Below are 57,671 nucleotides of genomic sequence, written 5' to 3' on the forward strand. Positions count from 1 at the left end.
CAGGGGCAAGAGCCCTTGGTTACTTAGGGCCGGGCGGCGTTCCGTTTTTCCAAGTGACTCGCCGTAAGGGCGAAACCCTAGGTGGCCGTTACCGCAGCAACGGATATACACCCAATCCAAATACCCCAACCTAAAATCAGGGCGCACCAAAGTACGGTCGGATCCCGCGGTCGCGAAAATACCGTTCGATCACCTTCGGGTCCGAACAGGTTTCGGCAATCGCCACGTATGTATCCGGCCGTAGCAGGTAGAACCCGTTGCGCCCAAGGCCGGCCGTTTCGAATGCCGGGCGCCAGCTGAACACATGCAGCGGCAGATGGTGCTCGTGGCACCAGGCGATCATCTCGTCGCTGGTGTCGCCATACACATGCACCTGCCAGGTCGGGCATTTGAGCGATTCAAAATTGTCACCTTCACCGTCGTGCGCCCAGGGCAGGCGGTCGCCACCATGCACCTGCCCGGCAACGCCTGTGCTCAAGGGCATGGCGCGATAGTTCAGGGTGATTTGCGACACGGTGCGGAACAGGAATTCGCGGGTGGTTTCGAACGAGGCCATTTTCGGAATCAGCAAGGGCGCCAGCCGCGTGCGCAACACATCCGCCATGGGCCCCTCGGCGGTAACGAACGTGAACACCCGGTCGGTGGTGGCCACCAGTTTGCGGGCGAAGGCGATGCGTTCGGTTTCGTAGGTGTCGAGTAATTTCGCCTCGGCGCCGCCGCTCAGTACCGCCGCGAGTTTCCAGGCCAGGTTGATGGCATCGCCAATCCCGGTGTTCATGCCCTGGCCTCCCGCGGGGCTGTGCACGTGGGCGGCATCGCCCAACAGGAAGGCGCGTGCGCTGCGAAAGTGATCCGCCACCCGATGATGCACGCGGTAGGTCGAGAACCAGTTCAGTTGTTCGACCTTGACCTGCATATGCTCGATGGCCCGACTGCTCACGTCGTCAAATTGCAGGGTTTGCGCCTGTTCGGCGCGTTCGTCGCGCACGGTGCCGATCAAGCGTGCCCGGCCGCTGCCAGCCAGTGGGAATACCGCGAGGAAATCTGCCTCATCCAGGTCCACATGCAGTTCGCCATTGAACGCCGGGCCGCTGGCGTGCACGTCGGCGACGTAGAAAACCTGCTGGTAGGTGCCGCCTGGAAAACCGGTGTCCAGGGTCTTGCGAACGATCGAACGGGCGCCGTCGCAACCGGCCAGGTAGCAGGCCTGGCAGGTTTCCTGTTGGCCGTCGGGCAAGCGCAGCGTGGCGCTGATGCCGTCATCGGTTTGCTCGAAACCTTCGAGCTCGGTGTTGCGTTCCACCGTGATGCCGAAGGTTTGCAGGCGATCGATCAGCAGCCGTTCGTGTTCGTCCTGCGGGAATATTTCGAGGAAGGCGTAGGGCGTCAGGCCTTCACCGACGCGGTTCAACGGCAGGCGCGCCACGGGCTGGCCTTTTACCCAGAAATTGGCGGCCGCGACCTGATGACCGTCGCGTACGATGGCGTCGGCCAGGTCCAGCTGGCGATACAGCTCCAGCGTGCGCGCCTGCACCGCCAGTGCCCGTGAAGTGGTGCCCGGTGCAGAAGTCTTGTCGACGATCCGCACGCGAACCCCCAGTTTGCTCAGCCATAGCGCCAGCACCAACCCCGTCGGGCCGGCGCCGATGATCAACACATCGCTACGCTGCATGACCCCGTCCTCTTGCCGTGTGCTGCAAGTATGGTCCAGCCTTGCGCAGCGGCCAGCGTTTTTCATCGGCACCTGAGGAACAGCCGGGTTCGCGCCACGGTCATAGCCTGCGCCATGCATTGATCGTATGGTTAACCCGGTTCAACGAACGCCCTGGAGCAACATGCAAGCCCATCGATTGATCATGAGCATCACCGCGTTACTGGTGGTGGCCGGTTGCAGCAGTCAGCGACCCCAGGAAACCGCGGCGCGCAAGCCCGCCGAGGTCAAGGCGCAAATCGTGCGCTTGCTGCCGGCCAAAACCGTCGATCGCCAAGGGTGGGCCACGGACATCTACGCCGCGTTTGCTGCGCAGAACATCGCACCGACCACGCAAAACCTCTGTTCGGTGCTGGCGGTCACCGAGCAGGAGTCGACTTTCCAGGTGGATCCCGGCGTGCCAGGGCTGGGCAAGATCGCCCGGGATGAGATCGATCGCCGGGCGGCCAAGGCGCATATCCCCCAACTGTTGGTCAGCGGTGCACTGCGGGTGAGTTCGCCCAACGGTAAAACCTACAGCGACCGGCTGAACGCCGCCCGCAGCGAAAAGGAACTGAGCGCGATTTTCGATGACTTCATTGGCATGGTGCCCATGGGCAAGACCCTGTTCGCAGGCTTCAACCCGGTGCACACCGGCGGGCCGATGCAGGTCAGCATCGACTTTGCCGAACAGCAGGCCAAAAGCTATCCGTATCCGGTGGAAGGCTCGATACGGCGTGAAGTCTTTACCCGCCGTGGCGGCATGTACTTCGGCATCGCGCATCTGCTCGGTTATCCGGCGAGCTACAAGCAGCCGTTGTACCGCTTCGCCGATTTCAATGCCGGTTGGTACGCCAGTCGCAATGCTGGCTTCCAGAACGCCGTGAGCCGGGCCTCGGGCATCCCGCTCGCGCTGGATGGCGACCTGGTCCGCTACGGTTCGATCATGCCTGGCACCACGGAGCTGGCGGTGCGCACCTTGGGCAAGCAGTTGGGCATGCGCAATCCGACGATCAGGGATCAACTGGAGGAGGGCAACACGCTGGCGTTCGAGGACAGCGAGCTCTATCAGCGGGTTTTCGCCTTGGCTGAACAGGCCGAAGGTCGTTCCCTGCCGCGCGCGGTACTGCCGGGGATCGTGCTGCAAAGCCCGAAAATCACCCGCAAGCTCACCACTGCCTGGTTTGCCAAGCGCGTCGATGAGCGTTACAAGCGCTGCATGGCGCGGGCAGGCTGAAGATATTGGCGAACGTCCACACGCTGTATGACTTTCGAGTTTTAACAGGCATGAAAAAGCCCGGCTGATCAGGCCGGGCTTTTTGTGGGTGCGGTGAAGCGAAGGGGTCAGGCGACAGTGTTGCCTTGCAGGCGGTCGGAGCCATCGGCGGCGACGGTGTTGCCTTGCAGACGGTCGGAGCCATCGGCGGCGACGGTGTTGCCTTGCAGACGGTCGGAACCATCGGCGGCGACGGTGTTGCCTTGCAGACGGTCGGAGCCATCGGCGGCGACGGTGTTGCCTTGCAGACGGTCGGAACCATCGGCGGCGACGGTGTTGCCTTGCAGGCGATCCGAACCATCGGCAGCCACGCGATTCTCGATCAAGCGATCCGAACCACCCTCGGCCACCCGGCTTTCAATCAGACGATCCGAGCCACCTTCAGCCACGACAGGCTGAACAGAGGTAGCGGCAAAAGCGTTAACTGCGAAAACCGAGAAAGCAATGCTGAGGAGAGTTTGGCGTTTCATGATCGTGTGCTCCGGGGTGTAGTTGTTTGGTATGGAGCTGATGTTACGCCGTGGATTTTTTTAGAGAACTTCATTGACGTGATGGTGAACATCGACGCTATTGATAGGGGCGGTGCGGTACCGTTCGTGGGCGTGATGGTGCAGTCGTCGGACGCTCGGGTCGTGGTCGATGGCGCCTTCTACACTGGATAGCTGGTGCTGATCGCGGCCAACCAGGAGGTATGTATGTATCAACTCTACGGACACCAGAACTCGGGCGCGGCTGCGATCGAGGCCGCCCTGGAGCTGTGTGAGATCGCCTATCGCTTCATTGATGTCGAAACGTCCCCGCAGGCGGCCCAGGCACTGGAGAAGCTCAATCCGCTCAAGCAGATTCCGACGCTGCAACTGCCCGACGGCAGTGTCCTCACGGAGAGCGCGGCGATCCTGATTCATCTCGGGCTGACATTTCCCGAGTCGAACCTGTTGCCGGCTGACCCTGCCGAGCGTGACCAAGCCATTCGGGGCCTGGCGTTCATCGTCAGCAATTGTTATGCGGCCATCGGCATCATCGATTACCCGGAACGCTGGCTGGCCAATGCGGATGAAGCCTCGCGGCAAAACCTCATGGCCGGTACCCGGCAGCGCTTGCATTGGAGCTGGGAAGTGTTTGCCGACCAGTTTTCCGCTGAGCTGTACCTGGGTGAAGAGGCTCCGGGCGCGCTGGATGTGCTGGCGGCCGTGGTCACACGCTGGGGCGGCAGCCGCGAGCATTTGCGCCGAACCCGGCCGGGCTTTTCCGCCTGGCTGGAACGCATTGACCGGCATCCGATATTGGCGCCGGTCTTTGCCAGGCATTGGCCTGCCTGATCACCACAAATTAATAATGTGGGGGGATTTGCAGTGTACCCGTACTATTCGCCGCGAATGTACTGCTCCAGCTGGCGAATCAACTCGGCCTGTTCGGCGATGGCTTCCTTGACCAGGTCGCCGATCGACAGCAGGCCGATCAACTTGCCGTTTTCCACCACCGGCAGGTGGCGCAGGCGTCTGTCGGACATGATGCCCAGGCAGGTGTCGACGGTTTGATGGGTGTCCACGGTGATGACGGGCGATACCATGATGTCGCGTACCGGCGTGCCCACGGAGGAGCGGCCATGCAGCACCAGTTTGCGCGCGTAGTCGCGTTCACTGATGATGCCCAGCACCTCGTCATTCTCTACCACCAGCAAGGCACCGACGTTTTTTTCGGCCATCTTCATCAGCGCTTCGAGCACCATGTGATCAGGTTTGATCTGGTGCACTTCCTGGTTCTTCTGATCTTTCAACTTGAGCAGTTGCGCGACGGTTTTCATGGCGGTTTTCCGGGTGTTGTCGTTGTCCTTGAAGAATCGTAGACCCAGGCGTTCAGGGCAAGGGCAAAAGCGGCAGATAGCACACAAAAAACGTCATTCGGCGGATTTTTTCCGAACCCGAAAAAATCGCAGCCTTTGTAGGAGCTGCCGCAGGCTGCGATCTTTTGATCTTGCTCCTGTAAATCAAAATCAAAAGATCGCAGCCTGCGGCAGCTCCTACAGGTGTGGATGACGCGTAGAATTACTCGCTTGAACAAAATCCGAGGTCTGCAGTGGTGGATTTACCCCAGGGCTTCGTCCTGACCCGGCATTGGCGCGACACGCCGGCGGGCACCGAAGTCGAGTTCTGGCTGGCGACCGATAGTGGTCCCCGGCGCATCCGCCTGCCGCATCAGCCGTCGGTGGCGTTCATCCCGGCCGATCAGCGCGGGCAGGCCGAGGCGCTGTTGCGCGACGAAAAAAACGTCGAGCTCAAGCCCCTGGCCCTGCAGGACTTTGAACATCGCCCGGTGCTCGGCCTGTATTGCCAGCAGCACGGGCAACTGATGCGCCTGGAAACCGCACTGCGCAGGGCGGGCGTCGAGGTGTACGAGGCCGATGTGCGCCCGCCGGAGCGCTACATGATGGAGCGGTTCATCACCGCGCCAGTACGCTTTGGCGGCACGCCGGGGGGCGATGGCCTGCTGCTCGAGGCGCAGATGAAACCCGATCCCGACTACCGTCCCAGCCTGAAACTGGTGTCCCTGGACATTGAAACCACCGCCCAGGCCGAGTTGTATTCCATTGCTCTTGAAGGTTGCGGCGAGCGTCAGGTGTATATGCTCGGCCCGCCCAATGGCGACCACGGCGCGGTGGATTTCCAGCTCGAATACTGCGAATCGCGAACCCTGCTGCTCAAGAAGCTCAATGAATGGTTTGCCCGCCACGACCCTGACGCGATCATTGGCTGGAACGTCGTGCAGTTCGACCTGCGGGTCTTGCATGAACACGCCCGGCGCCTGGCCGTGCCGCTGAAACTGGGGCGAGGCGGCGAGGAAATGCAATGGCGCGAACACGGCAGCGGCAATCATTACTTTGCATCCGCCGCCGGCCGGCTGATCATCGACGGCATCGAGTCCCTGCGCTCGGCGACCTGGAGCTTCCCATCGTTCAGCCTGGAAAACGTCGCGCAAACCCTGCTGGGCGAAGGCAAGTCGATTGATAACCCGTACCAGCGCATGGATGAAATCAACCGCATGTTCGCCGAGGACAAGCCGGCGCTGGCCAAGTACAACCTCAAGGACTGCGAGCTGGTCACGCGGATCTTCGCCAAGACCGAGCTGCTCAAGTTCCTGCTGGAGCGGGCCAGTGTCACCGGGTTGCCAGCCGATCGCATGGGCGGATCGGTGGCGGCGTTCACCCACCTCTACATGCCGTTGATGCATCGCCAGGGCTTCGTTGCGCCAAACCTGGGCAGCAAGCCGGCACAAGCGAGCCCTGGCGGATTTGTCATGGACTCGCGACCGGGGTTGTACGAGTCGGTGCTGGTGTTCGACTACAAGAGCCTCTATCCGTCGATCATCCGTACCTTCCTCATCGACCCGGTAGGCTTGATCGAAGGGCTCAAGCACCCCGATGACCAGGACTCGGTACCGGGTTTTCGCGGGGCGCGGTTTTCCCGCACCCGGCATTGCCTGCCCGCCATTGTCGCCCGGGTCGCCGAAGGCCGGGAAACCGCCAAGCGTGAGCACAATGCGCCGCTGTCCCAGGCGCTGAAGATCATCATGAACGCGTTCTACGGCGTGCTCGGTTCCAGTGGCTGCCGCTTCTTCGACACGCGCTTGGCGTCATCGATTACCTTGCGTGGCCACGAGATCATGCTGCGCACCCGAAAGCTGATCGAAAACCAGGGCCATACGGTGATCTACGGCGACACCGACTCGACCTTCGTCTGGCTGCGCCGCGCCCACGGCCAGCAGGAGGCCGCGCAGATCGGCCGCGCGCTGGTCGACCACGTCAACCAGTGGTGGCGTGAGCACGTGCGTGAAGAGTACGGCCTGGAGAGCGTGCTGGAGCTGCAATTCGAAACCCACTACAAACGCTTCCTGATGCCGACCATTCGCGGCGCGGAGGAGGGCAGCAAGAAGCGATACGCCGGATTGGTCACGCGCGCCAATGGCAGCGACGAAATGGTCTACAAGGGCCTGGAAACCGTGCGCACCGACTGGTCGCTGCTGGCCAGGCAATTCCAGCAGGAGCTGTATTCACTGATCTTCCACCGCAAACCCTATCAGGACTACGTGCGCGAGTATGTGCGCAAGACCCTGGCCGGTGAGTTCGACGACCGCCTGATCTACCGCAAGCGCCTGCGCCGCACGCTGGACGACTACCAGCGCAACGTCCCGCCCCATGTACGGGCGGCGCGGATTGCCGACGATTACAACGATCGCCAAGGCCGCCCGCGGCAGTACCAGAATGGCGGCTGGATCAGCTACGTCATCACTGTCGCCGGCCCCGAGCCGCTGGAGATCCGCAGTGCCCCCATCGACTACGACCACTACATCACCCGGCAACTGCAACCGGTGGCAGACGCTATCCTGCCGTTTGTCGATGACGATTTCTCAACCCTGGTGGGGGGGCAACTGGGCTTGTTTTGAGTCCATCAGCGACAGGGTCCAGTCATCCAGAATGCCGTGAAAGTATTGGTTCAAGGCTTGATGAAAGAGACTGTCGTCGTCCGCGACCTGGGCGAACAAGGTCATCGAGGAGCGAAATTTCAGGTCGTCGGGGTGGCCGAATATCGCTGCCACCGAGCGCTGCTGGATGTTCAGCACCTGTTGGGTACACGTGCGCAGCCGGACACCCAGCAGCGGGTGTTCAAGGTAGGCCTGCGCTTCTTCCCGGGAACGGATCGCGAAGCGCCGGGACATTTCGCTGTCACCCAACCCGGCGAACTGCGGGAAAACGAACCACATCCAGTGACTGCGCTTGTGGCCGGCTTCGAGTTCGGCCTGGACCCGGTCGAACACCGGGTTCTGCGCCTGGACGAAGCGTTGCAGGTTAAAGGCGTCCGGTTGATCGGTGCTTCTCATGTCGAAGCCCTCTGACACCGCGATGGCTTAGACCATGGCCAACCGCTGCTTGCGTTTGGGCGCCTGAAACGCTTGGTCCAGCGCCTCCAGATCCCCAGCCTCCAGCTTCAACTGCGCCGCTTGCGCATTGAGCCGCACGTGTTCGGGGCGGACGGCCTTGGGGATGGCGATCACGCCGTCCTGGCGCAGCAGCCAGGCCAGGGAAACCTGGGCAGGCGTGGCGTCGTGGCGGGCAGCTACTTGTTTGAGCGTAGCATTGGCCAGCATTTTCCCTGCCTGGCCGATCGGACAGTAAGCCATGACCGGCATGCGTTGCTCCTTGCACCAGGGCAATAGATCAAATTCTATGCCACGTTCCTCCAGGTTGTAGAGCACTTGATTGGTGGCACAGCCCTCTGTCGAGAGCTCTTGCAGGTCGTCGAGATCAAAGTTGGACACGCCCCAACGGCCTATCTTGCCGGCTTCACGCAGGCGTTCGAAGGCTTCTACCGTTTCTTCCAGGGGATACTGGCCGCGCCAGTGCAACAGGTACAGGTCGATGGAATCGGTCTTCAGACGTCGCAGGCTGCGCTCGCACGCCTGGGGAATGCCCTGGCGACTGGCGTTGTGCGGGTAGACCTTGCTGACGAGGAAGACCTGGTCGCGCTGGCCGGCGATGGCGTCGCCCACCACTTGCTCGGCACCGCCTTCGCCATACATTTCGGCGGTGTCGATCAGGGTCATGCCCAAGTCGATGCCCAGGCGCAGGGCGGCGACCTCCTCTTGATGGCGGGCAGGGTCCTCGCCCATTTGCCAGGTGCCCTGGCCGATGACCGGTACCCGGGTGCCGGCCAATTGCTGGGTACGCATGCTTTGCTCCTTCTGGTCATTATTTCTGTTGGCATCAGGATAGCCCCTCGGGTTCCATCCGGGTGGCTGTAGGAGCGAGCATGTCGAATCGTCGCACCGTCGCGATGGACGTCAACGATGACGTGGGAAACCTGACATCCCCACGGCGCTCTCAGGTTCATCGTCGGAACGCCGCCCGGAGCAGGCTCGCTCCCACAGGTGCCGGTGATCGATTGGCGACGCTCGTCACCGCACTTTTGCGCAACTTGCGGCTCTATCCCTTGCCAGCCGACGGCGATCCCCCCGTCGGCCCATGCCAAGTTCATCACCCATGGCTCGAGTTTCACCCCACATCATTCGCTCAATCGGCCTGCTACTGGGTGGCCTGTCGCTGTTGCTGGCCAGCGGTTGCAGTCATCAACCAGGCAACGACCTGTTCACCCAGATACGCGATGCCAAACCCCAGGAGTTCCTGCAGACCAGTGTCGACCGCATGGCGACGCTGGCCATGCGCGACAACCTCGACAGCCTTTACCTGCTGATGGGCAAGCTGTACCTGCGCAACCCCGAGGAGTTGAAGAAATCCGGCTTCCTCGATGCCCGGACCGCGGGCAAACAGGTGCGCATGGCCATTGAGCAGCAGCAGCCGTTGCCTACGCTTGGGGGCAAGAAGGACCTGGCAGCGCTGCGGTTTGCCATGAGCCCGGAGTTTCTCGGCGATCGCGTCGGTGCGTTCATCTATGCCATTGGCAGCATGCTGGTCACCGCCCACGGCAATCGCCTGGAGTTCTACATGACGGACGCGATCAACCCGACGTTCGTCAGCAACGCCGCGCGCAACATTGAAATCGCCACCTGGATTCTCAGCCAGCGGCAGACCAAGGACGGCCAGCCCATGCTGTTCTCCAACGAAATCTCGGAGGAGGGCAGCAACCTGAGTTTCGCCGTGGAGTTTGGCAAGATCGTCGCGCGGCTGGATCTTTTGACCCAGATGCTCGACGAGCGCTATCGGCGGATCGGCTTGAATTATGCCCAGAGCCTGCTGTTCCTGAATTTTCTGCCGGTGCAATGACTGTTCCGCTCGGCGTCGCGACGAATGACCACCTGAGCTGCCGCAGGCTGCGATCTTTTGATCTTGTTTTGAAGATCAAAAGATCGCAGCCTGCGGCAGCTCCTACAGGGCGGAATGCAGGATGCAAACAGGGCGGGATGCCAACAGGGCATAAAGATAGATCGCATCGATATAACTGGTTATAAGAAATATCGCTATGCTGCGGGCCAGTTATTTCCTGCAGTTTTTGTGGATGTCTCAATGGATTTGTTGAATATCGGGTTGGTCGTGGCCGGGCTGGTGGTCGGCTTTATCGTCGGCATGACCGGCGTGGGTGGCGGTTCATTGATGACGCCCATCCTGCTGTGGTTCGGCATCAACCCGGCCACCGCGGTCGGCACCGATTTGCTGTACGCGGCCATCACCAAGTCCAGTGGCGTGCTGGTCCACAGGAAGAACAACAATATCGACTGGTCGATCACCGGATGGTTGACCCTCGGCAGCGTGCCCGCGGTGATGTTGACGTTGTGGTTCCTCAGCAGCCTGAACGAAGCACCCGACGCGATGAACGCGATCATCAAGCAGGCCTTGGGTTTTGTCCTGTTCGCCACGGCGCTGGCGATCCTGTTCAAGAAGCGCCTGCTCGACTTCGCCCACAAGCGCGCCGGAGGCAACTACAAGCCCAGCGGCTCGCGCCTGAATGTCCTGACCGTAATCACCGGCCTGGTGCTGGGCACCATGGTCGCGCTGACCTCGATCGGCGCGGGAGCCCTGGGCACCGTGGCGTTGTTTATCCTCTATCCGTTGTTGCCGACCCGCCGCCTGGTCGGCACGGAAATCGCCCACGCCGTGCCCCTGACCCTGGTCGCCGGCCTTGGCCATGCGAGCATGGGCAATATGGACTGGCACGTGCTCGGTTACTTGCTGGTCGGTTCGTTGCCGGGGATTTACCTGGGCAGCCACCTGACCGGGCGCATCTCCGATGAATGGTTGCGCCCTTGCCTGGCGACGATGCTGGTACTGATCGGCTACAAACTGGCGTTCTAATCAATGTAGGAGCGAGCAGGCTCGCTCCCACAAAAAAACCATGCAGTTCAAGGCAATGCATACACCTTGAACAGCTTTTTCATCGTCTCGTTGATCCCGCCCAAGTACTTGTCGTAAGCCTGCTCAATGGCGCCGGAACGATAGGCCTCGCTCAGTGCCATATCCACCAGCAGGCGGAAGTCCTCGTCACCGCGTTCGACGATCATCGCCACCGGGGCGTACTCGAAGATGCGGTCCAGGACCATCAGGTCCTTGTTGGCGCCGCCTTTTTCCACCTGGTTTTTCAGAAGCATGCGCTCGGCAAAGAACGCATCGGCCTTGCGTGTGGCCACCAGCCCTGCGCCTTCTTCTATGTTGGCCACGGTCACCAGCGACGCGATCACGCCGAGCATGCGCATCCGTTCGCGAATCCAGTCTTCGGTCACACCGCCCTCGATGGCGGCGTAGGTCTGGTTGGCCAGGCCACGGTTGATCGTCGCCCGCCAGGTCGGGCCAGGATTGGCCTCCCTGCCGTTGAGCGCGTTGAGCAGCGGTTCGGCGGCATCCTTGCGCACCAATACCGAGAGGCCGGCGGTGTAGACCGGAATCGAGTAGCTGATGGTCTTGCGCCGTTCGAGGGTCGGTGGGGTCGGCGTACAGAGGATATCGACCTTGCCCAGTTTCACCGCGCTGGTCTCTTCGGCCATGGTGACGGGCTGGTAGCGTACTTGCAGGTTGGGCAGGTTGAGCTCGGTCTTGAGCTTGTCGGCGATCTTCAGGCACAGATCGATGGCATAACCGCTGGCTTTGTCGCCTTGCGCAACGCTGAAGGGCGACAGGTCGGGCACGTAGCCCAGGGTAAAGGCATTGCTGGCGCGTATGCGCTCCAGGGTGTTGGCACCCGCCACCATTGGCAGCGCGGTAAACACCAGGGCGAGCAGCAGGCGTGTGGTTTTTGCAAAGGGTGCGTTCATGTCCGTTTCCCCCGTGTAGGAATGTCGGTGCAATCCTGGTTGCGATGCCTAAACATTGCCGGTCCTGGCCTGGACGGCGGCTGGCACGTCGACGAAACGCTTGGCGAGGAAACCATAGAGCAGGTAACCCAAGGCGAGCACCAGTGTGCCGCCAAATACCGCATCCTTGCCGCAGGCATACAGGGCGTACAACGAGTAGGCCACCGCCACCAGCAGCACCACCAGGTTGCGCGAGTACACCGCGGGCCCCACTTGGGCTTTGTGCATGATCACCAGCAAGCCGGTCAGCGCCGTTATGTAGGGGATCAGGTTGGTCACCGCCGCCAGGCTGACCAGTTTGCTGAATTGCGCAGCGGCATCGGGTGAGATGGTCGACACGGCCATGATTGTCTGCAACACGCCGCAGACGATCATGCCGATCACCGGTGCGTTGCTGGCGTTGACCTTGCTGAACAGCTTGAGGAACAGGTTCTGGTCGGCGGTCATCTTCGCCGTTTGTGCCAGGGTGAATTGCCAGCCCAGCAGCGAGCCAACGCAGGCCATGATCGCCAGGGCCATGACGATGTTACCCACCAACGGGTTGAACATCTTGGCGTAGACCAGCGCGAATGGCGCCGAGGAATTGGCCAGCTCGGCATTGGGAATGATGCCCTGGATGACGGTGGTCGACAGCACATAGACCGTGGCGGCGCCCAGGGTGCCGAACAGGCAGGCCAGCGGTACGTTGCGCTTGGGGTCTTCCACCGCATCGGTGGCCTGGGCTGCCGATTCCATGCCCAGGAATGCCCACAGGGTCAGGGGGATGGCCTTGCCGATGGCTTCGGAGATGGCCAGGTTGTTGGGGTTCCAGGCGGCTTCCAACAGTTTGGCGTCGAACCAGAACCAGCCGATGATACTCAGGCCCGCCACCGGAATGATCACGCCCCACACGGTGAAAGCACCGATCTTGCCGGTGATGCTCGGGCCGCCGAAGTTGGCGATGATGGTGATCCAGATCAGCGCGACCGTGCCGACGAACAGCGGGATTGCACCACTGCTGAGCCAGGGCAGGAAGGCGCTCATGTAGCCCACCGCCGAGATCGCGACGGCGACGTTGGCGATTGCCAGGGACAGGAAGTACAGGTACGAGCAGAGGAAGAACCCCGACTTCGCATGGGCTTCCTCGGTGTAGGCGGACAACCCGCCGGAACGTGAGCAGAACACCCCGCACTGGGCGAAGCAATAAGCGATGGCCATCGAACCGATCGCCGTGAAAATCCACGACAATAGCGAGACTGCACCGAGTTGGGCCATGTTGGTGGGAAGCATGATGATGCCTGAACCCATCATGTTGACCGTGACCAGCGTGGTGAGCCCCATCAGGCCCATTTTCTTGCTTGAATCAGCCATCGCACACTCCTTGCCCTGTTCAAGTCGAGGATCAGCTCTTGAGCACATACCCATAAGCGCGAATACGGCCGCCTTGTTCTTTCAGGTACACGCCCTGCAGTTCCGGGGTGAACCCGGGCAAAGCGTTGATGCCTTCTTCCAGCGCCAGGAAATACTTCAGGACCGCACCCCCCCAGATTTCCCCCGGCACCACGCACAACACGCCGGGCGGGTAGGGCAGCGCGCCTTCGGCAGCGACACGGCCATCGGCATCGGCCAGCGCGACCAGCTCGACATTGCCACGGATGAATTCGATTTGAGCCTGTTGCGGGTTCATGGCTTTTTTCGGGAAGTGCTCCTTGCGGAACATGTCCTTCTGCAATTGCTGCACGTTATGGCTGCGGTAGAGATCGTGCATTTCCTGGCAGAGCTGGCGAATCGTGTAGTTGCGATAGCGGTCTTCAAAGCGTGTATAGATGGCCGGCAGTACCCGGCTCATGGGCGCGTCATCGCTGATGAACTGTTCGAAGCGTGCGAGTTGCGCGGCAAGATGGGCCATCTTCGCCCAGTCTTCGGCGGGCGTGAGCAGGAACAGGATCGAGTTGAGGTCGCACTTTTCCGGAACGATGCCGTTCTGGCGCAGGAAGTTGGCGAGGATGCCGGCGTGGATGCCGAAGTCGGTGTAACTGCCGTCAATCGGGTCAATGCCGGGAGTGGTAAACAGCAGCTTGCAAGGGTCGATGAAGTATTGCTTGTCGGCATAGCCGGGGAAGGCGTGCCAGCGATCCTTGGGATGGAATTCGAAGAAGCGCAGGTCGCTGGCGATGGCGTCGGTGGGGTGATCCTGCCATGGGCGCCCGTCGATGGTTTCCGGCACGAACGGGCGCACCAGGGTGCAGGCTTCCAGGATCAGCTTGCGCGCGTTGATGCCGAACTTCACGCAGTCTTCCCACAGGCGCAAGCCACTGCGCCCGGCGTGGATACGCGCGTTCACATCCAGCGAGGCGAACAGCGGGTAGAACGGGCTGGTGGAGGCCTGGGCCATGAACGCGTTGTTCAACCGCGCGTGATTGCAATAGCGCGGCTGGCCCTTGATGTGGCGGTCCTTCTTGTGGATCTGCGACGCCTGGGAAAAGCCGGCCTGCTGTTTGTGCACCGATTGAGTGACGAAAATACCCGGGTCGTCTTCACCCAGTTCGAGCAGCATGGGCGAGCAATCCTTCATCATTGGGATGAACTGTTCGTAGCCCACCCACGCCGAGTCGAACAGGATGTAGTCGCACAACTTGCCGATGCGGTCGACCACCTGGCGAGCGTTGTAGATGGTGCCGTCATAGGTGCCCAACTGGATGATCGCCAGACGAAATGGTCGCGGTAGCCGGGCCTTGTCCGGGGCGACTTCATTGATCAGTTCGCGCAGGTAGTTTTCCTCAAAGCAGTGGGCGTCGATGCCGCCGATAAAGCCGTAGGGGTTGCGCGCGGTTTCCAGGTACACCGGCGTGGCCCCGGCCTGGATCAATGCGCCCTGGTGGTTGGATTTATGGTTGTTGCGATCGAACAGCACCAGGTCACCAGGCGTCAGCAGGGCGTTGGTGACCACCTTGTTCGACGCCGATGTGCCGTTGAGCACGAAGTAGGTCTTGTCCGCGTTGAACACTGTCGCGGCATGCTTCTGCGCCTGCAGGGCCGGGCCTTCGTGGATCAGCAGGTCGCCGAGCTTGACGTCGGCGTTGCACATGTCGGCGCGGAACAGGGTTTCGCCAAAGAAATCGAAGAACTGGCGGCCGGCGGGGTGCTTGCGAAAAAACTGGCCGCCCTGGTGACCGGGGCAGGCGAAGGTCGCATTGGCGGCCTCGGTGTAGTGCTTGAGGGCGTCGAAGAAGGGCGGCAACAAGTTTTCTTCGTAGGCCTTGGCGGCGGTTTCGAGTTGGTTGCCGTAGTACTCGGCGTTGTAGCTGGAGAGGTCGAACACACCGTTGACCAGCAGGATTACCTCGTGCAGGCGCTTGTAGACATCCAGTGCCCGATTGCCGGCACCGCCGCGAGGCACCACCAGAAACAGCGGGATGTCGAAGCCTGTTCGTTGAATGGCATCCAGCGCGCCACCCATTACATCGTCTACGGTCAGCACCGCGGCGGCGACATCGGTAAAGTCGGTCTGATCCAGGGCAACAATCGGGCGAGAGGTATGGAAACAATTCAGGACGGCATCGCTTGCAGCAACTTTCAAAACATTCATGCCCAGTGGCTCCTGGTCTGTTTTGACGATCTGTCATGGCAGGCAAACTTGCCCAGTTGGGTATAGTTCATTTTTTTTAAGCTGAAAATTTTAATGATCTTTATAAGTCCGTGGCTTGACTGGTCGATTGACGAGTCGAACACGGCATGAAGGGGCGTTGCCTCGGGAACTTCATGGCGATAATCGGGTCAACAGGGGCCCTGTATCGGAGTTTCCGAGCAGTGCTGGTGGCCTGCTTTCATGGCGGTGCCGTCCGAGATCAGCTGAGTCTGCCCCTGATGCCAACCAAGCGTTTTCTGCCGAGCCTCATCCTGGCGTGCTGCGCCATCGCGTCGCTTTACTCGCAGGCTGGCGAGCGAACAGCGCCCGCGCAAAGTAACAGCGCATCCACCACCCTGATCGAAACCGCCTCTCGCCAGTACGAAAATGGCCAGTTGGACCAGGCCGCAGCCACGCTGGAGCGTGCCCTGCATATCCAGCCGAACAATCCCGCGACCCTGCATTACCTCGGTGTGCTGCGCCTGCAACAGGGGCAATATCAGCAAGCTGAAACCCTGGCGATGCGCTCGAACATGCGGGTTGGTGGCAATGTCCAGTTGCGCAACCGCAACTTCCAACTGATCCAGGCGGCGCAGCAGGCCCAGGCTTCGGGGACCCCACCCAAGGCCCAGGAGGACCTGCTCGCCTTGCAGAAGGCACGCGAGGAGGAGGCGCAAAGTCGCCGCGAAGCAGAACTCGCCGCGGCTGGACCAGCCTTGGAGAACACGGGGCCGCTTGCCGGCAATTTCGCTCGGGTGGCCGACTCTGCGGCGACTGCCACGCCACGGCCAGAAGGACAATTTCAGGTGGCTGCCGCCGAGCCAGGGCCCGTGTCCGATGAGATTGCGATTCCACGCGGCCATTGGCCACCGCCGGGTCAATGCCGCATCTGGTTTCCTGATCGCCCACCGGGCCACCAGCCCCCCGCCGGTAACTGCAAGAAGCTGCGAAAACGGGTTCCGCCAGGCGCCTTCATGATGCAGGGTTGAGTGGCCGCCAGGGAAGGGGCCTCATTCGCGGGTGAAGATCTCCAGTAGATGCCCATCCGGGTCGTCGAAATACACCCGCCGTCCTCCGCCATGGTCATTGATTTCATTTGGCCGCCGCTTGCCTGGATCGGCCCACCATGGCTGCCCGTTTACCTGCAGGCGAATGAACGCCCGGTCGAAATCGTCGTCGCCGAGCAGGAACGCGTAATGTTGCGAGGCGATCGGTGGATCGTTGTCGTAGAAGTCCAGCGACACCTGGTTGTCGAGCCTGACGATCAGCATCGGCCCGAAAGGTTCTGGAGGCGGCAGGCCGAGGAGTTCGGCCAGGAAATGTGCCGACCTGTGCTTGTCGCGGCACCAGACAATGGTGTGGTTCAACCGGGCGCTCATGACGGTCCCTCGCATCGATTCAGGACATGTTTTCAGATTAGTCCAGCCTGTTGCGCAATGACCGCCCTCGCCTAAGCTTGGAGCAAGGCGAAACACATTTGCCGAGCGTCACCGGAACGAACGCCGCGATGCGCAATCATTAGAGCGTGGATATCAAAAGGAGATGCGCATGCTCATCAGGTCACTGACCCTGGCTACCTTGCTGGCGATTGCCGGCCCCTTGTTCGCCGCCGATGGCGATTCACCTCTGGATATCGACAAGGGCAGGGCCCGGCCGCTGATCGTGATTGCCCCGAGCACCGTCGACCCCGTCTGGGTCAACCTGAAAAAATCGCTGGAAGATCCCGCCAACAAACAGGGTGTCGCTGACCGCAACATCAGGGTGTACAGCGTGCTGAACATGTCCGGCCAACTGGACGGCAAGGACCTCGGCCAACAGGACACCATGGCGTTGATCCGTGCGCTGAAACTGGGGGCCGGCGCCTTGCCCAAAGTGATCCTGGTGGGCAAGGACGGCGAGAAGAAACTTGAAAGCTCAGGGGAAGAATCCAAGTCGGTCGACCTGAAGAAAATCTTCGCCACCATCGATGCCTTGCCGGCGACCGAGAAGGAAGCCGCGGCCCCCACGCCTCCGCCGGTTGCCGAAACCCCACCGCCCAAAGGGGCTGCCAAGGCCGCCAAAAACGCCAAGCCGGCAAAACCGGCCAAGCCACCGGAAATGCCGGATGATTAGTCTGGGTGGCGCTGGAAACAGGTTTTCCAGTGGGTGGGGAGTGACTGGTAAAACGGGCGCTGGACAACATCGCCCCCCCGCAATAGCGCTAATCCTCTGTAGGAGCGAGCATGCTCGCGAAAAACTCGAGGGCGCCGCGGGGCATCTGGTTTTACGCGTTATCGTTCACGACCATCGCGACGATTCGACGATTCGACGATTCGACATGCTAGCTCCTACAGGGCCAAAGCGCTCAGAATCTGATGAGCAATCTTCACCCGCTCTGCATTCGGATAATTTTTATTCGCCAGAATCACAACCCCCATCCCCTTCGCCGGTACATACGCAACGTAAGCCCCGAACCCACCCGTCGACCCCGTCTTGTTGACCAGCACATTCCCAGTCTGCGGTTGCGGCGGATTCAGCCACTGGACCGGGTGCGCCTGCATAGCCATCTCCGTCGAATTACCCGCCAGCAAGCGATCAAGCGTGACCGGGTAACGGTACATCTCCCACCCCAGTCCCTGGGTCATATCACCGACGCTGTAGTAACCGGTATGGGTCAAGGCGATGGCCTGTTGCAAGGGTTTGTCCAGGCTTGCCGGTTTGAGGTTGGCCTGAACAAAACCAATCAAATCCGCAGCGCTGGTTTTCACCCCGTAGGCTTCGGCATCCAGCGCTCCCGGCCCGACCCGCACGGGTTTGTCCGCCTTGTCGTAGCCCTGGGCATACAGCGCCATTTGATCCTGCGGCACCTTGGTCCAGGTGTGTTTCAGCCCGAGTTGGGGCAGCAGGGTGTTTTCCATGGCGTCATCGAAGGGTTGCCCCATGGCCTGGGCGGCGAGGTAGCCGGACAACCCGATGCTGGGATTCGAATACAGCCGTTGGCTGCCGACGGGATATACCGGTTTCCATTGCTGGTAGTAGCCGAGCATCTTATCGGCCGAATCCGCCTCGGCAGGAAATTGCAGGGGCAACCCGCCGGCGGTGTAGGTGGCTAGCTGCAACACACTGATGTGGTCGAACGCGCTGCCGCGCAAAGCCGGCAGCACCTTGCTGGCCTTATCGGTCAAGGCCAGTTTGCCGGTGGCCTGGGCGTAGGCGATGAGGGTGGCGGTGTAGGTTTTGCTGACCGAGCCAATCTCGAACAGGGTGTCTTGCGTCACCGGCTTGCCGGTCTCTTTTGACGCTATGCCATAGTTGAAATATTGCTGTTTGCCGTTGACGGTGACGGCCACGGCCATGCCGGCAATGCCCTGGGCGTGCATGACGGGGCGCACGGCGTCGCTGACGATCGATTCTAGGTGATCCTGCGCGAGCGACTGGCCTGCCGCCAGCATCGCGGCACAAACCGCTAACATCTTCAATCTGCCTGGATTGAGGGTGTCCGTCACAGGTTTCACTCCTTTCGTTTGTCGCGCCGTATCGGAAAGTAGGGCAGCAAGCGTTCGGTTTCTCTCTTGACCACGGCGTAACATTCGCAACTCAGCTCCTCCAGACGAGCCCTGTCCAGGACCTTGATGTGTCCCCGAGTATATTCGATGACGCCCAGGCGCTGTAGCTTGCCGGCGGCGTCGGTCACGCCTTCGCGGCGTACGCCAAGCATGTTGGCGATCAGTTCCTGGGTCATGGTCAGTTCATTGCCCGGCAGGCGGTCGAGCGACAGCAGCAACCAGCGACACAGCTGCTGGTCGATGGCGTGGTGACGATTGCACACCGCCGTCTGGGCCATCTGCGTGATCAGTGCCTGGGTGTAGCGCAGCATCAGCAGCAGCATTTCTTCATGGCGGTTGAACTCGTCCTTGAGTTGCTGGCCGGGTAGCCGGAAAGCTTGCCCGGCACTTTGCACAACGGCTCGACTGGGTGTGCTTTCGCCGCCCATGAACACGGCAACGCCGATCAGGCCTTCGTTGCCGACCACCGAAATCTCGGCGGAGGCGCCGTTCTCCATCACGTACAACAGCGACACGATGGCATCAGTGGGGAAGTAGACATGCCGAAGGGCGCCACCGGACTCATAGAGCACTTCGCCCAGTGACAGTTCGACAGGCTCCAGGTGGGGGAGCAGGCGTTCCAGCGCTGACGCCGGAAGCGCTGCCAGGAGGTAGTTCTGTTGTGGCTTGGGTACGACAGACATATTCAGCCACCCTTCGAGGGAGAATTCCCTGAGGGGGGCAGGTTACTCCAAAGCGCGCGCCATCAGGGCCCAGGCGTTGATACCTGAACCCGGGTGGGTCAAGCGCGCGGCACCTCAGCGCTCCAGATCGGCTTCGACGGTTCTGTCGTACCCTGGCAATGGCGGCTGATGCGCTTTGACCGGGCAGGTCACCAGCACCTGGTGCTCCCTGCCGTCATCTGACAATTGCAGCGCGTCCTGGCCCAGCAACTCGCCGTCCAGCATGATCGCAAGCGTGGTGGTCGTGCCGGGTCGCACTTCAATATGGTAAGTCGTCACCCCATGGCGGTAGTGCAGCGTGTAGCCCGCCCAGCCCGGCGCCAGCAACGGCTCGATATGCAATGAAGTCCCGACCCGCTGCAAACCGAGCAATGACTCGACGATGAAGCGGTACGTCCAGCCGGCGGAACCGGTATACCAGGTCCAGCCCCCGCGGCCCGCATGGGGCGGGGTGCCGTAGACGTCGGCCGCCATGACGTAGGGCTCGACCTTGTAGGTATCGATCCGCTTGGCGATTTCATGGCCCGCGGGGTTGATCATGTCGAGCAATCGCCAGGCCCTGGTGTTGTCGCCAAGTTCGGCGAAAGCCATGCCGGCCCAGACTGCGGCGTGGGTGTACTGGCCACCATTTTCCCGTACGCCCGGCACATAGCCCTTGATATAGCCGGGCTCCAGCACGCCTGCGTCGAAGGGCGGATCGAGCAGCAGTACCGCGCCTGTATCGGGGCGTACCAAGTGCTGCTCCAGTGATGCCATGGCCGTGCGGCGCCGCGTTTGCGAGGCTGCCCCCGAGAGTACCGACCAGCTTTGCGAGATCGAGTCGATGCGGCATTCGTCATTGTTGGCCGAGCCCAGAACCTGGCCGTCGTCAAACCAGGCGCGCCGATACCATGAACCGTCCCAGGCATGCTCTTCCAGGCTGGCCTGCAGCAAGGCAGCCTGCTGGGTGCAACGCTGTGCGAAAACAGGGTCGCCATGCAGTTGGGCGGTGATGGCGAACTGTTGCAGCACCTCGAAGCCGAAGAAGCCCAGCCACACGCTTTCCCCACGGCCCAGATGGCCGACCCGGTTCATCCCGTCGTTCCAGTCGCCCGTGCCAATCAAGGGCAGGCCGTGGCTGCCGCGCTGCAGGCTGTGTTCGATGGCGCGTACACAATGCTGGTAAAGGCTTTCTTCGAGGTGCGACTTGCCCGGCAGGTCGTAATACGACTCCTCCCCGGCATTGAGCGGGCGGCCTTCAAGGTAACCCACCGGTTCAGCCAGCACGCTGAGGTCGGCAGTGACGCTGACATAGTGGCTGGTCGCCAGCGCCAGCCACAGATAGTCGTCCGAACAGCCGCTGCGCACGCCCCGATCGAGCGGCGGGTGCCACCAGTGTTGCACGTCGCCTTCGGCATATTGATGGGCTGCACATAGCAACAAATGGCCGCGCACGCTGGCGGGATCGGCATGGATCATCGCCATGCTGTCTTGCAGTTGATCGCGAAAGCCGATGGCCCCACCGGACTGATAGTAGCCACTGCGGGCCTGGAAGCGGCAGGCGATCACCTGGTACATCAGCCAGCCATTGACCATGACGTTGATGCTCGGGTCGGGGGTCTGGACCTGGATCACGCCCAGCTGCGAACGCCAATGCTCGCGAACCGCCTCGAGTTGCGCGGTTGCCGCTCCCAGGCCGCGGTACTGTTGAACCAGGCGCAGGGCTGACGCCGTGTCCCTGGCTGCACCGAGCCGGAACACCACGTCCTGGTCGTCACCGTTGTCCAGGTCCACGGCAACCTGTATCGCCGCGCAAGGGTCGAAGCCGCCACCGGTACGGCCCGACAAACGTGCCTGCTGCAGTCCTGCAGGGGCCTTGAGGCTGCCGTTGCGGCCGATGAACTCGGTGCGATCGCCGCTGATGGTGGTGTCGGTCGAGTCGGTATCAAGGAACGCCACCCGTTCGCAAAACTCGATCGAATAGGCGTTCCTGGCGAATAAGGCGCCGCTTGTGGGGTCGGCTTCCGTCACCACATGCATCGCCGATTTGCTGCGCAAGTCGCCCAGCACCCACTCGACATAACACGTCGTCGACAGGCGTCGGGCGCGGCCCGAGCGATTGCGAACCTGCAAGTGCGAGAACTTGATCGATGCGTCCAGCGCCACATACACCCACAACTCGGTGTGGATACCGTCTTCATCGTGCTCGAAGACGCTGTAGCCGAAGCCATGTCGAGTGCGGTACGCGCCAGTGCCGGGACAAGGCTGTGGCGTCACGGACCAGAAATGCCCGGTTTCTTCATCACGCACATAGATCGCCTCGCCGCTGGCGTCGGTGAGCGGGTCGTTGTGCCAGGGGCTCAGGCGAAATTCGTGAGCGTTTTCCATCCAGGTGTAAGCGCCACCACTTTCGGAAATGACCGTGCCGAAGTGCGGGTTGGCCAGCACGTTGGCCCATGGCGCTGGCGTCGGCCTGCCAGGCTGCAAGGTCATGACGTACTCGTTGCCATCGGCACTGAAGCCGCCATAGGCATTGCCCAGGAGCAAACCTTCGACAACGGGCAAGGCAGCGGCCGCCTTTGCCTGGCGCTTGAGGAGAGGGACCAGCGCCGGGTATACCGGGCTGGCATGACGCCGCTGAATCTGTTCGGCAATGCCGCCTTTGTCTTCACTCAGCACCAGGCGCGCCACCGACAGGATCAGCGTGCGATCCTCATTGGACAACTGCTGGGCCGGACGCACGAAAATGCCCCCCGGATGGTCGATCAGCGAGGCTTCGCTGCCGGATGTCACCACGCCCATGATCAGGTCCTGGAGTTGCTGGCGATAGCCGGCTTGGTCTTCGTTCCAGATCACCAGATCCACTATCAGCCCCTTTTGCCGCCAGTAGGCATGGGCCTTGACCAACTGGTGGACGAGCTCGATGTTCTCGACGGTGGCGATCTGCAGCAGGACGATGGGCAGGTCCCCGGAGATCGCCTGTCCCCAGAGGCTCGACTGATTACGTCGATTGGCCATCAATACGCTGTTTTCCGCGCGCAACGCGGCATTGGCGTAAAGGATTGACGCGGCCATCTGTTCAAACAGGCGGGCGTCTTCCTGCGATACATTGAGTTGGCGCAGCAACACCTGGCTGTGGGTCCATGCCAGGTCGAAAACACGATCGGCGAGGTGCCGGTCGCGGTATTTATTGATCAGGTACAGACAGCCCTCACGGCTGTCCGCGATGCCGGTCACCAGGTCGATGGTCGCTGTTTGCCCGGGTTCCAGGGTGATACGGCAGCGGATGGCCACGATCGGGTCAAGCACCGAGCCTGCGCTGCCGGACAACGTCTTGACATTGCCATCGAGCGCCGCCGGTGCGGCAACGTTGCGTCCGCGACCAATGAACCGGGCTCGATCGGTCTCGTAGGAAATCGCGTCGATGTCCACGCCATGGGCGGCCAGCAGGTGGCACATCCAAGGCACGGCTTCCTCACTGGAACGCCGCCTGCGAGTACACACGATGGCCTGCAGCGCCGGCACCAGTTCGGTCTGCACGAACAGATTGCTGAAGACCGGGTGCATGGCATCACTGATGGCCGGTGCCAGTACCACCTCGGCGTAGGTGGTGATCTCCACGCTGCGTCTTACGCGGGCGCGGTTGGTGATGTGCAGCCTGCGCAGTTCGATATCGTCTTCGGGAGACACGACGATCTCGGTGTGCGTATCGAAGTCGAGCTCGCGCACACGAAACTCCGCCCGGGCATCGCTGAAAATCGCCTCGTGGCTTTCTGGCTGGTGCAGGGTCGGCTGGTGGGCCGAAGACCAGAATGCGCCGCTGCTGACATCGCGCAGGTAGCAGAACATGCCCCAGTTATCGCGGGTCGCATCTTCATGCCAGCGGGTCACGGCGATGTCGTTGCAGCGGCTGTAGCCGCCGCCGGCACTGCTGAGCATGACGTGGTAACGGCCGTTGGAGAGTAGCTGGACGGCGGGGCGCTTGCGCCCGGGATCGGCGAACACGCGCAGCCGGGTTTCCTGCGTGCCGTTTTCCCCGTTGGCAGGCGCCTGGGTCGCATGCAGGTACGGCGCGGCGGTTTTCGGTACGCGCTCCTGCAGCAGCAGGACGGTCGCCTGGAAGGCCGGGATCGATTCGAAACGTCGCTGCATGGGCCGGTCCAGCAACAGGCTGGTGAGGGCCAGCAGGCTCATGCCTTGATGGTGCGCCATGAACGAGCGCACGACCGCATAACGCTGGCCGCGTGGCAAACGTGCCTCGGTGTAGTCCACCGCCTCGTACAGGCCATAGCGGCCGGCCGACCCCTGGGCCGCCAGGCGTTGCAGGTTGCGACAGGCCGCTTGCGGCTCGACCATCAGCGCCAGGGCGCTGGCGTACGGCGCAATCACGGTGTCCTCGGCCAGCCCGCGCTTGAGGCCAAGGCCTGGAACACCGAACGCCCGATACTGATAATTGAAGTGAGCATCGAGGGTGTTGTAACCCGACTCGGACACGCCCCAGGGGATGCCCAACTGGTGGCCATGTTCGATCTGCAAGGCGACGGCCGCGCGGCAAGTCTGCTCCAGCAGCGTCCCTTCATAGCTGGGCATGATCAAGTTAGGCATGAGGTACTCGAACATCGAGCCGGACCAGGAAAGCAGTACCGGCACGCCTCGATTGTTACTGAGCAAGCGCCCAAGGGTGAACCAGGCCTGTTGCGGCAACTGGCCCTGGGCGATGACCACGAAATTGGTCAGGCGCACCTCTGACGCGAGCAAGTCGTAGTAGCCGTTGTCCAGCCGGCGTTCGTCGGCGTTGTAGCCTATCGAGAAGAGGTCGCGTTGTGCATCGTAGAGGAACGTAAAGTCCATGCTGGCCAGTGACGCGGACAACTCGGCCAGTTGTTCAAGGTGGATGATGCGTGCGCGAGCCAGGCGTTGTACCACCTGCACTTGCGCCTGATCAGCGGGCGGCCACAGCGTGCAATCGAGCTCGGCCAGTTGCCGCAGGCTGCTGGTTGATGTCGTCGGTGTCGGTTTCGCTGCCTTGGCCTGGGCAGGTGCCGGCGGCAGCGTGAAGCGCAGTCGTTCTGCCCGCAGCTCAGTGCACTGTGCCTGTAATGCCTGGAGCCAGTAGTGGACTTCTTCAGCAGAGGGGGGCGCAGTGTCGATGGCCAAGGCATCCGCCTGATCGAGTACTTGCAGGAAGCTGTCCGGGGTGTCCTGGACAATCGCCGAGTCCACCTTCGCGCGCAGTTCAAGCACGGTGCGGTCGTCGAGGTTCGCGTCTTGTAGCGCCTGTTGCAGCACATCCAGGGTGTCGGCCAGACCGCCAAGGGTGCGCTGATCGAACAGAGGCGTGTCGGCCAACCCCAGCAGCCCCGGTCGCAGGGTCAGCAACAGGCCCACCAGGTTGCCGCTGTCTACGGTAGACACATACCGAGGCGCCAGCGGCTGCAGTGTCTGGGTGTCGTACCAGTTGTAGAAATGCCCATGGTGACGCTCAAGACCGGTCATGCTTTCAAGCATGGCAGTGATGCGTTCAAGCAAGCGCCCGGTACTCAAATAGCCGAAATCGTGGGCCGCCAGGTGAGAGAGCAAGGCCATGCCCATGTTGGTCGGTGAGGTTCGATGGGCAATGGTCGGCTTGGGGATCTCCTGGACGTTGTCCGGCGGTAACCAGTTGTCCTCGGGGCCTACATAGCGATCGAAGAACGCCCAGGTCTGGCGTGACAGCATGCGCAGGAATCGCAGGTCCTGTGCTGACGGATTAAAGCCGACCGGTGTAGTCGGCAGGCTGATCCACCAGGCAATTGCCGGGCTCGCCAACCACACCAGCAGCAGGGGTGCCGCCAGTGCGAGTACGGCGACGGAGGGGAGCAGGGCAGCGAACAGGATCAGCGCCAGCGCCGGGGCAATCCACATGCTTTTATACATGCCCGGCAGAGTATTGCCACTGGAGCGCTCCACTTCACGAGAAGGTTGCCATTGCAGCAGGCGGCGTTTGCTGACCAGCATGCGCCACAGTGAGCGGCCAATCGCATCCAGGCTCAACAATGCATCGGAGGGCAACCAGACAATCGATAGCAGCGCACGCATGAAATGCTGGCCCGAGGTCCGCAATGCCGCACTCAGGTGTTGTCCCAATGGAATATCGGCAGGTTTCTGTACCAGCGCCAGTACCGATTGCAGCAAGGGTTGGAGAAAGACCAGGATGACCACCGCCAATGTCCAGGAGGCGGCTTCGTTGGTTTCCAACCAGCCCCAGGCCAACATGGCCAGGAAGGCGGCTGGTTCCAGGCTGCGGCGCAGGTTGTCAATGATCTTCCAGCGAGCAAGGTTGCTCAGGCGGTTGGGTGCGAAGCCTCCCTGGGGTTTCGGTGCCCACGGCAAGGCCCAGTACAGCACTTGCCAGTCTCCGCGAATCCAGCGATGGCGGCGTTTGGCATCGGCGCTGTAGCGCGACGGGTACTCCTCATACAGCTGAACATCGCTGAGCAGCCCGCAGCGGGCGTAGCAGCCTTCGATCAAGTCATGGCTGAGGATGCGGTTGTCGGGCAGGCAGCCTTCGAGCGCCTGTTCGAAGGCGTCGACGGCATAGATGCCCTTGCCGATGAAGGAACCGTTGCGGAACAGGTCTTGATAAACATCAGAGACGGCGCGGGTATAGGGGTCGATACCCGCATCGCTGCCAAACAGGCGGGCATAGGTGGAACGTGCCGTGCTCGGCAGGCTGATTCCCACGCGGGGTTGGAGGATGGCGTAGCCACTGACGATCTTGCCGCTTTGTTCATCGAAAACCGGATGGTTCAACGGGTGCATCATGGTACCGATGCACTGACGCGCGACATCCCGGGGCAGCAAGGTATCGGTGTCCAGGGTGATGACGAAGCGCACCGCACTCAGCGGCGCGATATCCCCGACGATCAACGCAAAACGCTCCTGCCCTTTGCCCCGCAGCAAGGCGTTGAGCTCGGCGAGCTTGCCGCGCTTGCGTTCATGCCCCATCCATACCCGCTCGGTCGAGCTCCAGTGCCTGGGCCGATGCAGCAGGAAGAACCGGTCGTCCTGGCCATCGGCATACTTGTGGTTCAGCGCATCGATCAGTTGACGCGCCAGTTCAAGCAGCTCGGCGTCCTCGGGCATCACCGCGGCAGGGGCATCCATGAAGTCGCTGAGCAGCGCAAAATGCAGATTGGCATCACGATTGGCCAGGAATCGCACTTCCAGGCCTTCCGCCAGGGCCTCGATGTCGCTGGCGTTGGCAAACATCGTAGGCACCGCCACCAGCGTCCGCGCGTCGGCCGGTATGCCCTTGCTGTAATCCAGGCGGGGCAGCAACGACGGGGCGACCGTGAGGGTCACCACCCAGTTGACCAACCCGAGGGCCAGGCGGCTGGTCATCAATAACGCGGGCACGGCGAGCAGCACCAGGCACCAGATGGGCGTGCCGCTGTAGTAAGCGCTGCTGAGAAATGGCCAGGCCAGCAACAGTGTCAGCAGCAGTGCAGGGCCCAGGTAGAACTTCAGCGGGGCGCTCTGCAACAGCCGCTTCCAGCGCTCGAGCAGCGACACGCTGGCGTGCAGCGCCTGCTCAAGGTGGGGCAACCCTTCAGCCACCAGGTAATAACCCACATGCCCGGTCACGTGGCCCGTCGACTGTGGGGTCGCGGCCAGTTCGATGGCCGCGTCTGCCACCATGGTTTCTGACTGCACGCAATGCCGGGCGAGACGTTCGACCACATGGCGGTAACGATCGCGGGTGGCGAAGTCCATGTTCGCGTAGACGCCTGCCGGGTCCGTGCACAATACCTGTTCGACATGACTGAGCAGCTCGACGAACTCGCGCCAATCGGTCGCTGCCAGCAAGCGCAGGCTGGCGATGCTGTTGCTGATGGACACCTGGTCACCGGATTGCTGCTGGGCATCCATCTGCACCAGGCGTTCGACGGTGAAGCCGGACTCGCTCAGCGTTTGTTCAATCCATGCCATCGGCAATATCAGCGCGGCGCTTTGCCCGTGCAGACGGCGCGCCAGTTCTGCAACGAATGATGGCGTCATCGGTGGTGCCGAGCGCGCCATGTCGGCAACGGTCAATACCACGTTCTTGGCATCGCGTTCGGCAATCTCGATCAACCGATCGGCCCAGTCATCGGCAAGGTTGCGGTCTTCCCGGTTGGCCATTACCCGGGATGCCACGCGCCGCAAGTTCTCGATCAGCGCCAGGCGTAGCATGATCGGGATCGCCCAGAGCTCGCCCAGGGCCAACGGCGTGATGGTCTGATAAGAGGCGATGAAACAATTGAGGCTTTGCGCGTCGACCCGGCCATCGCCATGAGCAATGGTCTCCAGGGCGATGTCGTAGACCCGCGGCAGGCCGGTCGAAGGGCCTTCGGCCAGGCGGGGCAGCTCGCGGCTATAGCCGTCGGGCAGGTGGGTCCTGGCGGTACGGATGTTTTCTTCGATCAGGTAGAAGTTGTCCAGCAGCCATTCCGCCGCAGGGGTGGCGCGTCGGCTGGAAAGTTGTACGGTCTTGAGCGCCGCGCAGCTGCGTTCGAGCAGCAGCTGGTTGTCAGTCAGGCGGCCCAGCAAGGCGTCCTTTCTTGAAAGACGCCCAAGCACATGTTGGCGGGCCAGTACTATACCGTGATCTGCCATCTGCTGCGCATTGAACAGGTCGGAACGCAGGATGGGCTCGTACTCGAACTTGTGTCGCGCGGCACTCCACCTGAGCCAGATGGTCGGTGAGCGCCACAGGCTGGACAGCGTGCGAGTCAGGATATTTTGCATGAAATCCTTCGTACGACCCGCGCAGCGCAGATCGCATATGGAATGAAGGCGGTTCTACGCCAGGCCAGGTGTGCGGGCGTTGCGCCGCCGGGCGCAGCATTCCAGTGATGAGTGTGGGGTGTTCAGCGGCGCGAAGTCTGTTCGGTAGCGAACATAGGCAGTGTTGGAGGCAGGCAGCGGTAGGGTCGGCGCAAGAGAAAATCGGCAGGCCAGGTATCTGCGACGGCGATGACTGTGGCCGAAGACAAGGGACCAGCCGTTGATGACTGATCAGTTCTGTTTGCGACCGAACACGGGTCCCGTGTCGAGATCAGGTACGGAGGTGGCGTGATCAGGTAATTGATTTGGCGGAAAAGCCGGGTAAGGTGGCGCATCTTTTGCCGCGGTGCCCACAATGACAAGCCCCAGTTTCAAGGATTCGAACGGCCAATTGGCGCAGGGCTTCAAGCCTCGTCACGTCACCATGCTTTCCATCGCCGGCATCATTGGTGCCGGCCTGTTCGTCGGGTCGGGGCATGCCATTGCCGCCGCTGGCCCGGCCGTCTTGCTGGCCTATCTGTTCTCCGGCCTGCTGGTCGTGCTGGTCATGCGCATGCTCGGGGAAATGGCGGTGGCCAATCCCGATACCGGATCGTTCTCTACCTATGCCGACCAGGCCATCGGGCGCTGGGCCGGGTTTACCATCGGTTGGCTTTATTGGTGGTTCTGGGTCCTGGTGATTCCCATCGAAGCCCTGGCGGCCGGCCATGTGCTGCACCAGTGGTTTCCCCAGGTCGATGCCTGGCTGTTCGCCCTGGGTTCGATCATCGCCCTGGTGGTGACCAATCTGTTCAGTGTGTCCAAGTACGGGGAGTTCGAATTCTGGTTCGCCATGGCCAAGGTCGTGGCGATCATCGGTTTCATCGGTGTGGGTTTTGCCGTGCTGATGGGCTGGGTTCCCGATCGCCAGGTCAGCGGCTTGAGCGGCCTGATGGCCCAGCACGGCGGCTTTGCCCCCAACGGCTTGTCCGCGGTGGTCGGCGCTTTCATCACCATCATGTTCAGCTTCATCGGTACGGAGGCGGTCACCATCGCCGCTGCCGAATCGAATAACCCCGCGCAAAACATTGCCAGGGCCACTCGCTCGGTGATCTGGCGGATCGGGGTGTTCTACCTGTTGTCGATTTTCGTGGTGATCTCCGTGGTGCCCTGGAATGATCCGCTGTTGGCTTCCGTGGGTTCCTACCAGCGCGCGCTTGAGCTGATGAACATTCCCCACGCCAAGTTCATGGTGGACGTGGTGGTACTGATCGCCGTGGCCAGTTGCATGAACTCCTCGATCTACATTGCCTCGCGCATGCTGTACTCGCTGGGCCGTCGTGGCGACGCACCGAAGGCGCTCAAGGCGACCTCCTCCGAAGGCGTGCCGCGGGCCGCCGTCATCGCCAGCACGGTGCTGGGTGCCGCGATCACTGTCTGGAGCTACTTCATGCCCGCCGGCCTGTTCGAGTTCCTGCTCGCCAGTTCCGGCGCCATCGCCTTGCTGGTGTACCTGGCCATTGCCGTGTCGCAGTTGCGCATGCGGCGGATGTTGCGTCGGCAGAAGGTCGAACTGGCCTTTCGCATGTGGTTGTTCCCAGGGCTGACCTGGTTGGTCATCCTGTTCATCTGTGCGGCGCTGGCGGTGATGATGATCACGCCCGAGCACCGCACCGAAGTGAGCGCGACCATCGGCCTGGCGTTGGCGATTTCCTTCATCGGCCTGGTGACATCCCGTGAACCGGCGCGGGCTGCAAGGGCGACGTCGGTGGGATAGCTGGCTAGACTGCTTGTCGGGCTCTTAAGTATGTGGCCGATGGTTATGGTGGTGATACGGCCAGGAGGATGTCGTAGTGTCTGCCGATGTACCGTGTGATGGGGCGGCCAGTTCCTCCAGGTGGGTAATGATGTCGTCCGGTTTGAGCACCAGTACGTCGCTGTCCAGGGTGTCCAGGATCATCTCGGCGGTGTTGCCGATCAATGCGCCAGACAGTCCGGTGCGGGCCACACTACCGATCACTGTGAGCACCGCTTCGAGCTTGTGCGCGATGTACGGGATCAGAACCTCGGCAGGACCTTCCTCGATATGCAGGCGTTCGTCGCTGACGTCGAATTCGGCCTGGAATGTCTTGCACAGTTCGCGATAGAGCGCCTGAATACTTTCCTTGAGCTGGAATACGGAGTCGGCCGCCGACAGCATGGGGTAGGGGTGGGCACTCAACATGTGCAGCGTGCCCCCGGCCAGTGTGGCGATGTCATAGCCGTGGCTGATGATGCCGGAATGCAGGACGCGATGTTCCATGTCACTGCTGCCAGCATCGATGGCCGCGAGAATGGCGCCACCGGTCCAGGGCCTTGTGGTTTTTACGATAAGCACCGGGCTGGGGCAGTATCGCAGCAGCTTCCAGTCCTCGGGGGTAAGCAGGGCCTTTATCAGCGGGTTGTCGGGCAGGTGCTGCTTGATCACCAGGCCGCAGCCTTGCGCTTGCTGGGCGGCGATGATGGTCTTGTACGGACTCCCTTGCCAGGCCTGCTGGGTACTTACACTGTAACCCTCCTTTACCAGGGCGCCTTGCATGTCGTTCATGTAGGAGGAATGTTGATTGCCTTTGTCGCAAGCCAGCAGGTGCAGGTGCGACTGGGTAGCGCTGGCAATCATTTTGGCCCGGTTCAGGATCAGGTCGCTGGACTGCTGCCAATCCACCACCACCAAGGTGTTGCGAATGGTGTGCATGAGAGTCTTCCTGTGCGTGAGTACAGTTTTTTATTGGGGCGGCGGCAAGGGCGTTCTTGGCCTTACCCGCCCGTCAACCGGAAGCTCACTTACCGACTTCATGCACGCGACAGCTAATTGCGAATCCTGCCAGCCAGATTGTTGACGCTAGATCGCGCTGGCATTACTTACTGGAACGGCTGCTGATCGCTCATGCAACTGCGTAAGTTGACTCCATATCACTGGCGCTGTTCTTCCATGGCATCTATATTAAGTTGTAACGCGGCCGATACACTGCGTGTTGAATGACCTGCGTTAGTTCCTGGTGGTTGCGTTGCCGGCAATGAAGCGCGTGAGCATCTGCCACGTTCAATGCCATGCCTGCCTGCGCCTTTCCGTCCGCACCAATGTAACGCGCAGAGGAATACCTCCAAACTTGGTGAAGTAAATCGAGTTGCCTTATTGCGTTTTCTTGCCCGCTCAACTCGATTGCTAAGTATGCGGGATATATTGTTTAAAGTTCAGTTAGCCCGTCGCTTGAGTTAGTTGATTTTCACCTAAAGATCCTCCGGGCAAACCCTATTCGATCTGATGAAAACGCGCCGTATTGCAAATGTTCGCACTGGACTCGCTCACCCTGCAGTCCTGCCATACTGTTGAGCATGACCAGCGCAACCTTCCGCTTCTACGAGGAGCTCAACGATTTCCTGCCGGCCGAGCGGCGGCGGCAGTCATTCACCTGCGAGTGCGCGCGAGGGGCGACGGTCAAGCACATGATCGAGGCGCTCGGGATACCGCACACGGAGGTCGAGTTGGTGCTGCTCAACGGTGAGTCGGTGGGCCTGGATCGGGTGATCATCGATGGTGACCGGCTGGCGGTGTATCCCAAGTTCGAAGCGCTGGACATCAGCCCGCTGCTGAAGGTGCGTGCGCAGCCTTTACGGGTGTTGCGCTTTGTCGCAGATGCGCACCTGGGCGGCCTGGCCAGCCTGTTGCGCATGAGCGGCTTCGACACGCTCTACGACAATGGCTTCGAGGATGGCGAGATCGCCGAGATCGCAGCAACGCAAGGGCGCATCGTGCTGACCCGTGACCGCGAGCTGCTCAAGCGGCGCATCATCAGCCACGGCTGTTACGTGCACGCTTTGAAGCCGTCGTTGCAGCTGCGTGAAATCTACGAACGCCTGGACCTGGCGCGTAGCGCTCGACCGTTCAGCCTGTGCCTTCATTGCAACCTGCCGCTGCACGAGATCAGCGCGGAACTGGCCCGCTTGCAGGTGCCGCCACGGGTTGGCGCGCTCTATTCGCACTTCCTGCGCTGCGACGGCTGCCAACGGATTTACTGGGAGGGTTCGCACTGGCGGGGCATGTGTGCACTGCTGGCACCTTTGCTGGATCGATAACTGAACTTGCAAGCCAGACGAGCACTTTTGCGCTGCTATGCTGATTACATCTGTTTCCATACTCGAGACGAGTAGCATGGCAGCACAAGGCAAGCATTCTCCGTTCATGTTCAAGGCCATGGCCTACCCGGCGGGAATTTTCCTGGTCGCCGGGGTTGCCATGACGCTGCTCGACACTTACTTCGACCTGACGTTGCTGACAGTTACCACGGGCTGGCTGCTGTTTTTTTGGGATTGGCTTTTACAGGAAACGCCAATGCCGAATTGGTCGCTGCTGATGATTATCGCGATTTTAATCGGTACGCTGTCTGTCGCGATTTTCTACGCCCGCATCACCGATGGCATTGACGGCGAGCTACACGAGATAGAGCGAAAAGTTTACAAAAAGAACAATCCCCAGTTCCCACGGCTGACGGAAAACCAGACGCTGTTGATGGAAGCTTTGGCCTATCATGCGAACTTTCGAAAAGTCGCAAATTTAGACTCCGTCTGCAAGCTTGTCTCCCTCAGCACGCTGGAAGTCGAAACCGGTCTGAAGCAACTCCAGGCCAAACGTCTTGTGAAGCAAAAAGTCACAAGGGGGACGTTCGGCTCCACCATTTTTGAACTGACCCTGGCCGGCAAGGATTACGCGTTAGAGCGCTTTGAGCTGACGTAGCCTGCACAGCCCCGCTGCAAGCCTCGCATCATGGCTTGAGGTTCAAGTGCGCATGTGCGCTCTTCGGATCGACAAACCAGTGCTGCGCATTGTGATCACTTGAAGTCAGGTCGGCCCTCAGGCCGTCTATTGCGATAATGCGCAGGACGCAACCCGTGAGTAGTTCCGTCAGCTGCCGTTCAGCAATCTCCAATTCGTTCCCCGAAACCATCAACGCCGATTTGCTTGCTTTCGTGCGGGGTTAGGCAACCGGGGAGGGGCGGGTAAAACATCCTGCCCCTCTGCATTTTACCGGCCTCACTCCCTGCTCAGGTTACTGCGGTCTCCATATCAGGACTTAACGTTCCCAACCAGGCCACCAGTCCCACAATCAACACCGCTGCCGATAACTCGACCAACACGCTGCGCCTTAACGCATTAGCCGCCACTCGATACTCCCCCTCCCGCAACGACCGTTGCAAAAGCGGGCCAAGGTGAAATCGGTTGAACGCGGCCAGCACCAACATCCCGGCAAACAACATCACTTTGATGAGCAGCAAAGTCCCGTAGGTGCTTAGCAGCACGGCATCGAGTTCTGGACCCACGATGAACAGGTAGTTCACGACGCCTGTGACCGTGATCACGACTACGATCAAAGCGCCCACCGATTCGAATCGGTTGACGACCCGGGCCAGCAACTTGATGCTTTCTGCTGTTTGCAGCGTGTCGAGCATTGCCATCCTGGCAAAGGCGACCAATGCACCCAGCCAGGCGCCTGCCGCCAGCAGGTGCAGTATGTCCATCGCAAAATGCCAATAACGACGACTGCCCTCATCCATCGCCCCATGACCGCTCCAGGCTAGACTGGCCAGGGCTATACCACCGGCAATAGTTGCGACTGACAAGCTAACGACAGGTGCACGTTGGTGGAGCAGCACCACTGAACCGCCAACAACCAACGCGATGATGCGCACGATCCAGGCAAAGCCTACGTCCGTCTCCAATACCATCATTTCAATATGCGGGTGCAGCTCGGCGAAGTCAGACTCCCCGCTCATGGCGCTCGCCATCAGTACCATGCTGGCGACAGACATGAGTACACCCAGCGCCGTCGTACCCGCCAGCATGGACCGAAACGGCAACACGGCCCCCGACACTCGCTCTCGTCCTTCAAGGCTGTACAACCCGAAAAGTGCCACGCCAAAGAGCAGCATGAAATCCATGTACAAGCCGAAGCGCAGGGCAATGCTGGCCCAGTCGCTCATCAGTTATTTCACTTTGAACGAAACGTTGCCTGTGATCGGATGAGTGTCCGACGACACCGCGCGCCAATCGACTTGGTAGCTACCAGCGGGCAATGGAGAGAGCGGCGTGATAACCATGGTTTTCGGGTCGCTGCCGCCAGAGACTTTGGCCTTCATGGGCATCGGGGCATGGGCCATGCCCGGCATTTCGGTCATGACCAGTTTCGCGCCAGAGAACTGGGTCATGAGGTTTTCGGAAAAGTGCAGCTCGATCTTGGCGGGGGCCGGGCCGACCGCGCCTTCCTGCGGGGTGGAGGAGAGCAATTTCGGGTGCGCCTGAGCGAAGGTGCTCATCAGCAGCGCGCTGGAAAGTGCGATGGCAACAGCGTTGGTTTTGATCAATCGCATACAAGGCCTCTCACCGCTTCAAGCGGTCATTTTTTTGATTGTAGTTAACGTGTACTAGAACCACAGCCGAACACCAAGGACCAGGCGTGCCTCACTGCGATCCTCGCCTTCTTCCCTGGCATAATCGGCTGTCTTGCCGTAGGTGCGGTTCCAGGTCACGCCGATGTAAGGGGCAAGCTCCCGGCGGATTTCATACCGCAGGCGCAGGCCCGCTTCAGTGTTGGACAGGCCGGAACCGATGCCTCGTTGCGGGTCGTTTTTGCCGTAGACATTAAGTTCGGCGGTTGGCTGCAAAATGAGTCGGTTGGTCAGCAGGATGTCGTAGTCGCCTTCCAGGCGCGCGGCGGTTTGGCCACCTTCACCGATGAAGGCCGTGGCTTCGGTCTCGAAGTTGTACAGGGCCATGCCTTGCACGCCGAACGCCGCCCAGGTTTGTGGGTCGCCGGGTTTGAAATCCTGGCGAACGCCGCCCACTACGTCCCACCACGGGGAGATGGCGTGGCCCCACAGTGCCTGGACCTCCGCATCTTCAGTCTTGCCATTGGTGCGTTCGCCTTCCGAGCGCAGCCACAGGCGGTCGATATCGCCGCCGATCCAACCCGAGATATCCCAGGCCAGGGTGCTGCCATCATCAGCGTCCTGCCATTCGAGCTTGTCGGCAAGCAAGTAATAGTTGAGTGCGGAGTCATGGACGTTATGGCCATGGGGGCTGACGAACACGGCGGCGCGGTCGGCATCGGTCAACGCCGGAATCGGCGTGCGGCTTTCGGCAGGCGCGGCAGGCTGCATCTGGCCGTCGTCCATGCTTTGCATCTGGCTGTGGTCCATGCCCTGCATTTGGCTATGATCCATGCCCTGCATCTGGCTATGATCCATGCCCTGCATATCGTTTGTGGCGGCCATTGCCGATGACAGTGTCAGGCTCGCGGTCACGAGCGCCAGAAAAATCGGAGTAATCCTGATCATGGGTAGCGCCTCATTCTTCCACGCGAACTTCACGGAACATGCCCATTTCCATGTGGTACAGGAGGTGGCAGTGATAGGCCCAGCGGCCGAGCGCGTCGGCAGTCACCCGATAACTGCGCCGTGAGCCTGGCGGCATGTCGATGGTGTGTTTGCGCACCATGAACTCGCCGTTCGCGTCTTCAAGGTCGCTCCACATGCCATGCAGGTGAATGGGATGCGTCATCATCGTGTCGTTAACCAATACGATGCGGATTCGCTCGCCGTACTTGAGGCGCAGCGGTTCAGCGTCGGAGAACTTCACGCCGTTGAACGACCAGGCGAACTTTTCCATGTGGCCAGTGAGGTGCAGTTCCACGGTGCGGCCGGGGTCGCGGCCGTCCGGGTCTGCGAAGGTGCTGCGCAAGTCGGAATAGGTCAGGACGCGACGACCATTGTCACGCAGGCCGAGGCCAGGGTCATCGAGTTTGGGTGAAGTGGTCATGGCTTGCATGTCCACCAGCGGATTGTTGTTTTCGGTCGCGGGATGGGACTGCATTTCGCCCATGCCGGTCATGCCGCTGTGATCCATGCCGGCCATGCCTTGCATTGAGCTGTGGTCCATGCCGGTCATCTGACTATGATCCATGCCCGCCATGTCGCCGCCCATGCTGCCGTGATCCATACCGCCCATGCCCATGTCATCCATGGTCACCAGTGGTCTCGGGTCTAGGGCAGGGATCGGCGCGGACAAACCCACCTTCGCCGCCAGCGTGCCGCGGGCGTAGCCGGTACGATCCATCGACTGGGCAAACAGGGTGTAGGCATCCTGGGTCGGCTCGACGATCACATCGAACGTCTCTGCCACCGCGATGCGAAACTCGTCGACGCTCACCGGTTTGACATGCAGGCCGTCCGCTGCGACCACCGTCATTTTCAGGCCGGGAATGCGTACGTCGAAGTAGGTCATGGCGGAGCCGTTGATAAAGCGCAGGCGCAGTTTCTCTCCGGGACGGAATACACCGGTCCAGTTCATGTCAGGCGCCTGGCCGTTCAACAAATAGGTGTAAGTCGCGCCGCTGACGTCGGCCAGGTCTGTGGGATTCATCTTCATTTCGGCCCACATCTTTCGATCTGCGACGGTGGAGCCCCAGCCTTTCTCGCTGACGTCGTGGATGAAGTCGCCCACGGTGCGCTTGTTGTAGTTGTAGTAATCCGACTGTTTTTTCAACGTCTTCATCAAGCCGACCGCGTCTTCGTCGGTCCAGTCGGTCAGCATCACCACATAATCGCGGTCGTACTCAAACGGCTCCGGCTCCTTCGCATCGATCACCAACGGGCCGTAGACGCCTGACTGCTCCTGAAGCCCCGAATGACTGTGATACCAGTACGTGCCGTTCTGCCTGACCTTGAATTGATAGACATACATCCCACCGGGTTCGATGCCGTGAAAACTCAGCCCCGGTACGCCGTCCATGTTGGCCGGCAACAAGATGCCGTGCCAGTGAATGGAGGTATCGGCATTGAGTTTGTTCCTCACCCGCAGCGTAACCGTGTCGCCTTCGCGCCAGCGCAGCAGGGGGCCGGGAATACCGCCATTGATGGTCATCGCGGTGCGCCGGTTGCCGGTGATGTTGACCGGGGTTTCGCCGATGAACAGGTCAAAGTCGGTACCGGCCAGGACATTCGCCTCGCCCGGGCTGGTAATCGCCCAGACAGGTGTGCGCCATAGCCCGAGGCCGCCGAGAATCCCGGTGGCGGCGAGCCCCTTCACAAAGGTTCGTCTAGAAGTTTCAGGTCGCATGACGCTGTGTTCCCTGTCAGTCGGAAGACGGAGCAATCAGGAGATGTTGCCACGTTCGATGAAGAGAGTAATGGGTGTGACCTTTCAGAAGACTGAGCTGAAGATTACGGTTTTGTCAGCTTCACCCGTGGCCTCGAATTGGATCCTGTCATGCCAGACTTTGCATACGTCGCACCGCCTCGTCGGGCCGCGAAAGGGCCGACAGCGTCTGTTCAAAAAAACCGAGTTGTTCGAATTTACCACTGCTTCGGCGTTTTCTGGAGTGGATGCAAAAAGATTTGGGGCATGACTTCAGTTACTGATTTTGCGCTACTTCATCATCAACTCGGCCAGCTCACCTTCGCGCCGGGTGACTTCCTCTTCTACCGCCCGCACTTCGCGCATGTAAGCCTCGACGGCGGGCGGCAGCGAGCGCTCCTTGAGGGAGATAAACCCATAATGGGCCTGTGACGCCTGATCGTGGAGCGGCAGCGGTACGATTTCACCCGCCAGGAGATCCTGCTCAAAGCCTGTCAAAGTGCCGACGGCCAGTGCATTGCTGTTCGCCACGAATTGGACGATCTGCATGGGCACGTCAATTTCAATCGCCGGCACAAAATCGCCAGTCACTGTGTCATAGGCGCCGGCGCAGCCTAACGCCGCGCGCGGCAGAAGGCCGGCCAGGCGCGACGGAATACGCGATGCCACCCAAGGGTAATCGAGTGTTTGCGCGCGCTTCAGAGTGCGTTGCGTCAGCAGCGGATGCCCGGGTCGGCAAAACAGGCGCCCCTGATGTTCACCCAACAGCTCGCAATTGAATTCTTTTTCGCCTTGCAACGCGCTGATTTCAGCGATCCCCAGATCCACCACACCGTTGGCGACCTGCTGCGCAACTTCTCGCCAACCGGCAACATGGGCCGTCACCTTGAGGTTGGGATGGCGGGCGTGCAAGCGAGCAATGGCGCGATAGCCGCTGATGACACTGGGGTACGGCCCCAAGGCCACCTTGAGTGTGCCGATGTCGCCCACTGCCAGCAGGGCGATGTCCCGCCGAAGGTCCTCTTCAGCCATCAACAAGCGCTGGCTTTTGGCCTGCAGCACCTGGCCGAACGCCGTCAGGGTCACACCGTCGGTGCGCCGATCGAACAGCGTAACGCCGAGCTCCTGTTCCAGCAGCTGGATACTTTTGCTCAGCGCAGGTTGCGAAACGCCCAACGCTTTGGCCGCCTGACCAAAATGGGCATGTTCGATCAGTGCCAGGAATTGACGTAGGCGGCGCGGGGTCATGTCATAACCTTAATGTTATCGATATCAAGTAAAACGGAATTTTTCGTAATCAAATGAATATGCTATTCCTTGCCAGGCGGGTCAAGACGAACAAGAGCAAACCCGCGCCATCAAGGCATCGATACTCTGGCGAAGGAACATTTCATGAACAACAAGACCCTCAGTTGCGCGCTGGCCATCGCACTGTCCACGGGCTTCAACCCCAGCATTTTTGCTGCTCAGACAACTGCCGTACCGGCCGCGATTGAGCATGTCGATAACCATTTCGACAACAAGGGCAAACCGCCCTCGACCTACACCGTCGAATTTCAGAAAGGTGTGCGCAACACGCTTCCTTTTGCAGACAAGCGCGATTTTGAAGAAGCCAGGAAAGGCTTCATCGCAGCGCCGGCCTACAACAAGATCATGGCCGATGCGGGGAACGTCGCCTGGAACATGGGCAGCTATGATTTCCTGCTCGCGGGCAAGGACTTCGACACGGTCAATCCCTCGTTGCAACGGCAGGCCGTGCTCAACATGGCCTATGGTCTGTATGAAGTGGTTCCAGACAGGATCTATCAGATCCGCGGCTTTGACCTGGCCAATATCACGTTCATCAAGGGCGACACCGGCTGGATCGTTTTCGACACCCTGACCTCGAAAGAAACCGCCAGGGCGGCGCTGGATTTCATCAATGAAAAACTGGGCAAGCGCCCGGTCGTGGCCGTGGTGATTTCTCACTCCCATGCGGACCACTTTGGCGGTGTCCGTGGCGTAGTCGAGGAAGCGGACGTGCGCAGCGGCAAGGTCGCGCTGATCGCCCCCGTGGGCTTCATGGAGCATGCGGTCGCTGAAAACGTATACGCCGGCAATGCCATGAATCGACGCGCGTTCTTTCAATACGGCCTGCTGTTGCCACGCAGTCCCTACGGTCATGTCGACATGGCGATCGGCAAAAACGCCGCCTCCGGCAACATCGGCTTGATCGAACCTAATCGATACATCGAAAAGGATTTCGAAAGCGTGACAATCGACGGGGTGCAAATGGAGTTCCAGAACACGCCAGGCACCGAAGCACCGTCGGAAATGAATACCTGGTTCCCGCAGTTCAAGGCGTTCTGGGCGGCCGAGAACGTCACCGGCACCATTCACAACATCTACACCCTGCGCGGTGCCTTGGTGCGCGATCCGCTGGTGTGGTCGAAGAACATCAACAACGCCCTGTATCGCTACGGCCAGCAGGCGGATGTGATGCTTGCCGCGCACAATTGGCCGCGCTGGGGCAATGAACGAATCCAGGAAGTGATGCGCGCGCAACGCGACGCCTATGCCAACCTGAACAACGCCGTCCTGCATGCGGCGAACCAGGGCGTCACCATCAACGAGATCCACAATGTCTACACGTTGCCCGAGAGCCTCAAGAACACTTGGGCGACGCATAGCTATCACGGCTCGGAAGAACACAACAGCCGCGCGGTAATCAACCGCTACCTGGGTTATTGGGATGCCAACCCGGCCACGCTGATGCCGCTGTCACCGAAGGATTCGGCTCCGCTGTACGTTGAAATGATGGGCGGGGCTGCAAAGATCATGGCCAAGGGCAAAGCCTTGTACGATCAAGGCAAATACCGTGAAGCCTATGAGATTCTCAATAAGCTGGTGTACGCCGAGCCGCAAAACACCCAGGCCAAGGACTTGCTGGCGGACGTCTATGAGCAGGTGGGCTATCAGAAGGAAAGTGCCGGCGTGCGCAACAGCTTCCTGGCGGCGGCCTATGAGTTGCGCAACGGCATGCCCAAGGGCCGGGCGCCAAGATCTGGCGGGCCGGACTTTATCCGCGCCATGAGCACGGAGTTGTGGCTCGAATATCTCGGCATCAGCCTGGATGGCAGCAAGGTTGCGGACTTGCATTTCGTCCTGAACCTCAAGACCCCGGACAATGGCGAACAATTCGTGGTGGAGCTGAGCAATTCAACGCTGACCAGCATCAAGGGCCAGCAGGCACAAAAACCCGACCTGACCCTCACCCTCGATCGCTCGGCGCTTGAAGGCGTGATGGCCAGGCAGACCAGCTTCGATCAGCTCGCCGCGGACGGCAAGGCAACCTTTGAAGGCGATCGCAAACCGTTCGCCCAACTGATGGCCGCCATGACCCCGTTCACCCCGGACTTTGAACTGCTGCCGGGGACGAAGCCGTAACGGCGATGGCGCGGTAGACAGTTAACCTGGCGCATCTGTGGCTTGGACGCGCCCGGTCAACACCTGCAAATGACAGGTTGGAACGCTTGCGCAGTCGCCGTGAGCTTCCACTTGACCCCTGTCGTCATCAAGGAAGGGCATAGAGGTTGAAAAACATTCGGGAGGTATCACTGACGCCTCCCAGATGTTTGTCATATTGGCGCTCAATCTCACCGCTGCGATACATCTCGCTTAGCGCGCTATCAACTAACAGTCGGAAGTTTTCATCATCTCGATCGACCATCATCGAGGTCGTTGAGTACTCAAAGATGCGATCAAGCAATACGAGATTTCCGCTGACGTATTTGTCGGTGAGCTCATGTTTGAGCATTGTGCGTTCAGCGAAGAAAACATCTGCCTTGCCATCGGCAACACGCTTGAGGCCCGCGGCCGCGTCTTGCACCGTGATGAGTGTGGCGACCACGCCCAGGGATCGTATCTGTTGATTGATCCACTGCTCGGTGACGCCGCCAGCAATCGTGGCATACGTCATGTTGGCCAATGCGCGATTGACGTCTGTACGCCAGGTTGGGCCGGTTTTGACCACGTCGCCTTTCAGCACCCTGAGTAGCGCATTAGGCGCCTTTTTGTTGACTACGGCCGATAGGCCGGCCGTGTAGACAGGAATGGAGTAGCTGACTGTTTTCCGACGTTCCAGTGTTGCCGGCGTCGGGGTGCAGAGAATGTCGACTTTTCCAGTGCTGACGGCGCTGATTTCTTCGCCCAACCCAACGGGCTGATAACGAACTTGTAGTGAAGGCAGGTTCAACTCGGTTTTCAGTGCGTTGAAGATGCCCTGACAGAGATCGATCGCATATCCGCTGGCCTTGTCACCGTCCTGGGTACTGAACGGTGCGAAGTCAGGCACATACCCCAGCACTACAGAGTGACTGTTGCGCACCCGTTCAAGCGTGTCGGCTCCCGCGACGGCGGATACCAGGGAAAGCAGGCAGACAAGAAGCAGGTGGGCGGCTTTAATCGGTTGAGCGCTCATTCCTCTTTCTCCCGTCAGGTGTTTCTTCTGATCGGCAAAGATCCATCCTTCAGATGTCTTCGGGTGAAATCACCCACACGCTGCAGGGCATCTTGTACAGCAGATGTTCCACAGTGCTGCCAACCAAACGCTCCATGGCGCCGTGGCCGACGCGCCCCATGACAATGACATCAGTGTCATAGGCCCCGACATAGCTGGAAAGCACCTTGGCCGGATTGCCCATGATCATGTGCTGGCGCTCCGGTCCAATACCGTTGCGCTGCGAAAGCTCGCGGAACGCTTCAGCTTGCGCATCGAAAAGGGTTTTGGCTTTGCTCGAAGAAAAAAATGCCGAACCATTACTGAAGCCAAATTCATCTGCGCTGATCGATGAAAGATCGTGGGCGTAGACCACGTCGAGCTCGGCGTTGCAAATGGCGGCCAGTTTTGACGCCTCGTGCAAAATACTGTCGTTGAAACCTTCATATTGGTCATCACGATGAAAAGGGTCGACTGCAGCGACGATTTTGCGCGGCAAAGCATGGTGCATATGGCTGACAAAATGCAGCGGCACCTTGCATTCACGCAACAGGTGGATATCCAGTGGAGTAAACATCAGGCGTGACAGCAGGGACTCATGTTCGAGTGCCTTGATCAATACGGCCATCGGCTGTTCCTTGAGGTGGATGAGGATTTCCTGCAAGGGCCTCTCCACCCAGACCACTTCCGTGGTGACGTGAACGCCAATTTTGCGCAGTGGTCTAGCCTGGTCCTCAAGCCATTGGCGATGGCGCTCGACATAACCCAGCCGCATCTGTTCCAGCGCCTGTTCGTTGACCATTCCAGCCGTCGCCAGCCCCTCGAGGTAATCGAACGCTACGATGTGCAGTGCCGCGTCCGAGGCCTTGGCCAATGCGGCGGCCCGGTCGAAGGCAGGGCTGTTTTCCATCAACGGTGAAACGATCAGCATGAAACGTGATTGATCAGACATGACGGATCTCCGGTCGGTAATCGCGCGTTGGCTTGCCCCAAATAACCGAGGCCTTGGGCAGTTGAACCTTGCAATCATGGTGCTTGCGGCCGGGACGGTGGACTTGATCTTTGTCAAATGAGAGGGGGACGGACGCTATCGCTCGACGTGCGGTTGCCCAAAGCCGCGTCCAGTGAAGAATTAGTTGACCATTATCAATCCTTCTCCTGTCACGGCGGTGCAGTCTTTGGATTGCGTGCTGGTGCCGGACGCCATTGCCAATTTGTGCCCGATTGCGCACGGGGTGATTCTCGTTGTCGGATGGAGGTATTTATGTTCATTGATATCACGGAGAAACCCGCCAGCCATTGTTGGGGCGTGTGCATTGATGCCCTGGAAGTGAATTTCAATAGCCTGGCGCAAGCGCAGGCATTCGTTGATCAGCTCAAGGCACGTATCGAAGCCCCCCATGTCTGGCCGAATGCTCGAGACTCGGCAGCCCGTGCCAGCCGAATACCGCAGGCTCGCACCGATCTCGTGTAGTCAGCAGGACGTGGGCCAGCACGGGGCCGGGCTTGTGCAGGTGACAACCCAATGAATGAAACCTTCGGGATGGCGGGTGCCGCTGCTGCGCTGGGAATTGGCATGCTCATCGGCCTTGAGCGCGAACGGCACAAAGGGCAGGAGGAGAACCGTGCGTGTGCCGGTTTGCGCACCTATGCGATCACTGCATTGCTGGGTTATGTGGCGATGCAGCTCGGTGGCAACCTGCTGATAAGCATCGTCGCGATCATCCTCGGCGTGCTCTTCACCGTAGCGTACTGGCGCAGCGTTGGCGACGATCCCGGTGTGACCAGTGAAGTGGCCCTGCTCAGTGTCCTGATACTGGGTGGACTGTGTGGCACCTGGCCGACGCTGGCGATTGCCATTGGCGTGGCCATTGCGGGATTGTTGGCCTATCGACAGAAGTTGCACTACTTTGCCCGCAGTCAATTGACCGATGCCGAGCTGGGTGACGGCCTGATCTTGCTGACCGCTGCGCTGGTCGTGCTGCCCTTGGCGCCGGATCGTTTTATCGGCCCCTACGCTGCGATCAATTTGCGCACCATTTGCACACTGACCGTGTTGCTGATGGCAGTGGGGGCGATTGGGCATATTGCAGTGCGTACCCTGGGTATCCGCTACGGTTACCCCATCAGCGCCATTGCCTCCGGGTTTGCCTCCAGCGCCGTGACGATCGCCGCCATGGGCCATCTCGTTGCCCGGCAGCCCGACGACATAAAGCTCCTGAGCGCGGCCGCGATCCTGTCCAACATGGCCACCGTTACCCAGGTCGGCCTGATCCTGGGGGCGGTCGACACCGGTCTGCTGCGCCACATGTGGGGGCCCCTGATCGGCGGCGCTGTCGCGGCAGCGTTATATGGCTTATGCCTGATGCTCCCCAAGCCGACGGCCGGCGCCAACCAGCCGATCAAGGTCGGAGGTGCGTTCAACCTCAAGCTGGCCCTGATCGTCACGTTGGCCATGACCGGTATCACCTTTGTTTCATCCATGATGCTTAGCCATTTTGGCCAGCTGGGGGTCATGCTCACCGCCACGATCTCGGGTTTTGCCGATGCACATTCCTCGACGGCGTCGATTGCCACGTTGGCCAAGTCCGGCCGTTTACCGTTCGACGCTATTGTCGGGCCCCTGTTGATAGCGATCAGCAGCAACTCTGTCAGCAAATGCGTGGTGGCGTGGGTCAGCGGCGGACGTCGTTTCGCCGCCTACGTGATTCCGGGCCAGGTGTTGCTGACACTGGCAATGTGGGCGGGGATGAGCCTGAACTGACGGACATCGTGCGTATCACTGACAAATATCAAGGGGGCGCAACAACAATCGATCAATCTGAGCATCTACTACCGGATTGAAATGGCCGCGCGCCGAGGTGCCCCATGTCGCAGACTCAACGTTTACTCCTGATCGCCCCTTCAGCCATGAAGCATACCCCGGCGTTCGACCGGGCCGCGGCGTTGGCGCAGGCGATGCATTTGCCGTTGCACATCGTGGCATTCGACTATTCACAGGCGTTGGCGGTCGCCGGGTTGTTTGCCCCGGAACAATTCAGCCTGGCGCGGGACGGCTATCTGCAAACGCATCGGCAATGGCTCGCGGATCAGGCCGGATTGATGAGCAAGCATGGCGTCGAGGTCACCAGCGAGGTGGTGTGGGTACAGGATCCTTTTGCAGAGATCCTCAACTTTATCAACGAGATGCCACTGACGCTGATCATCAAGGACGCCCAGGAAGAATCGGCGCTCAAGCGCGTGTTTTTCACGCCGCTGGATTGGCAACTGCTGCGTGATTGCCCGGTGCCGGTGCATCTGGTGACCACGCCGCTGAATCCGCGGCCGCGTCATGTGCTGGCCATCATCGATGTAATGCGCGATGAGGATCAGGACCGCGTGTTCAACGACCACATTATCGACGCAGCGGCGAAACTGGCCGCGATCTGCGATGCCGATCTTGACCTGCTGCATGTGTATGACTGGACGGTTGTATATGCCCAGGACATGGGCTTTGGCGCATTGCAACTGGCTAACGGGGTGTATGAAATGTTGGGAACGGCTCAGCAGGAGGCGTTTGCGGCCATCGCTGAACGCCACGGCGTGCCTGTGCAGCATCGTTTCTTCAGGGAAGGCGCGCCCGTGCCCAGTATCTGTGAGTTTGCCGCCGAACACCGCACCGATGTCATTGTCATGGGCACGGTGCAGCACAAGGGTTTGAGCAAGTTGCTGGGCACCACGGCCGAGCACCTGCTGCATCAGGCACCGTGCAGTGTATTGGCGATCAAGCCGCGACAAATGCTGCAATCCTGATGTGGGGAACGCCCCGCGATGAGCCGTTGGCCGAGACATCGCGGGGCGACTTTTCTACAGGTGAAGACGATGGATGACCTGGCGGCTGTCGTCGGGATCACACTGCGTCTCGAAGCCAAGTGCCTTGGCCAGGTCGCGCATGGGCGCATTACTGGCGGCGTCCACGGAATACATCTGGCGAAAGCCGTTGCGGCGGGCGGCCTCGATCAAATGCGTCATCAGCAATGTGCCCAGGCCCAGGTGCGTCCACAGATCGGCGACCGTGACGGCGCATTCACATTCATGTTCCCCGGTGGCCGCATAACGACTGACGCCAACCTCGATCAGTTGCCCGTTATCGTGGACCAGGGCGATATAGGCCACGCGCTGTTTGTTGTCGGTGTCCATCAATTGGTTGAGCATCGTCGTGCCGGGCTCGTTGATCTGTGCGAGAAAACGCATGTGCCTGGATTCGGGAGACAGCCGCTTGATGAAGTCATATTCACGGTCGCGGTCCTGTTCCGTCAGCGGCCGGATCAACACGTGGCGGCCGTCCCTGAGTGCTTCAATCCAGTATTGGCCATCGACGGCGGCATAGGCGGCTGCAGCCCGATCATTGTGGTCTTTGACAGTGAGCATGGGGTATTCCTCCAGTGCAGTTTCAAGGACGTGCGGGCGGCAAAAAATCCGCGCTCGAGTTCTTTTTACCCTGCTGTCCAGGTTGGAATTTGATCTGGATCAGAGACAGGCGTCAGGCGCGTCAGTGCGTGCGGGTTGATTTACATCAAGCACGCGAGAGGGATCAGGGCGCAGTGTTGAAGCATGCCGGCGAGTGATGACCGGGATCGAATGGAGGTGTGTGATGAGTCAATATCAACGGTTGCTGCTGATCGTCGATCAAAACCTGCAACGCTCTCCCGCCGAACAGCGTGCCGTCGCGCTGGCCAAGGCCGCCGGCGCAGTCCTGGATGTACGGGTGTTTGCCGAACCGGTGCCAGTGGTTCATTTGTGGGCCGAGAAAGTCGACGACACAGAGCATCAACGCTATATGCGTCGCTACCGCCGCTGGGAGGCCGAAGAGCTCGATCGGCTCAACGATATGGGGCTGGATGTGACAGTCAAAGCCGTCTTCACCACCCATCCGTTGCTGGACATACTGAAAACGGTCGAGGATCTGAAGCCCGATTTGCTGATCAAGGATGTCAGCCTTGAACCGGTGCTCAAGCGAGTATTCATCACGCCACTCGATTGCCACCTGTTGCGTGAGTGCCCGGTCCCCGTGCACTTGGTCAACCATGTCCGCTACAGCTTGCCGCATCGAATCGTGGCAGCCGTGGACCCCTTCGATCCAGCGACTCAAATCAGCGGCTTGAATGACACCATCATCCAGACCGCCAATGCCCTGGCCTTGCAATGCGACGCGCCGTTACACCTGCTGTACGCCTATGACCTGTCACCCCTCTTCAACAGCGATGCGCCACTGGCCGGGGGAGGGTGGGGCGTGGACGTTATCGAGGAGCTGCGTCAGTCCTTGCACCAGGCGTTCGTGACATTGGCGGAGCGCTACGGCGTGCCGCCGGAACGACGCCATTTCGTCATGGGGTTGCCTGTGCCGGTGATCAGTGAGTTCGTCGAGGAGTATTTGGCTGACGTGGTGGTGATGGGCACTGTGCATCGGGTTGGGATCGACCGGCTGATCGGCAGCAATACCGAGCGGGCGCTGTACTCGGTGCCAGGGAGCATCCTGGCGGTCAGGCAGCGCGTCAGGGTATGAGTACGATTGCGCCGTTGAACTGCCCGCTCCGCAACCGTTCCAGCGCTTGATTGGCATCGTCCAGGGCAAAACAGGTGACGTCAGAGTGAACGGGCGTGTGCTGCAGTGCCTCGAAAAACGCTGTGCCATCTTCACGGGTCAAGTTGGCGACCGATCGAACGCTGCGCTCGCCCCACAACAGCCGATAGGGAAAGGCGGGAATGTCACTCATATGGATGCCGGCGCAAATCACGCAGCCTCCCTTGACGGTGACCGCCAGTGCCAGTGGCACCAAGGCACCAACCGGGGCGAAAATCAGGCTGGCATCGAGCAGATGCGGCGGAGGCTGATCCGAGGGCCCGGCCCATTCGGCACCCAGCGACCGGGCATAAGCCTGGCCTTCGCTGTCGTCTGGACGGGTGAAGGCGTACACCTTCTGTTTACGTCCACGGGCGATCTGAATGGCCAGGTGTGCCGCCGCGCCAAAACCATAGAGGCCCAGATGGTGGGCGCCTCGGGCCATTTGCAGGGCCCGAAAGCCAATCAGCCCGGCGCACAGCAGCGGTGCGGCCTGGGTGTCGGAAAGTGCCTCAGGGATCGGGAAGCAAAAGTGTGCGTCGGCTACGGTGTACTCGGCATACCCTCCGTCCAGATGGCAGCCGGTGAACCGGGCCTTATCGCAGAGGTTTTCTCGTCCCGAATGGCAGAATACGCAGTGCCCGCAGGTCCAGCCCAGCCAGGGCACGCCTACCCGCCGGCCAATCCACTCGGCAGCGACGTCGGCACCGACGGCCGTGACTTCGCCGACAATTTCATGCCCCGGCACGCGTGGCAGCCGCGCTTGGGGCAATTCGCCATCCACCAGGTGCAGATCGGTGCGGCACACGCCGCACGCCAGGACCTTGATCAGCAGCTGCTGTGAGTCGGGCGTGGGAATGGGGCGCTCTTGCAATTGCAGTGACTGGCCGGGGCGATGCAGGACCATGGCACGCATGAACACACTCCAGGCGGCAGGTTTCAACTCAGGTGACGATGACAGCCCACTATCAGTTGCTTGAGTCCATCCATGTTCTGAATGTTGACGTCGCGGCCGGTTATTTCCACCAAACCTTGGTCACGCAGGTGAGCGATGCCCCGACAAACGGTTTCAAGGCGCAGGCCCAGATAAGAACCGATTTCCTCCCGGCGCATTTTCAGCACGAAATTGCGCGACGAATAACCACGGGAATTCAAGCGTTGCGACATATTCAGCAAAAAAGCGGCCAACCGTTCGTCCGAGTTCATGTTGCCCAGCATCATCATCATGTCGTGATCACGCACGATTTCCCGGCTGAGGATTTTGTTCAGGTTGTGCTGCAATGAAGGCAACTCTCGGGCAAGTTTTTCCAGGTGGGCAAAATGGATGGGGCAGACCTCGCTGTCCTCCAGGGCAACCGCATCGCAGGTATGCTGATCTGTGCTGATGGCGTCCAGGCCGAGCATTTCACCTGGAATCTGAAACCCGGTGACCTGCTCGCGACCGTCGATGGAAAGCACGCTGGTCTTGAATGAACCCAGTCGCACGGCATACAGCGAACGCAATGGATCGCCTGCGCGGTAGAGTGCCGAGCCTTTCTTGACCTTGAGTCGTTGAATGATCAGCGTGTCCAGGCGCTCGATTTCCACACCGGTCAAGCCTAACGGCAGACACAGTTCCAACACGCTGCAACTGGAGCACGCCGTTTTGACATGTTGGTCGCGATACGATCGAGTTTCAGTCACGTGGAAGCCCTCCATATCAGCTTATTGAGCATAGTGTTTATTGCTGTTTGACGTTTAAAAAAGACGCCTGAAACTGAGTGATCAGACGAATGGATCCTGATCCGGCTTTGTTACAGATAAGTATTAGAGCTTCGTTGAAACTTGAGGTAAATCAAGTTTCAACGCTTGCAGACCCACAGAATCAACCTATTGATCGGTGTACGGGATACGGCTGGAGAATTGCGATGAGCGACTTTCTGAGTACCGAGCAACTGGAAGGGCTGGATGCCTATTGGCGAGCGTCCAATTACCTGGCGGTCGGGCAGATTTATCTCAAGGACAACCCGTTGCTGAAGGAGCCGCTGGCCCTGGCGCACATCAAGCCACGGTTATTGGGCCATTGGGGCACGACGCCGGGCTTGAACCTGATCTACACGCACCTCAACCGGTTGATCAAGCAGCACGACCTGAACATCTTATTCATCGCCGGTCCCGGCCATGGCGGGCCGGCGGTGGTGGCGCAGACTTATCTGGAAGGCACTTTTACCGAGTGCTATCCCTCGGTAGAGCGCAACAGTAATGGCCTGGTCCGTCTGTTTCGGCAGTTTTCCTGGCCGTACGGCATTTCCAGCCATGTATCGGCGCAAATACCAGGGTCGATTCATGAGGGCGGCGAACTGGGATATAGCCTGGCCCATGCCTACGGTGCGGCGTTCGATAACCCCGACTTGATCGTCGCTTGCGTGATCGGTGATGGCGAGGCCGAAACGGGGACGCTGGCGGCCAGTTGGCACTCCAACAAGTTCCTCAACCCCGCGCGTGACGGCGCGGTGCTGCCAATCCTGCATCTGAACGGCTACAAAATCGCCAACCCCACGGTGCTCTCCAGAATCAGCGAGGACGAGCTGTCGGCGCTGATGTATGGCTATGGCTACGATCCCTATTTTGTCGAAGGCGATGACCCCATGGCGGTGCATCAGGCGCTGGCCAGGACACTGGACACGATCACGCTCAAGATTGCCGAGATTCAGCGCGTTGCGCGCCAGCATCCGCAGGATGAGCCATCGGAGCGCCAACTCTGGCCAATGCTGGTACTGCGCACGCCCAAGGGCTGGACCGGGCCGAAGTTTGTCGACGGTCATCGGGTCGAGGGGACTTGGCGGGCGCATCAGGTCCCTCTGGCCGATTTCCGCCAGGCGCTGCACCTGCGCCAGCTGGAGGAATGGCTCAACAGTTACCGGCCTGATGAATTGTTCGATGTCAACGGCACCTTGCTCCCCGAACTGGCCGCCCTGGCGCCCACCGGACAGCAGCGCATGAGCGCCAATCCCCATGCCAATGGCGGCCTGTTGTTGCGACCCTTGAACCTGCCGCGTTTTACCGACTATGCGGTGAAGTTTGACGCCCCCGGCACCCTGCGGGCCGAAGCGACACGGGTCATGGGCACCTACCTGCGCGACGTCATGAAAAACAACCTGGGCGCCAGCAACTTTCGGTTGTTTGGCCCGGATGAAACCGCCTCGAACCGACTCGATGCGGTCTATGACGTCAGCGCCAAGGCGTGGATGGACCCGCTGGAGCTTGAGGACCTCAATCTGGCGGCCGATGGTCGTGTGATGGAAATTCTCAGTGAACAAGTGTGCGAGGGTTGGCTTGAAGGGTATCTGCTGACGGGACGCCATGGATTGCTGTCCTGTTACGAGGCCTTTATCCACATCGTCGATTCGATGGTCAACCAGCATGCCAAATGGTTGAAAACCGCCGCCGAGGTGCCATGGCGTAAACCGATCGCCTCGCTGAATTTTCTGCTGACCTCCCATGTCTGGCGCCAGGACCATAATGGGTTCTCCCACCAGGACCCGGGCTTCATCGATCTGGTGGCGAACAAAAAATCGGACGTGGTGCGCATCTACCTGCCGCCCGACGCCAATTGCCTGCTCTCGGTGGCTGACCACTGTCTCAGAAGCCGCGACTACATCAACGTCATCGTCGCCGGTAAACAACCGGAATGGCAGTGGCTGGAAATCGACGCTGCCCTGCGCCATTGCCAGGCGGGTATCGGCCGATGGGACTGGGCCTGCCACGAGGACGACGACCCGGACGTCGTGATGGCCTGCGCCGGCGACGTGCCAACCCTGGAAACCCTGGCCGCAGTGACTTTGTTGCGCGAGTACGTACCGGATTTGCGGGTGAGGGTGATCAATGTCGTGGACTTGATGGTGCTTCAGCCTTCCTTCCAGCATCCCCATGGTTTACCGGACACGGCATTCAACGAACTGTTTACCGTCGACAAACCGGTCATCTTCGCCTTCCATGGCTATCCCGCGCTGATTCACCGGTTGATTTACAAGCGCACCAATCATGAGAATTTTCATGTGCGGGGCTTCATTGAGGAGGGCGCGACCACGACGCCGTTCGACATGGCTGTGCTCAACTACCTGGATCGTTTTCGGCTGGTGCTGGACGTCATCGAGCGGGTGCCCCGGTTGCACGATCAGTTGCAAGACGCGCGCTCACGCTATTGGTCGATCCTGGAAAAACACAAGCTCTACCTCATTGAGCATGGACAGGACATGCCCGAAATCCTCAACTGGCAATGGACACCGAGAGTAACCAACTGACTGGAGGTCGGCGACAAAACCATTACTTGCGCTTCCAGTATTTCTGCATTTCAAGAAACAGAAAGGATGCGGTCCACGTGATCAGCACCAACCCGGTCAGGGCCTGCAAGCCGGTCAAATACTTGAGGTTGCCCACCGGTGAAATATCGCCGAAGCCGATCGTCGTGTAGGTCGTGAAGGAAAAGTAAACGCAGTCCATCAGCGTACCGTCGAAGTTGCCCGTCAGGCCGCCCCATTGGCCGGAGTGCACCATCAGGTAATAAACCAGCGCGAAGCACCAGACCTCTACCGCATGGGCCAGCAGGGCACCAAATACCCCGACGACAATTCTGAAGCGGCTCCACAACTTGAGCCGAGGCAGCCAATCGTTCAAGCGCAACAGACATTCGTAATGGATCACTACAACGATGATGACCACCAGCGTATTGATCAGCGTGACTGCCAGCATGGCAAGACTCCATTTTTACGGGGTATTTAAGATGAATCGGGAGGACGCTGTACAGGTATGAGCGCTGGAAAGTCTTCAGGCGACAAGGTTTCCTTTTCAAGCAACAGATGGGCACCGGCGTCCAGATCGGCTCGACGACTTTCGAGCAACGCCTTGGCTCGTCCATAGGCTTCATCGAGCAGGGCGCGAATACCCAGGTCGACTTCCCTGGCTGTCTGTTCCGAATAGTCTTTATCACCCTGCGCCGGCATGCGTTCACCCAGGTACGTGGTGTTTTGTCGCTCCAGCACGGACTGACCGAGCTCGGCGCTCATGCCAAACCGGGTGATCAATTGTCGGGCGATATCTGTTGCGTGGGCCAGGTCATCGGCAGCTCCAGTGGAAATCTGGCCATAGGCGAGGTATTCGGCAGCGCGCCCGGCCATCAGGACAACGATCCGGTCCTTGAGCATCTGGCAACTGATCAGGAAGTGATCTTCGGTTGGACGCTGCAGGGTATACCCCAGCGAGCCAATCGCGCGAGGCACGATAGACACTTTGTGCACCGGATCCATGGCCGGAAGACTGCTGGCAGCCAGGGCATGCCCCATCTCATGATACGCCACCACCTGGCGTTCCTCGGGGCGCAGCACACTGCTCTTGCGTTCAATCCCGGCAACGATGCGTTCCACGGCGGCCGTGAAGTCGTCGAGACCGACCGCTTGCGCTCCACGACGGGTGGCGACGATGGCGGCCTCGTTGACCAGATTGGCCAGGTCAGCACCGGTAAAGCCGGTGGTGAGGTCGGCAATCTGTTCGGCATTGATCGCGGGTTCCACAGTGATTTTTTGCAGATGGACCTTGAGGATTGCCTGGCGGCCTTTTCGATCGGGGCGATCGATCAGCACCTGCCGATCGATCCGTCCGGCCCGCAGCAGCGCCGGGTCGAGAATCTCTGGCCGGTTAGTCGCGGCCAGCAGCACGACGCCCTCACGGGGATCGAACCCGTCCAGTTCTGACAGTAATTGATTAAGGGTCTGCTCTTTTTCGTCATTGCCACCAAACGCACCGACGCCGCGCATTTTGCCCAGTGCATCCAGTTCGTCGATGAAGATGATGCAAGGTGCCGCCTGGCGCGCCTGTTCGAACAGGTCATGCACTCGGGCGGCGCCTACGCCCACGAACATTTCGACAAACTCGGACCCCGATATCGAGAAAAAAGGCACGCCGGCTTCACCGGCGATGGCTTTGGCCACCAGAGTCTTGCCGGTTCCCGGAGGGCCGACCAACAAAGTGCCTTTGGGGATATGCGCCCCCAGGCGTGAGTATTTGGCTTTGTCCTTGAGGAAAGAGACGATTTCCACCAGTTCGGCCTTGGCCTCATCGATGCCGGCCACATCGGCAAAGGTCACGCCGGTCTCGCGCTGCACAAATACCTTGGCCCGGGACTTGCCGATGCTCATCAATCCTCCGACACCTTGCTTTTCCGCCAGCCCGCGAAACAGGAAATGCCAGATCACCATGATCAGGACAAAAGGCAGCAGCAAGCCCAGCAGGCCATTGAGCAACGTGTTTTCGTTGACCCCGGTGAATCCGACGCCCGAACGACCCAGTTCCGCCGCTAACGCCGGATCCACCCGCACCGTGGAAAACTGGTTATGCCCGTTGATAGGCTCTTGCAGTTTGCCGCTGATCTGATCTTTCTCGACCCGTAGATCGCTGACCTTCTGCTCGCTGAGCAATTGCACAAACTGACTGTACGGAATGCTTTGCACGACATTGCGTTCGAAAAACACAATTTGAACCAGGGTCAGCACGACAAACGCTATCGCGAAGTAAGACAGGTTCCATTGGTGATTCTTTTTCATGGACGTGGCTCTGCGTCGTGGCATCGACCAGGGACGAACGATGATGGCCGGTCAGTATTTTTCTACGCCTGGGCGCAGGAAAATGGTTGAGGTAAATCAACAATCTCTCCATGAGCACGGGAAGGGCGTACGGCCAGCGATTTGTTTGACAAAAATCAGTGCTCCCAATGTGTACCGCCCGATACTTGGGTCACTGCATTTGCAGTAAACGTTTCAGGGAGAGGCACGTGATGCTCAAACTCAAACGCATTCTGTTGATAGCCCCCGGCGAAATGACCCTTACCCCGGCGTTTGAGCGTGCGTATGCACTGGCCTGTGCGACCGGTGCCTTTTTGCATATTGTCGCGTTCGATTATGTCCCGGCACTGGCGGTGGCGGGTCTGCTCGACCATGATGCGATGGCCCAGGCGCGGGAAGGGTATCTGCAAGTGCATCGGCAGTGGCTGGAGCAGCAAGCCCGCTTCAAACGATGCATCGGCATGCAGGTGACCACCGAAGTAGTCTGGGCCAGATCGAGCCTGACGCACGTGCTTGAGTACGTGAATGACTTTCATCCGGATCTGGTGATCAAGGATACTCATTACGTGCCGGCACTCGACCGGGCCTTTCATCGACCTTTGGACTGGCACTTGCTGCGCGCATGTCCTGCGCACTTGCACCTGGTGACCAGTGCCGCGCACCCCAAGCCGTTGAAAATCCTCGCAGCGATCGATCTGTCCCATCTGGAAGAGCTGACGCAGGGCCTCAATGACCGAATACTCGATGTGGCGTCTACGTTGGCGGCAAGCTGTGGTGCCGCGCTGCACGTACTCAACGTCAGCCATTGGTCTGTAATAAGCGATGCACCATTGAGTGTGCCGATAGACAGTCTTGATGACAGTTTGAGGGACGCGATCGAAGATGCGCAGCAAGAAGCCTTCGAAGCGCTTGCTGAGCGCTATTGCATAAAAGAAACGTGCCGACACTCGCTGACCGGTATCCCCCACAAGGTCATCGTGCTTTTCGCGCAACAGAATGCATTCGACGTGGTGGTGTTGGGCACCGTTTATCACTACGGCAAAGACCCGTTCATTGGCAGTACTGCTGAGCGTGTATTGAACAGGGCCCCGTGCAGTTTGATGATCGTCAAGCCATCACCCCCACCGGACTGAAAGGGGCACTGTCGCTCACAGTTGATAAAAATCAACTTGCCTGGGTGCAAAAGGCGCGATCAATAGCGCTCCCCTGCAAGCGCAAGGAAACGGCCATGCGAATCACATTTCTGGGTGCCGCGGGCACGGTCACGGGCAGCAAGTACTTGCTGGAACATCGTAACCAACATGTGTTGATCGATTGCGGTCTGTTCCAGGGCTACAAGCAACTGCGATTACACAACCGCGACCCGTTCCAGCTTCCGGTCAACGACCTCGACGCCATTGTGTTGACCCATGCCCATCTTGACCACAGCGGCTATCTGCCCGTACTGGTGCGCAATGGTTATCGCGGCCCGGTCTATGCCACGCCAGCGACCTGTGAGCTGGTGAAAATCCTGCTGCTGGACAGTGGCCGGTTGCAGGAAGAAGAGGCTGAGTTCGCCAACCGGCATGGCTTTTCAAAGCACAGCCCGGCATTGGCGCTTTACACCGAGCAAGATGCTGAGCATGCACTGAAGTTGTTACGGCCGGTGGAGCTGAACCACAGTGTCCAGATTGTCCCTGACATGACCATTGAGCTGCGGGGCGCCGGGCACATTCTGGGGGCCGCGACGGTGGAAGTGATTGCCGATGGCCAGACCTTGGTGTTTTCAGGGGATTTGGGCAGACCTGACGATCCTTTGATGTTCGCTGCGCAAACCGTCGAACAGGCGGATTACCTGCTGGTGGAGTCGACTTACGGCGACCGTAGACATCCAGACGAATCGCCGCAACAGCAATTGGCTGAGGTCATCAACCGTACCGCGTTGCGCCGGGGTATTACGCTGGTGCCATCGTTCGCGGTGGGACGCGCCCAATTGCTGATGTACCACCTTTATCAATTGAAACGCCAACGTGCGATTCCTGATATTCCCATCTACCTGAACAGCCCGATGGCCACCGACGTCACGGGCCTGTACCAGCGGTTTCGCAGCGAGCACAGATTATCCCTGGAGGACTGCGAGGGTATGTGCCATGTGGCGCAATTCGTCCGCACGGTCGAGGATTCGAGAGCGCTTGATCAGCAACGCACCCCGGCGGTCATTATCGCCGCCAGCGGCATGGCGACCGGCGGGCGCGTTGTCCACCACCTCAAGGCGCTGGCTCCCAATCCGCTTAACACGCTGTTGATGCCGGGCTTTCAGGCCGGTGGCACTCGGGGGGCACAAATTGTAGCGGGCTCTCGAACGGTGCGTATCCATGGCAAGGAGGTGCCGATAAACGCTGAGGTGGTGCCGATGCAAACGCTGTCGGCGCATGCTGACGCCGATGAAATCATGCAGTGGTTGCGTGGCTTCAAGCGCCCGCCCAAGCACACATTTGTGGTGCATGGCGAGCCAAACGCATCGGATGCGCTGCGCCGCCGTATCAGCCTGGAACTTGGGTGGTCGGTGTCGGTGCCGGAGTATCGCGATAGCGTCGACCTCACCCCCGGAGTCGAATCATGAGCCAGTATCGACGGTTGTTACTCATCATCCACCTTGCCTTGGGTCATTCTCCGGCCATCACCCATGCTGCGGCATTGGCCCGGGCCAGTGGCGCAAGGTTGCATATCGCGGCCCTGGTTCCATCGTTGAAATTGTTGTCGCTGCTCGAAGATAGCGACCGGGAAAAGGCCCGGGAACGTTACCTGCAGGACCATCGCGATTGGCTGAAGGATCAGGAAAAACTACTGCGCGGCAAAGGAATCGACGTGACCAGCGAGGTGGCCTGGGCTGATGAAATGAAGCAAGGCATTCTGGATTACGTCGCAGAATTACAGCCCGACCTGTTGATCAAGGAAATCCAACATGAATCCGTGCTCAAACGCGCGCTCTTCAACTCGCTGGACTGGCGCCTGCTGCACCAGTGTCCAGTACCGGTTTATCTGGTAGGCGGGGCCGGTCACGCCTTGCCCCGCAAGGTGGTGGCGGCAGTGGACGTGTCGGCTGGCGAATCTGGGCACAGCGAACTCAACGGCCGCATCATTCAACAGGCCTCCAGCCTGGCCATCCAGTGTGATGCCGAATTGCACTTGCTCTATGCCCATGAAATGTCAGAGGACTACCTGGAAGAGTTGAGCGATAGCTTGAAGCTGTCAGCGTTGAGTAAAGGGGTGCGCAAAGCGTTGGAAAAGTCGTTTCTTGCATTCGCCAGGCAATACGGTGTGCCCGCCGACCGCCGGCATTTCGTCTTGGGTCACCCCGTCACGGCACTCAGTGAATTCGCCAGCCAGAATCATGTGGATGTGATTGTGATGGGCAGAGCCCAGTACCAAGGCCTGGAGCACCCTCT

At 60.1% G+C, this 57,671-nt stretch carries 44 protein-coding genes (1 of these 44 running past the window's edge); 19 read left to right on the forward strand and 25 right to left on the reverse strand.

Features of this window, described 5'->3' with window-relative positions:
• Positions 1-136 precede the first annotated feature (136 nt).
• A complete protein-coding gene (locus tag AC1Q8Q_RS24680; protein ID WP_404821784.1) occupies positions 137-1,792 on the reverse strand; it encodes an FAD-dependent oxidoreductase in 1,656 nt (551 codons plus the stop codon).
• 43 nt (positions 1,793-1,835) lie between these two features.
• On the opposite strand from AC1Q8Q_RS24680, the gene AC1Q8Q_RS24685 reads away from it, so the two are divergent.
• Positions 1,836-2,927, forward strand: a complete 1,092-nt coding sequence (locus AC1Q8Q_RS24685) for a DUF1615 domain-containing protein (protein ID WP_020799598.1) — start codon at positions 1,836-1,838, stop codon at positions 2,925-2,927.
• A gap of 107 nt (positions 2,928-3,034) precedes the next feature.
• On the opposite strand, the gene AC1Q8Q_RS24690 is transcribed toward AC1Q8Q_RS24685, so the two are convergent.
• Complete coding sequence (locus AC1Q8Q_RS24690) at positions 3,035-3,436, reverse strand: hypothetical protein (protein ID WP_083349355.1); 402 nt, start codon at positions 3,434-3,436, stop codon at positions 3,035-3,037.
• Positions 3,437-3,661: 225 nt separating this feature from the next.
• Here AC1Q8Q_RS24690 and AC1Q8Q_RS24695 point away from each other — a divergent pair, with 225 nt between their 5' ends.
• Positions 3,662-4,285, forward strand: a complete 624-nt coding sequence (locus AC1Q8Q_RS24695; RefSeq protein WP_033042476.1) for a glutathione S-transferase N-terminal domain-containing protein — start codon at positions 3,662-3,664, stop codon at positions 4,283-4,285.
• Positions 4,286-4,329: 44 nt separating this feature from the next.
• Here the strand turns inward: AC1Q8Q_RS24695 and AC1Q8Q_RS24700 are convergent, their stop codons facing one another.
• Positions 4,330-4,770, reverse strand: a complete 441-nt coding sequence (locus tag AC1Q8Q_RS24700; protein WP_007944798.1) for a CBS domain-containing protein — start codon at positions 4,768-4,770, stop codon at positions 4,330-4,332.
• A gap of 275 nt (positions 4,771-5,045) precedes the next feature.
• On the opposite strand from AC1Q8Q_RS24700, the gene AC1Q8Q_RS24705 reads away from it, so the two are divergent.
• Positions 5,046-7,406 (forward strand): DNA polymerase II, encoded by a 2,361-nt coding sequence (locus AC1Q8Q_RS24705; protein ID WP_492615613.1) that lies wholly within the window; start codon positions 5,046-5,048, stop codon positions 7,404-7,406.
• Here the strand turns inward: AC1Q8Q_RS24705 and AC1Q8Q_RS24710 are convergent.
• Together AC1Q8Q_RS24710 and AC1Q8Q_RS24715 are read right to left on the reverse strand one after the other, a co-directional pair.
• On the reverse strand, positions 7,371-7,841 hold the full coding sequence (locus AC1Q8Q_RS24710; RefSeq protein ID WP_151141253.1) for a DUF1810 domain-containing protein: 471 nt from the start codon (positions 7,839-7,841) through the stop codon (positions 7,371-7,373). The genes AC1Q8Q_RS24705 and AC1Q8Q_RS24710 overlap by 36 nt on opposite strands.
• 27 nt (positions 7,842-7,868) lie before the next feature.
• Entirely contained in the window at positions 7,869-8,690 is an 822-nt protein-coding gene (locus tag AC1Q8Q_RS24715; RefSeq protein ID WP_492615614.1) for an aldo/keto reductase, read from the reverse strand.
• Between the two features lie 310 nt (positions 8,691-9,000).
• Here AC1Q8Q_RS24715 and AC1Q8Q_RS24720 point away from each other — a divergent pair, with 310 nt between their 5' ends.
• Together AC1Q8Q_RS24720 and AC1Q8Q_RS24725 are read left to right on the forward strand one after the other, a co-directional pair.
• Positions 9,001-9,741, forward strand: coding sequence for a hypothetical protein (locus AC1Q8Q_RS24720; RefSeq protein ID WP_492615615.1), 741 nt, complete (start codon positions 9,001-9,003; stop codon positions 9,739-9,741).
• Between the two features lie 240 nt (positions 9,742-9,981).
• Positions 9,982-10,767 carry a sulfite exporter TauE/SafE family protein gene (locus tag AC1Q8Q_RS24725; RefSeq protein ID WP_033041934.1) on the forward strand — a complete coding sequence of 262 codons (786 nt, stop codon included), beginning with the start codon at positions 9,982-9,984 and terminating at the stop codon, positions 10,765-10,767.
• Between the two features lie 47 nt (positions 10,768-10,814).
• Here the strand turns inward: AC1Q8Q_RS24725 and AC1Q8Q_RS24730 are convergent, their stop codons facing one another.
• The 3 genes from AC1Q8Q_RS24730 to speF are packed head-to-tail and all read right to left on the reverse strand — an operon-like array spanning position 10,815 to position 15,327.
• On the reverse strand, positions 10,815-11,720 hold the full coding sequence (locus AC1Q8Q_RS24730; RefSeq protein WP_432669257.1) for an amino acid ABC transporter substrate-binding protein: 906 nt from the start codon (positions 11,718-11,720) through the stop codon (positions 10,815-10,817).
• Positions 11,721-11,768: 48 nt separating this feature from the next.
• Entirely contained in the window at positions 11,769-13,109 is a 1,341-nt protein-coding gene (gene potE, locus AC1Q8Q_RS24735; RefSeq protein WP_432669258.1) for a putrescine-ornithine antiporter, read from the reverse strand.
• 31 nt (positions 13,110-13,140) lie between these two features.
• On the reverse strand, positions 13,141-15,327 hold the full coding sequence (speF, locus tag AC1Q8Q_RS24740; RefSeq protein WP_432669259.1) for an ornithine decarboxylase SpeF: 2,187 nt from the start codon (positions 15,325-15,327) through the stop codon (positions 13,141-13,143).
• A gap of 278 nt (positions 15,328-15,605) precedes the next feature.
• Between speF and AC1Q8Q_RS24745 the strand changes: the two genes are divergently transcribed.
• Positions 15,606-16,355, forward strand: a complete 750-nt coding sequence (locus tag AC1Q8Q_RS24745; RefSeq protein ID WP_492615616.1) for a tetratricopeptide repeat protein — start codon at positions 15,606-15,608, stop codon at positions 16,353-16,355.
• A 21-nt stretch (positions 16,356-16,376) separates the two neighbouring features.
• Here the strand turns inward: AC1Q8Q_RS24745 and AC1Q8Q_RS24750 are convergent, their stop codons facing one another.
• Positions 16,377-16,745, reverse strand: a complete 369-nt coding sequence (locus tag AC1Q8Q_RS24750) for a VOC family protein (protein ID WP_168757564.1) — start codon at positions 16,743-16,745, stop codon at positions 16,377-16,379.
• A gap of 169 nt (positions 16,746-16,914) precedes the next feature.
• On the opposite strand from AC1Q8Q_RS24750, the gene AC1Q8Q_RS24755 reads away from it, so the two are divergent.
• Positions 16,915-17,478, forward strand: a complete 564-nt coding sequence (locus AC1Q8Q_RS24755; RefSeq protein WP_020798141.1) for a DUF4174 domain-containing protein — start codon at positions 16,915-16,917, stop codon at positions 17,476-17,478.
• A 215-nt stretch (positions 17,479-17,693) separates the two neighbouring features.
• Here AC1Q8Q_RS24755 and ampC read toward each other — a convergent pair whose 3' ends face one another.
• The 3 genes from ampC to AC1Q8Q_RS24770 form a co-directional block, all read right to left on the reverse strand.
• On the reverse strand, positions 17,694-18,818 hold the full coding sequence (ampC, locus tag AC1Q8Q_RS24760; RefSeq protein WP_492615636.1) for a class C beta-lactamase: 1,125 nt from the start codon (positions 18,816-18,818) through the stop codon (positions 17,694-17,696).
• A gap of 38 nt (positions 18,819-18,856) precedes the next feature.
• Positions 18,857-19,594, reverse strand: a complete 738-nt coding sequence (locus AC1Q8Q_RS24765; protein ID WP_454866475.1) for a Crp/Fnr family transcriptional regulator — start codon at positions 19,592-19,594, stop codon at positions 18,857-18,859.
• Between the two features lie 114 nt (positions 19,595-19,708).
• Positions 19,709-28,381 carry a GH36-type glycosyl hydrolase domain-containing protein gene (locus tag AC1Q8Q_RS24770; protein ID WP_492615617.1) on the reverse strand — a complete coding sequence of 2,891 codons (8,673 nt, stop codon included), beginning with the start codon at positions 28,379-28,381 and terminating at the stop codon, positions 19,709-19,711.
• Positions 28,382-28,775: 394 nt separating this feature from the next.
• On the opposite strand from AC1Q8Q_RS24770, the gene AC1Q8Q_RS24775 reads away from it, so the two are divergent.
• The gene (locus AC1Q8Q_RS24775) at positions 28,776-30,176 is read left to right on the forward strand and encodes an amino acid permease (protein ID WP_492615618.1); all 1,401 of its coding nucleotides are present in this window, start codon (positions 28,776-28,778) and stop codon (positions 30,174-30,176) included.
• A gap of 24 nt (positions 30,177-30,200) precedes the next feature.
• On the opposite strand, the gene AC1Q8Q_RS24780 is transcribed toward AC1Q8Q_RS24775, so the two are convergent.
• Entirely contained in the window at positions 30,201-31,133 is a 933-nt protein-coding gene (locus AC1Q8Q_RS24780) for a universal stress protein (protein ID WP_492615619.1), read from the reverse strand.
• Between the two features lie 641 nt (positions 31,134-31,774).
• Here AC1Q8Q_RS24780 and AC1Q8Q_RS24785 point away from each other — a divergent pair.
• Together AC1Q8Q_RS24785 and AC1Q8Q_RS24790 are read left to right on the forward strand one after the other, a co-directional pair.
• Positions 31,775-32,515 carry a Mut7-C RNAse domain-containing protein gene (locus tag AC1Q8Q_RS24785; protein WP_020798134.1) on the forward strand — a complete coding sequence of 247 codons (741 nt, stop codon included), beginning with the start codon at positions 31,775-31,777 and terminating at the stop codon, positions 32,513-32,515.
• A gap of 76 nt (positions 32,516-32,591) precedes the next feature.
• On the forward strand, positions 32,592-33,173 hold the full coding sequence (locus AC1Q8Q_RS24790; RefSeq protein ID WP_168757567.1) for a hypothetical protein: 582 nt from the start codon (positions 32,592-32,594) through the stop codon (positions 33,171-33,173).
• Between the two features lie 308 nt (positions 33,174-33,481).
• Here AC1Q8Q_RS24790 and copD read toward each other — a convergent pair whose 3' ends face one another.
• The 5 genes from copD to AC1Q8Q_RS24815 all read right to left on the reverse strand — a co-directional run bounded on the left by copD (position 33,482) and on the right by AC1Q8Q_RS24815 (position 38,816).
• The gene (gene copD, locus AC1Q8Q_RS24795; RefSeq protein WP_492615620.1) at positions 33,482-34,417 is read right to left on the reverse strand and encodes a copper homeostasis membrane protein CopD; all 936 of its coding nucleotides are present in this window, start codon (positions 34,415-34,417) and stop codon (positions 33,482-33,484) included.
• Between the two features lie 3 nt (positions 34,418-34,420).
• A complete protein-coding gene (copC, locus tag AC1Q8Q_RS24800; RefSeq protein ID WP_033044954.1) occupies positions 34,421-34,804 on the reverse strand; it encodes a copper homeostasis periplasmic binding protein CopC in 384 nt (127 codons plus the stop codon).
• Positions 34,805-34,858: 54 nt separating this feature from the next.
• Positions 34,859-35,770, reverse strand: a complete 912-nt coding sequence (locus AC1Q8Q_RS24805; protein WP_020800325.1) for a copper resistance protein B — start codon at positions 35,768-35,770, stop codon at positions 34,859-34,861.
• A 10-nt stretch (positions 35,771-35,780) separates the two neighbouring features.
• A complete protein-coding gene (locus AC1Q8Q_RS24810) occupies positions 35,781-37,550 on the reverse strand; it encodes a copper resistance system multicopper oxidase (RefSeq protein WP_033044952.1) in 1,770 nt (589 codons plus the stop codon).
• Positions 37,551-37,859: 309 nt separating this feature from the next.
• Entirely contained in the window at positions 37,860-38,816 is a 957-nt protein-coding gene (locus tag AC1Q8Q_RS24815; protein WP_492615621.1) for a LysR family transcriptional regulator, read from the reverse strand.
• A gap of 144 nt (positions 38,817-38,960) precedes the next feature.
• Between AC1Q8Q_RS24815 and AC1Q8Q_RS24820 the strand changes: the two genes are divergently transcribed.
• Positions 38,961-40,994, forward strand: coding sequence for an alkyl/aryl-sulfatase (locus tag AC1Q8Q_RS24820; RefSeq protein ID WP_492615622.1), 2,034 nt, complete (start codon positions 38,961-38,963; stop codon positions 40,992-40,994).
• A gap of 127 nt (positions 40,995-41,121) precedes the next feature.
• Here AC1Q8Q_RS24820 and AC1Q8Q_RS24825 read toward each other — a convergent pair whose 3' ends face one another.
• Together AC1Q8Q_RS24825 and AC1Q8Q_RS24830 are read right to left on the reverse strand one after the other, a co-directional pair.
• Positions 41,122-42,027, reverse strand: coding sequence for an amino acid ABC transporter substrate-binding protein (locus AC1Q8Q_RS24825; RefSeq protein WP_492615623.1), 906 nt, complete (start codon positions 42,025-42,027; stop codon positions 41,122-41,124).
• 49 nt (positions 42,028-42,076) lie between these two features.
• Positions 42,077-42,997, reverse strand: coding sequence for a universal stress protein (locus AC1Q8Q_RS24830; RefSeq protein WP_151144033.1), 921 nt, complete (start codon positions 42,995-42,997; stop codon positions 42,077-42,079).
• A 312-nt stretch (positions 42,998-43,309) separates the two neighbouring features.
• Between AC1Q8Q_RS24830 and AC1Q8Q_RS24835 the strand changes: the two genes are divergently transcribed.
• The 3 genes from AC1Q8Q_RS24835 to AC1Q8Q_RS24845 all read left to right on the forward strand — a co-directional run bounded on the left by AC1Q8Q_RS24835 (position 43,310) and on the right by AC1Q8Q_RS24845 (position 45,837).
• Positions 43,310-43,519: a hypothetical protein gene (locus tag AC1Q8Q_RS24835; protein WP_083348578.1), complete on the forward strand. Its 210-nt coding sequence runs from the start codon at positions 43,310-43,312 to the stop codon at positions 43,517-43,519.
• A gap of 51 nt (positions 43,520-43,570) precedes the next feature.
• Positions 43,571-44,809 (forward strand): MgtC/SapB family protein, encoded by a 1,239-nt coding sequence (locus tag AC1Q8Q_RS24840; protein WP_033044946.1) that lies wholly within the window; start codon positions 43,571-43,573, stop codon positions 44,807-44,809.
• 104 nt (positions 44,810-44,913) lie between these two features.
• Entirely contained in the window at positions 44,914-45,837 is a 924-nt protein-coding gene (locus AC1Q8Q_RS24845) for a universal stress protein (protein WP_492615624.1), read from the forward strand.
• A gap of 54 nt (positions 45,838-45,891) precedes the next feature.
• On the opposite strand, the gene AC1Q8Q_RS24850 is transcribed toward AC1Q8Q_RS24845, so the two are convergent.
• On the reverse strand, positions 45,892-46,455 hold the full coding sequence (locus AC1Q8Q_RS24850) for a GNAT family N-acetyltransferase (protein WP_020800316.1): 564 nt from the start codon (positions 46,453-46,455) through the stop codon (positions 45,892-45,894).
• 223 nt (positions 46,456-46,678) lie between these two features.
• Here AC1Q8Q_RS24850 and AC1Q8Q_RS24855 point away from each other — a divergent pair, with 223 nt between their 5' ends.
• On the forward strand, positions 46,679-47,590 hold the full coding sequence (locus AC1Q8Q_RS24855; RefSeq protein ID WP_020800315.1) for a universal stress protein: 912 nt from the start codon (positions 46,679-46,681) through the stop codon (positions 47,588-47,590).
• On the opposite strand, the gene AC1Q8Q_RS24860 is transcribed toward AC1Q8Q_RS24855, so the two are convergent.
• Together AC1Q8Q_RS24860 and fnr are read right to left on the reverse strand one after the other, a co-directional pair.
• On the reverse strand, positions 47,580-48,563 hold the full coding sequence (locus AC1Q8Q_RS24860; RefSeq protein ID WP_492615625.1) for a zinc-dependent alcohol dehydrogenase family protein: 984 nt from the start codon (positions 48,561-48,563) through the stop codon (positions 47,580-47,582). The genes AC1Q8Q_RS24855 and AC1Q8Q_RS24860 overlap by 11 nt on opposite strands.
• Before the next feature lie 23 nt (positions 48,564-48,586).
• Positions 48,587-49,330, reverse strand: coding sequence for a fumarate/nitrate reduction transcriptional regulator Fnr (gene fnr, locus AC1Q8Q_RS24865; RefSeq protein ID WP_492615626.1), 744 nt, complete (start codon positions 49,328-49,330; stop codon positions 48,587-48,589).
• A gap of 224 nt (positions 49,331-49,554) precedes the next feature.
• Here fnr and AC1Q8Q_RS24870 point away from each other — a divergent pair, with 224 nt between their 5' ends.
• Positions 49,555-51,930, forward strand: coding sequence for a phosphoketolase family protein (locus tag AC1Q8Q_RS24870; RefSeq protein ID WP_492615627.1), 2,376 nt, complete (start codon positions 49,555-49,557; stop codon positions 51,928-51,930).
• A gap of 22 nt (positions 51,931-51,952) precedes the next feature.
• Here AC1Q8Q_RS24870 and AC1Q8Q_RS24875 read toward each other — a convergent pair whose 3' ends face one another.
• Together AC1Q8Q_RS24875 and ftsH are read right to left on the reverse strand one after the other, a co-directional pair.
• Positions 51,953-52,378 carry a potassium channel family protein gene (locus AC1Q8Q_RS24875; RefSeq protein ID WP_020800311.1) on the reverse strand — a complete coding sequence of 142 codons (426 nt, stop codon included), beginning with the start codon at positions 52,376-52,378 and terminating at the stop codon, positions 51,953-51,955.
• Between the two features lie 26 nt (positions 52,379-52,404).
• Entirely contained in the window at positions 52,405-54,225 is a 1,821-nt protein-coding gene (ftsH, locus tag AC1Q8Q_RS24880; RefSeq protein WP_168757575.1) for an ATP-dependent zinc metalloprotease FtsH, read from the reverse strand.
• Between the two features lie 230 nt (positions 54,226-54,455).
• On the opposite strand from ftsH, the gene AC1Q8Q_RS24885 reads away from it, so the two are divergent.
• The 3 genes from AC1Q8Q_RS24885 to AC1Q8Q_RS24895 form a co-directional block, all read left to right on the forward strand.
• The gene (locus AC1Q8Q_RS24885) at positions 54,456-55,376 is read left to right on the forward strand and encodes a universal stress protein (protein WP_168757576.1); all 921 of its coding nucleotides are present in this window, start codon (positions 54,456-54,458) and stop codon (positions 55,374-55,376) included.
• A 95-nt stretch (positions 55,377-55,471) separates the two neighbouring features.
• Complete coding sequence (locus AC1Q8Q_RS24890) at positions 55,472-56,845, forward strand: MBL fold metallo-hydrolase RNA specificity domain-containing protein (RefSeq protein ID WP_020800308.1); 1,374 nt, start codon at positions 55,472-55,474, stop codon at positions 56,843-56,845.
• Positions 56,842-57,671, forward strand: partial view of a universal stress protein gene (locus AC1Q8Q_RS24895; RefSeq protein ID WP_492615628.1) — the 5' portion only. Its footprint extends 58 nt past the window's final position; 830 of the gene's 888 nt are visible here — the first part of the coding sequence; its start codon is at positions 56,842-56,844; its stop codon lies off the right edge, out of view. The genes AC1Q8Q_RS24890 and AC1Q8Q_RS24895 overlap by 4 nt, the downstream gene beginning before the upstream one ends.

The organism is Pseudomonas sp. GW823-FHT06B06, from assembly GCF_058795195.1.

What these genes read in the sequence shown, in the direction of transcription:
- AC1Q8Q_RS24680 (WP_404821784.1), bottom strand. Translation starts at nt 1,792, where the DNA reads ATGCATGGCGCAGGCTATGACCGTGGCGCGAACCCGGCTGTTCCTCAG.
- AC1Q8Q_RS24685 (WP_020799598.1), top strand. Translation starts at nt 1,836, where the DNA reads ATGCAAGCCCATCGATTGATCATGAGCATCACCGCGTTACTGGTGGTG.
- AC1Q8Q_RS24690 (WP_083349355.1), bottom strand. Translation starts at nt 3,436, where the DNA reads ATGAAACGCCAAACTCTCCTCAGCATTGCTTTCTCGGTTTTCGCAGTT.
- AC1Q8Q_RS24695 (WP_033042476.1), top strand. Translation starts at nt 3,662, where the DNA reads ATGTATCAACTCTACGGACACCAGAACTCGGGCGCGGCTGCGATCGAG.
- AC1Q8Q_RS24700 (WP_007944798.1), bottom strand. Translation starts at nt 4,770, where the DNA reads ATGAAAACCGTCGCGCAACTGCTCAAGTTGAAAGATCAGAAGAACCAG.
- AC1Q8Q_RS24710 (WP_151141253.1), bottom strand. Translation starts at nt 7,841, where the DNA reads ATGAGAAGCACCGATCAACCGGACGCCTTTAACCTGCAACGCTTCGTC.
- AC1Q8Q_RS24715 (WP_492615614.1), bottom strand. Translation starts at nt 8,690, where the DNA reads ATGCGTACCCAGCAATTGGCCGGCACCCGGGTACCGGTCATCGGCCAG.
- AC1Q8Q_RS24720 (WP_492615615.1), top strand. Translation starts at nt 9,001, where the DNA reads ATGGCTCGAGTTTCACCCCACATCATTCGCTCAATCGGCCTGCTACTG.
- AC1Q8Q_RS24725 (WP_033041934.1), top strand. Translation starts at nt 9,982, where the DNA reads ATGGATTTGTTGAATATCGGGTTGGTCGTGGCCGGGCTGGTGGTCGGC.
- AC1Q8Q_RS24730 (WP_432669257.1), bottom strand. Translation starts at nt 11,720, where the DNA reads ATGAACGCACCCTTTGCAAAAACCACACGCCTGCTGCTCGCCCTGGTG.
- potE (WP_432669258.1), bottom strand. Translation starts at nt 13,109, where the DNA reads ATGGCTGATTCAAGCAAGAAAATGGGCCTGATGGGGCTCACCACGCTG.
- speF (WP_432669259.1), bottom strand. Translation starts at nt 15,327, where the DNA reads ATGAATGTTTTGAAAGTTGCTGCAAGCGATGCCGTCCTGAATTGTTTC.
- AC1Q8Q_RS24745 (WP_492615616.1), top strand. Translation starts at nt 15,606, where the DNA reads ATGCCAACCAAGCGTTTTCTGCCGAGCCTCATCCTGGCGTGCTGCGCC.
- AC1Q8Q_RS24750 (WP_168757564.1), bottom strand. Translation starts at nt 16,745, where the DNA reads ATGAGCGCCCGGTTGAACCACACCATTGTCTGGTGCCGCGACAAGCAC.
- AC1Q8Q_RS24755 (WP_020798141.1), top strand. Translation starts at nt 16,915, where the DNA reads ATGCTCATCAGGTCACTGACCCTGGCTACCTTGCTGGCGATTGCCGGC.
- ampC (WP_492615636.1), bottom strand. Translation starts at nt 18,818, where the DNA reads ATGTTAGCGGTTTGTGCCGCGATGCTGGCGGCAGGCCAGTCGCTCGCG.
- AC1Q8Q_RS24765 (WP_454866475.1), bottom strand. Translation starts at nt 19,594, where the DNA reads ATGTCTGTCGTACCCAAGCCACAACAGAACTACCTCCTGGCAGCGCTT.
- AC1Q8Q_RS24770 (WP_492615617.1), bottom strand. Translation starts at nt 28,381, where the DNA reads ATGCAAAATATCCTGACTCGCACGCTGTCCAGCCTGTGGCGCTCACCG.
- AC1Q8Q_RS24775 (WP_492615618.1), top strand. Translation starts at nt 28,776, where the DNA reads ATGACAAGCCCCAGTTTCAAGGATTCGAACGGCCAATTGGCGCAGGGC.
- AC1Q8Q_RS24780 (WP_492615619.1), bottom strand. Translation starts at nt 31,133, where the DNA reads ATGCACACCATTCGCAACACCTTGGTGGTGGTGGATTGGCAGCAGTCC.
- AC1Q8Q_RS24785 (WP_020798134.1), top strand. Translation starts at nt 31,775, where the DNA reads ATGACCAGCGCAACCTTCCGCTTCTACGAGGAGCTCAACGATTTCCTG.
- AC1Q8Q_RS24790 (WP_168757567.1), top strand. Translation starts at nt 32,592, where the DNA reads ATGGCAGCACAAGGCAAGCATTCTCCGTTCATGTTCAAGGCCATGGCC.
- copD (WP_492615620.1), bottom strand. Translation starts at nt 34,417, where the DNA reads ATGAGCGACTGGGCCAGCATTGCCCTGCGCTTCGGCTTGTACATGGAT.
- copC (WP_033044954.1), bottom strand. Translation starts at nt 34,804, where the DNA reads ATGCGATTGATCAAAACCAACGCTGTTGCCATCGCACTTTCCAGCGCG.
- AC1Q8Q_RS24805 (WP_020800325.1), bottom strand. Translation starts at nt 35,770, where the DNA reads ATGATCAGGATTACTCCGATTTTTCTGGCGCTCGTGACCGCGAGCCTG.
- AC1Q8Q_RS24810 (WP_033044952.1), bottom strand. Translation starts at nt 37,550, where the DNA reads ATGCGACCTGAAACTTCTAGACGAACCTTTGTGAAGGGGCTCGCCGCC.
- AC1Q8Q_RS24815 (WP_492615621.1), bottom strand. Translation starts at nt 38,816, where the DNA reads ATGACCCCGCGCCGCCTACGTCAATTCCTGGCACTGATCGAACATGCC.
- AC1Q8Q_RS24820 (WP_492615622.1), top strand. Translation starts at nt 38,961, where the DNA reads ATGAACAACAAGACCCTCAGTTGCGCGCTGGCCATCGCACTGTCCACG.
- AC1Q8Q_RS24825 (WP_492615623.1), bottom strand. Translation starts at nt 42,027, where the DNA reads ATGAGCGCTCAACCGATTAAAGCCGCCCACCTGCTTCTTGTCTGCCTG.
- AC1Q8Q_RS24830 (WP_151144033.1), bottom strand. Translation starts at nt 42,997, where the DNA reads ATGTCTGATCAATCACGTTTCATGCTGATCGTTTCACCGTTGATGGAA.
- AC1Q8Q_RS24835 (WP_083348578.1), top strand. Translation starts at nt 43,310, where the DNA reads ATGTTCATTGATATCACGGAGAAACCCGCCAGCCATTGTTGGGGCGTG.
- AC1Q8Q_RS24840 (WP_033044946.1), top strand. Translation starts at nt 43,571, where the DNA reads ATGAATGAAACCTTCGGGATGGCGGGTGCCGCTGCTGCGCTGGGAATT.
- AC1Q8Q_RS24845 (WP_492615624.1), top strand. Translation starts at nt 44,914, where the DNA reads ATGTCGCAGACTCAACGTTTACTCCTGATCGCCCCTTCAGCCATGAAG.
- AC1Q8Q_RS24850 (WP_020800316.1), bottom strand. Translation starts at nt 46,455, where the DNA reads ATGCTCACTGTCAAAGACCACAATGATCGGGCTGCAGCCGCCTATGCC.
- AC1Q8Q_RS24855 (WP_020800315.1), top strand. Translation starts at nt 46,679, where the DNA reads ATGAGTCAATATCAACGGTTGCTGCTGATCGTCGATCAAAACCTGCAA.
- AC1Q8Q_RS24860 (WP_492615625.1), bottom strand. Translation starts at nt 48,563, where the DNA reads ATGCGTGCCATGGTCCTGCATCGCCCCGGCCAGTCACTGCAATTGCAA.
- AC1Q8Q_RS24870 (WP_492615627.1), top strand. Translation starts at nt 49,555, where the DNA reads ATGAGCGACTTTCTGAGTACCGAGCAACTGGAAGGGCTGGATGCCTAT.
- AC1Q8Q_RS24875 (WP_020800311.1), bottom strand. Translation starts at nt 52,378, where the DNA reads ATGCTGGCAGTCACGCTGATCAATACGCTGGTGGTCATCATCGTTGTA.
- ftsH (WP_168757575.1), bottom strand. Translation starts at nt 54,225, where the DNA reads ATGAAAAAGAATCACCAATGGAACCTGTCTTACTTCGCGATAGCGTTT.
- AC1Q8Q_RS24885 (WP_168757576.1), top strand. Translation starts at nt 54,456, where the DNA reads ATGCTCAAACTCAAACGCATTCTGTTGATAGCCCCCGGCGAAATGACC.
- AC1Q8Q_RS24890 (WP_020800308.1), top strand. Translation starts at nt 55,472, where the DNA reads ATGCGAATCACATTTCTGGGTGCCGCGGGCACGGTCACGGGCAGCAAG.